Origin of the sequence: Bifidobacterium tissieri (assembly GCF_002259645.1) — a bacterium.
GTDB classification, from domain to species: domain Bacteria; phylum Actinomycetota; class Actinomycetes; order Actinomycetales; family Bifidobacteriaceae; genus Galliscardovia; species Galliscardovia tissieri.
The window spans coordinates 1-51,921 of sequence record NZ_MWWV01000014.1; the positions used below are offsets into that span (position 1 = coordinate 1).

The window sequence follows — 51,921 nt, forward strand, 5'->3', positions numbered from 1 at the left end:
CAAAGTATATTCAGACGACCACAATATGCGATCACTTCTGACCAATTATCTAAGTGAAACTTTTTCTTTATATTCCTCCTATGCGAAAAAATTGTATCCTCGCTGATATTCAAGTGTTCTGCAATTTCCTTTGTAGAGGATTTGGCTTTGTATAGTTTCAATATCTCTAACTCTCTGGCAGAAAGTCCTGAAAGAACATCAGCCATATTCGAATGCTCCAAGGCGACATATTCCTTTACTGCATAAAAGTCAGAACTCTCCGGATACTTATCTCCAGCGGCTAGGCGCAACAGCAGTGGTTCAAGGTTCGACGACAACTCTCTTTTATCAACCAGAGCCTGAGCGCCGGCCTGGCGCAAAGCCTCTGCATAGACGGCTGAGTCATATGAAGTCATACCCGCAATCGCAGTTAAGTTCCCGGACTGTCGAATGCTGAAAGCCACCTGCACACCACTGATTCCATTAAGGGCCATATCGATCAGCATGACGTCCGTTACGGGCAAAACAGAACACCGGGCTATTGCCTTGGCGGGATTATCGGTATACCAGATATCCAGATTCTCTCCCGTTTTTCGTTGATAATTCAACAACATTGCGCGAATGCCGTTAATGGCGAAAATGTCGTTGTCTAATATCCCAATACGCATTTACCCTCGCTTGTTAGTTCTCACAACAATCACTCAGGATTCCTGAGAGCAATACCACTGGAGCCATTCTGGACATTGCGGTTGATTGCGAATAGTAGCGGAGATAACGGAAGTTTCATCCGCACAATCACTCACAGTATATACTGGTGAAAAATTGCATATTAATACAGCAACAATTGATACTACTATTCTCATAGTGCTGTCGAGATACTCCACATACACAAATGGCTGTCGCGCAGATATCGAATACATCTGCGCGACAACCATCAATAATGATTAGCTCTTACTGATTTTCCTAAAATAAACCAATTGAGCAATTGCAAGAACAGTCAGTAGAACTTGTCCGATACTGCGAATTACAAATTCGACAGTTCCCGAAATCGGTAGATCCACGATACGTGAGGCAACGCACGCCCAACCGATCACCGCAAGAATATCGCCGAATATACGCAGCACCTGGTTCTGATACAGATCATTGTGAAGAATGATGAAGAACACGGCTCCGAATACGCAGAGCCCAATCTGCACTGCGATTCCGATGGCACTTCCCTGAATGGCATCCGGGAGGGATCCCACGAATGACACCACCGCCAGCAGCACCATCACGCCAATGATCATCACCGGCAATCGCCGGTCCTGCTTGCCACCCATAACGACCACCTTCACTTCCTTGTTGGGTCGGGTTTCTTTTCAAGCGTATCGCGTATCGGTGGGGGGGGTCCAGCTGGTTTGCAGGAAACCTGCAAACGCGACACGCCGAACTACGAACTACGGTCCGGTATGTCGGGCGTAGGAGATTATCTGTCCGTCCGGCTGACATGACGAGCAGCGTGCACGATATGCACTGTACCGGCACGCCAACCGTGGATTTACCCGTGCCTGATATTGAAGCTGCATCACCCGCTGCGGGTCCGATCATAATCACAAACCGACCCGCAGCCAATGTGTCCCCTCACTACGGGTTTGGCACAACATCGCATAACACCCGCAGCAAACGCCCCCCCCTGCGGGTCTGATCATGATTGCGAACCGACCCGCAGCCAACGCAACACCTCACTGCGGGTCCGACACTTGGCTTTAACCAACCCGCAGCAGGCACCCCTCCTCACTGCGGGTTCCGAACGAACGGAACACACAACCGCAGCCAACACCCCGCCATTATCGGAACCGGCACGCGTACGAACCAAACGCCTACATCACACAGACATCATGAAAGCCGCCGAATGCCTATCCGGGTCATGCATTCGTCGAATAGAGCATTCAAGAACCGTTCCATGCCTATACAACGCAGTGTGCGTCAAATGAGCACCGCAAGAACTGTCCGATGCTTATTTGGCGTACGCATAAGCCAAACAAGCATCCCAGGAATCGTCCGGTTCCCATTCGACACATGCGTACGTCAAAGGAACACCCAGGAAAGCGCCCGGTGCTTGTCTGGCACACGCATATGCCAGACAAGCACCTAGAGAACTGCTCGGTGCTCATCCGACGCACGCACACGTCAGATAAACACCTAGAAAGCTGGATCGATGCTTATCCGACACGCACATGCGTCTCATAGGCATCCGAGCCACGCGCATTGCCGCTCACCCTGCCAACGAATCGCAGCATACGGCGACACCTCCAACCCAGCGCCATCGGTGACGGCACCAATCTGGCGACGCCACCTAATGACAGCACCTATCAGCAGCACCAACCTAACGACGACACCAACCCACCCCTCCTCAGCAACCACAATCGCCGACCACAATCGAAGGCTCCCCGATTCCGCTAACGGTGATACGTGGAATCGATACGAGCACGGTAGGGTGGAAGGCATGAGTGACATTCGTGACGCAATCATTATCGGCTCTGGCCCTGCAGGGTACACGGCCGCCATCTATCTCGCTCGCGCCGGCTACCAGCCGCTGGTGATCGCCGGCGTGCTGACCCCCGGCGGACAGCTCGTCAACACCACCGAGGTGGAGAACTTCCCCGGCTTCCCCGAAGGTGTGCTCGGCCCGGATCTTATGGACCGCATGCGCGAACAGGCGGAGAAGTTCGGCACCATGATCGAATACGACGACGTGACGTCGGTGGACTTCTCCGACACGACGCCCGGTGCCATCAAGACCCTGCACACCGACGGCGGCAATGAATATCAGACCCGTACAGTGATCGTCGCCACCGGATCGGAGCCGCGCAAGCTCGGCGTCCCCGGCGAGAAGGAGTTCTCCGGTCGCGGCGTCTCGTACTGCGCCACATGCGACGGATTCTTCTTCCGCGACAAGCCGATCGTGGTGGTCGGCGGCGGCGATTCGGCCATGGAGGAGGCGGATTTCCTGTCCCGTTTCGGTTCGTCGGTCACGATCGTGCATCGTCGTGATGAATTCCGTGCGTCGCGCATCATGATCGAGCGCGTGCAGCAGAATTCGAAGATCGAGTTGGCGATGAATTCCGTGGTCGACGAGATCCATGGTGATGACGCGAACGGTGCGACCGAGGTCGTGCTGCGTGACGTGGTGTCTGGCGAAAAGCGCACGATTCCAGCGAACGGCGTGTTCGTGGCGATCGGTCATACGCCGCAGACCGCGTTCCTGAACGGCGCGCTCGACCTGGCGGCGGACGGCACGGTGATCGTCGACGGCGGTTCCACGCGCACGTCGGTGCCCGGCGTGTTCGCGGCCGGAGACAACGCGGATTCCGTGTATCGTCAGGCGATTTCCGCGGCCGGCATGGGCTGCCGTGCGGCACTGGACGCGCAGGCGTATCTGGTGGAGGCCGAGTAGTCAGTCGGATACCAGACTCGGTTGCTTGATACTGACGCTGATTCGTCGTGATGAGACGATCAGCGTCAGTTCGCATATGGCAACTACGGCGACACTGGTCCGAACGACAGCGTCATACCGAGCGCGGATCATCAGACGATAAGAACAGGAGTGATCCGTGCCATCGCGATCGAACGTCATGAAACAGGCGAACGCCGACATACCCACATGAACATCGTCGGTGCAGCATGAAACATACCGACGTCGTTTGATTCACATGAAACATTCGCGAATGCGTTGTTTCTCATGGCGTATCGGAGCACAACAGCACACCACACACCACCAAGCCACATCAACGCACACACCACAGTCCGCACCACAGCACACAGCACCACGCGTCCCACAAATAGGGAAGAAATCCCACATGCACTATCGTGGATACGAGCACCGACTATACGGATCATGTTCGGCAGTCTTCCATCCTATGACCACACATGACCGGCAATGCGGCGCGGATCATGATCAACGTGATACACGTGACACAGGAGGGGACCGGACACATGCTGTCTTTTGAAAACGACTACAGCGAGGGCGCGCATCCGGCGATTCTGCAGCGGCTCATCGACACGAATATGGAGCAGATCACCGGCTACGGCATGGATCAGTACTGCGAATCCGCCAAGGAGCGCATCCGCGAGGCGTGCGGTTGCCCGGATGCGTCGGTCTGGTTCCTTGTGGGCGGCACGCAGACCAACATGACCGTGATCGACACGATCACCCCGCCCTATTCCGGCGTGGTGGCCGCCGAATCCGGTCATGTGAACGTGCATGAGGCGGGCGCGATCGAAGCCACCGGCCATAAAGTGCTCACGCTCCCCCAGCACAACGGCAAGATCGACGCCGCCGAACTGCGCAATTTCTGCGCCACGTTCTACGCCGACGACAACTACGAGCACATGGTGTTCCCCGGCAGCGTCTATGTTTCACAGTGCACCGAGTACGGCACGCTGTATACCAAGACAGAGCTGGAGGCCATCGCGGACGTATGCCATGAGTACGGCATTCCGCTGTTCGTCGACGGCGCACGACTCGGGTACGCGCTCACCGCGAACGGCAATGACGTAACGCTTCGGGATCTGGCGCGTATCGCCGACGTGTTCTACATCGGCGGCACCAAGGTGGGTGCGCTGATGGGTGAGGCCGTGGTGTTCCCGCGCGGCAATGCGCCCGCACACTTCCTGACGCTGGTCAAGCAGCATGGTGCCTTGCTGGCCAAGGGCTGGCTGCTCGGTGTGCAGTTCGATACGCTGTTTTCTCCGATCGCTCCGGCGAGCGCCGCATCCGATACCGCCAACAGCAGCGACAACAGCAACAGCAACGCCACCGATCCAGAAAACACGATCCTCTACACGCACATCGCCCGAAACGCGAACGTGGCCGCCGAGCGGATTCGCGCGGCACTCCGGGAGAAGGGCTACCGGTTCGCGTTCGAGGCACCGACGAATCAGATCTTCGTCGTTCTGGATCAGCCGACCATCGACCGACTGAGCGAACACGTCCGGCTTGGATTCATGGAAAAGTACGATGACACGCATTCGGTGATGCGCATCTGCACCAGCTGGGCCACCACCCCCGAACACGTGGATCAGCTGATCGCCCTGTTGTAGACAAGATCACCCCATATACACCACCAACAATGGCTCCCTGTGTGGAACAGGGAGCCATTATGTTTCATGTGAAACGCTGTGTGAAACAATGAATCAGCGAATCAGCGGAACGGCGAATCAGATTCCTGATCAGCCTGATCAGCCTGATCAGACCCAGCCGTCGTTGTTGCCGGTGCCGGCGTTATCGCGACGAGCGATGGACAGCAGCTGCACGATGCGATCGAAATCCTCCTCCGACGCGAACGTGATCTCGATGCGGCCCTTCTTCTTGGTGCCGCGAATCGCCACCTTGGTGTCGAACTGGTTCTCCAGCGAGTGCACCATGTCGGAATCGGACCATACGTTCTTGCGCGGCTTGCGCTTCTTCCGGCCCGGATCCTTGGCGGCCTCGGTCGCCACGATCTCCTCCACGGACCGCACGGACAGCCCTTCGGCGATGATGCGATCGGCGAGCGCCTCCATCTGCTCGGCCGTGGGCAGGCTCAGCAGTGCACGCGCATGGCCGGCCGACAGCACACCGGCCGACAGTTTCTTCTGCACGGATGCTGGGAGCTGTAGCAGTCGCAGCGTGTTGGCGATCTGCGGACGGGACTTCGACACGGACTTCGACAGCTGCTCCTGGGTGAGACCGAATTCGTCCAGCATCTGCTGGTATGCGGCGGCCTCCTCCAGCGGGTTGAGCGCCACGCGGTGCAGGTTCTCCAGCAGCGCATCGCGGAGCATGTCGTCGTCGGACGTGGTCTTGACGATCGCGGGAATCTCAGTGAGTCCGGCGAGCTTGCTGGCGCGCATACGACGTTCGCCCATGATGAGCTCGTAGGCGGCGGGCTTCTTCACGGTGATGGACTTCGCCGCGCGCCTGCGTACGACGATGGGCTGCAGTACGCCGACCTCCTTGATCGAGCGCGACAGTTCCATCAGTTCGTCCTCGTCGAAGATCAGCCGTGGCTGATGTTCGTTGGGCATGATGTCCTTGATCTGCAGCTCGGCGAGGTAGCCGCCTTCCACCGGCTTGATGTCATCGTCGCCGTTGGCGGATTCTGCCGGTGCGGATACGGACAGCGTGACCGCGGATGCGGGGACTTCGACGGCGGGCTCGTCGGCCGGCGTTTCCGCAGGCTGGGAGGCAACGGGCGCAGACTGTGCGTCAGCGGGCGACGTCGATTCCGTCTGAACCGGTACCGACTGGGTGGCAGACGTAGCCGGCGCGTCACCGAAGAACATGTCGCTGGGGTGATCGCTGTGGGTCAGCGATCCCACCAGGGACGGCATGCTCGGACGACGATTCTTGCCGGAACGCTTCGTCGAACGTGCGGGTGCGGACGCTTCGTCGGACGAGGACGAAGACGAGGACGCGGCGGAATTCACCTCAGCACGCTTCCGAGCCGCGGTCGACTTTGCCGACTTCACTGGAACGGCACCGGGCGTAGTCGGTTCGGACTGCGCCTTAGCCGGTTCGGCAGCGACCGGAACCGGGGCGGGGTCCACCGGAGCCGGCGCGGGCTTCGGGATTCCCTGCAGTTGGGATTCGTCGGGGATGGTCGGGAACAGCGCTCCCAGTCCCTTGCCCAAGCGACGTGAACGCGTTGCCATATCAGTCACCATTCCTTCGTGCTGCGATAGTCTTCAGAACTCTTTCGGAACGCTTGGCGATCTCCAGTGCCGCCTCGCGGTACGCCACCGCACCCGCACCGCTCGCGTCGTATGTGATTACCGACTTGCTGAAGCTTGGCGCCTCCGCGATCTTCACCGCTCGCGGAATCGTGGCGTCAAGCACGATGTCGGGGTAGTGCTCCTTCACTTCATCGTACACATCCTGGCTCAGGATCGTACGGCGGTCGAACATGGTGATGAGCATGGTGGAGATGATCAGATTCCTGTTGACCGTGCTCTGGACCAGTCCGATGGTCTTGAGCAGCTGGCCCAGACCCTCCAGCGCGTAGTATTCGGCCTGAATCGGAATCAGCACCTCGTGGGCCGCGCACAGTGCATTCAGCACGAGCAGACCCAGGCTTGGCGCACAGTCGATGAAGACGTAGTCATAGTGGTCGTCGGTGTTCTTCAGATATTCGACGATGGTGTCGCGCAGCAGGAACGTGCGGTTCTCCAGATTCGCGATCTCCAGCTCGGCACCGGAAAGATCAATCGTGGACGGCACGATCTCCAGTGTCGGGAAGTCCTCGCACGACAGTTTCACGTCGGCGATGGTCAGACGGCCTTCGAGCACGTCGTACACCGACGGGCTACCGGAGGAATGCTCGGCGCCAAATGCGGTGGACGCGTTGCCCTGCGGGTCCATATCGATGACCAGCACACGGGATCCGGTGTCGGCGAGCGCCGCGGCGAGATTCACCACGGTCGTGGTCTTGCCCACGCCGCCTTTCTGATTGGCGACTGCAATCACGCGGGTTTCGGACGGCTGAGGATAATGCGCTTCGTTGAGCTGTTGGCGCCTGCGGGCGAGATCCGCCAGCTGGGATCCCATCGAAGAGGAGGATCCGTCGCTGAAGATGCGGTTCAGCACATCGTTCGTTGATTCGATATGCTGCTCCTGACCATCGGCCTGAGCTGTTTCACGTGAAACATTCGCCATGGTTTACCTTTCTTGTTTCAAATATCTTCGATTGTATCCGAACCGGATTCCCATTGTGGTCATCACACACCGACAACGCAAGTCAAACCAACCGTTGTGGGCGAATGTGGATAGCTGTGGACAGAAATGTGGAAAACCTGCCGAAAACGTCGTTTTCGAACCATTCAGCAATCGTTTGCGAAAACCCTCTAACCGTTGTAATTTCAACGATTTGACAGTGACTAAAAAGTTATCCACATTTTTATTTAAGTTATCCACAACTTGTCCACTGCAGAGTGTGTATAACACGCTGTCGATCGGCAACCGGATCCGTGTCCACCTGATGACCAATAACGACGTCGACTGTCACTGGCATGTTTCCCGTCGACATATGGATTGATTGTACGTGCGCACACGCTGTTTCACGAGTACGCCACCGAGTACGCCCTGCCCATCGACCAGCATCCCACCGTCTCGATGTCGGCACCGTCAATGCCTAACCAGTGCCATCACAGTCTGACATACAACTGCATAACACAAAACCGCGCCCTGATCACCGCTGAATCACTTCAATCCGATGATCAGGAGCGCGGTTCACAACGACAACGCCTATCGACTCCGGCCTATTTCCTATCCACGAGCACCACGTGCGTGGATTCCAGACCAGGACCCACCGGAGCATCCACCACACGCGGATCACGGCCCTTGGCACGTAGAATCATCTTCATACCCTTGTCGATCTCATCCTGCGCGGTACGTCCCTTCAGCGCCACCAGACGGCCACCGGTCCGCAGCAACGGCATGGTGAAACCGGCAAGCTTGCGCATGGGCGCCACCGCACGACAGGTGACCACGTCAAATCCCTCCCCCGGCTTCTTCGCGTCCTCGGCACGGGCGTGCACAATACGAACGTTCTTCAGATCAAGATCGTGCACGACCTCGCTCAGCCAATCCACACGACGCTCCATCGGCTCGATCAGCGACACCGTCACCTTCGGCAGGCACACCGCCACGATGATGCCGGGGAATCCGCCGCCGCTGCCCACGTCGGCGAGCTGACCGGTGGCGTTCAGACGACCATTGCCGTCCGCATCGTCGGGCACGCCCAGCGCGTCAAGCACAAACGGCACCACGGCCGCAGAGTTGAGAATGTGACGTTCCCAGAGAATTTCCACGTCACGGGGGCCGATCAAGCCGCGCGGTTCGCCCTCGCGTTCCAGTTTCCCGTGAAACACTCGGAGCGGAGCCGCGGCGGCACCCAACACCTCGTCAATGATCGGCGAACCTTCAAGCTGATCCGTCATCGTCTCTTCATCCTTTTCGACGGCAATCGGCCGACGCCAGCCCATACCGCATCGCACCTCAAGGCACGACTCGGCCGGCGTCGTATTCCATCTCGTTCGTCTTGTTTATCTCGTTCGTTGTATTACCGGTACCAACTAAATTACCGGTACCCACTACCGAATTCCGGCTACTCCTCGACCTCGTCCACGCCGTCATCAGCCACATCGGCGTCCGCGTCCGCGGCGTTCTCGCTGGCCTTGCGGTACACCGTCACATAGCGGTGCGGCTCCTCACCGTGGGAGCGGGACTTCAGACCCTCCTCACGCACAGTGTCGTGGATGATCTTGCGCTCGAACGAGTTCATCGGATCCAGCGACACCGGTTCGCCGGTCTCACGCACCTCGTCGATCGCGTCCAGCGCCATGTCCTTCAGACGCTGACGCTTACGCTTGAGATAGCCGTCCACATCGATGATCAGATGCGAGCGCTCGCCGGTCTTCTGCTGTACCGCCAGGCGGGTCAGCTGCTGCAAAGCATCGACCACCTCACCCTTGTTGCCGATCAGGTGCTTGATGTCCGTGTCATCATCCGCCACGATCTGCACCACCGGACGGTTGTTCCGCACACCCATCTCGATATCGCCCTCGTAGTCGACGATGTCCAACAGACCCTCAAGGTAATCGGCGGCGATATCAGCCTCCTCATTGAGCTGATCGATCGTCTTCTCATCCGTCTGAGACATTGCAACTCCTTAAAAGACACAGTTGAGTGCAAGTCTAATCGCACTCGCTTCACGACACCATTCCTCACCTTACACGTCAAAAGCTACGTAGTCGGTGAGCGTCGCAACATGATGACAAAAACGCGGATCATGCATTCCTACACGATCCGCGTTCGTTAACAATCCGTGTCCGAAACGTCAGCCGATGAACGAATCAGCGATCCCGCTACGGACAACCAGGGCCTATCCACCAAGATGCAGGCCGGGCAGGCTCAGACGCAGACTACTTCTTGCGCTTGTTCTTCTTACGGCTGGGCTGCTGACGCTGGTGGCCCTTCTCGGCGCGTTCGGCCTCGGCGGCCTTGGCCTTGGCGAGCTCCTCCTCCTCGATCGTCGGCAGGCCCTGACGTTCGCGGCGACGCACCTCGCGGGCGTGCACGCGCTTGGCACGGGTCTCGGCGGCCGGGGAGCCCGGCGTGGGCATGTGCTCCACCTGAATGATGGTCTGGGCCAGCGTCCACACGTTGTTGGTCAGCCAGTACACGAGCACGGCGAACGGGAAAGCGATACCGGAGAAGATGTACATGACCGGGAAGATGAATGCCATCGAGCGCTGCATGTTGTACTGCTGGCCGCTCATGGACTCACGCGGCAGGTTGCGGCGCAGGTTGTAGTACTGCGACAGGAACATGGTGCCGCACATCAGGGCGATGAACACGCCGATCGTGATGCGACCGGAACCGCTGGTCGTGCTGAACATATCGGCCAGGCTCACGTTGAACACGTGCGTGGCCTCGATGTCCTTCGCCACGTCCACGGTGAACGCACCGTACGGGTCCTTCACGCCGCGGGCGATGTAGCTCACGGAGGAGAGCACGTAGAACATGGTCATGAACACCGGGGACTGGATCAGCGCCGGCACGCATGATCCCATCGGGTTGGCGCCGGTGTCCTGATAGAGCTTCATCGTCTCGCGGTTCATGGCCTCGCGGCTGGCGGGATCGGTCTTGCCCTTGTACTTGTCCTGGATATGCTTCAGCTTGGGCTGCAGGGCCTGCATCTTGCGCATCGAGTTCATCTGCTTGACGAACAGCGGCAGGATGCACAGACGCACGAACACCACCAGCAGCACGATCGACAGCACCCATGCGATGCCGGGGCCGTCCTGGAAGCCGATGAACGTCAGCGCCTCATGGAAGATGTTCAGCAGATGCGTCATCAACCATTCGATGGGATACAGGATCTTGTAGAAGAACGCGAAAAAGCTGGCGTTATCCAGATAGAACACGTTCTGATTCAGCGGTGTCACGGGATTGCCTCCTCGGGTTTCGACACGATGGGATCAATGGATCGTTGGGCTTGTTGATTCGAAGTCGTTGGTGCGGTGTCCGTTTCGTAGCCCAGCGGCGTGAGCCGGGGCTCTTCGTGGGCCTTGGACCATCGGAATCGATAGAAGATCGAGAAGCGTTGGGGAACGTCGTCGATGCCGCCGCGACTCCACGGCCGGCATCGCATCAGTCGTAGTATGGCCAGCACACTGCCACGGATTGCGCCGAACCGTTGTATTGCGGTGAGTGCGTAGTGCGAACACGATGGATAGTATTTGCAGCACGGTCCGAACATCGGCGATATTCTTCGCTGATACCAGCGGATCGCCGAGGCCATGCCCCGCACCACCGGATTCATGATCATTCCCGTACCGACGAGGATTGCGGGACCGGTTGTTTTCCGTTCTCGCCCGGTTTTCCCGGCGTTTGTCCCTCGATTTCGTTTGCCGTCGTACTCTGGTTCTCGGCGAGCGCTGGGACACATGAAAGACCAGTCTGTATCACAGACTGCCCCTGCTGCCCATTCCCTACCCGAGCCGCTCCTCCCTCAAACGGCCGATCGCACTTCTGCGATCGCGAACGAACACGCTCAAACAGTTTGGACGCCTGCTCGTCAAGCGAAGCGAACTCCGCATGCGCGGCGCTGGGTTTGGCACGGATTACCACATCGCACTGCTGCGGCAGCAGGTCCTCGTACCGTGCCGCCAGCACGCGCAGGCGACGCTTTACCCGGTTACGGGTGACCGCCTTGCCCACCGCCTTGGATACGGCAAGCCCCAGCCTGCGCCCCGACAGGGACGGACCGTTATGAGCGTCTTCACTGCTGCCGTCAACGTGAGGTGCGCAAACAAGAAAATGGACCACAAGATCCTTACTGGATACTTTGGTCCTTTTCTTCAACACCCCAACGAAGTCGCGGTGGCTTTTCAGCCGTTCCACTTGGGTTCCGACGTGCCTTTGCGTCAATCAGTACGCGAATCAGGCGGACAGAACCTTGCGGCCCTTGGCGCGGCGACGGTTGATCAGAGCGCGGCCGGAACGAGTGCGCATGCGGGCACGGAAGCCGTGCTTCATGTGACGACGACGGTTGTTGGGCTGGAAAGTCCTCTTCATAGTTATGCTCCCGGTTTTGGCCATGCGAAGGCATGGCTATCTCATTGAGTCAATCTTCTCCAAGATACAAGGACCAGTGGTCCGAGTCAAACCGGAAGAAGGGCTAGCGGCAACCGGACTCGCCGACTTACACGGTATCTTCACATAGCTTCTGAGATGACCACCATATCGGTCCGAATATCGTTGTTCACCATGACGATACGCAACGTTCTCATAGGAACAAACCGGACTGCACCGCAAAACGGAAAAACGGCGTAAATCGGTGTGTGGCGGGCGATTCACGACAGCAGCACGACCACACGGATAGTTCAAGGAAGACGAGGAGGATGGCAATCGGCAAGTGGTCTTCGATTCCGAAGCCGGCAGGCCGAATCCAGTTCCAGCATCCCGCCCACTACGTATTTTTCATGATCTGAAGTTATGCACATTTATCCACAATTATCCCCACAAGGGGCTGTGGATAACTCAAACCGTCAATAGAAATCGTTGGAATCATGCGGTTTTCATACCCGAAGTTATCCACATTTTGGCCTCAAGTTATCCACAGAACCTGTGGATATCCTCGAAGAGCCTATGGATTTCAACACGCAAGCTTGTGGATAACTTCGTCGGAAGGGCGTATAAAAGTATATCTGCAGAGATGTGTGTGGATAACTATGCGCACACACAACAGACGAAGACCATGAAGGAGGGGCCATGAGCTCGGACACCGCGACGCCGGCCGAGGATGCGCAACGCATCTGGGCGACTGCCTGCAGCAGCCTGCGTCATGACGATACTCTCACTCCTCGCGACATGAGCTGCGTCGAAGATATCACGCCCGTCAGCGTCTTCGACTCCATGATCGTGCTCAATGCGTCCAACGAGATCACCCGACTGACCATTGAGAACAAGGAGGCGGTGCTGCGCGCGCTGCAGGCGGCAAACGGCGGAGAACCGCTGGTCCCGCTGATCAAGATTGTTCCACCGGCATCAGCCTCCAGGGGAGGCAAGTCCTCAGCGAAGCAATATAAGGACAAGAAGGCCGCCACCACCGATGACGCGCCGACCGCACCGGCGACGCGTGGCAACGTCGGGAGGAACGCGGCCGGTGTGGCCGGATCGGCGGCATCCGCATCGAAGGCGAACGCGTCGGTAACCGATCGCGATGTGCGCAAGGGACTGCGTGATCTGCCGTCGCCAGATCTTCCGGCATCCGCTCAACCAGCCAAACAGCGTGCACAATTCGCTCCGATGCCAGGTTCCGGCAAGTTCGTGCAGGAGAAGCTCGACGATTTCGCCGACGTGCCGACCAGGGATCAGATCGAGCGAACGATTGCAGTTCCGGGTGTTCCCGCCGGCGGAGCCAAGGTCGCTCGCGATGAGGAGACGCATCTCAACCGCAACGCCACATTCGAAACGTTCGTGCCTGGCGACTCCAATCGATTCGCTCGTGCCGTTTCCCTGGCCGTGGCCGAGGCGCCTGGTCTGTCGTTCAACCCGCTGTGTATCTATGGCGGTTCCGGATTGGGCAAGACCCACCTGCTCAACGCGATCGGCAACTACGCGCTGAGTGAGAATCCCCGGCTCAAGGTGCGGTACGTCAACTCTGAGGAGTTCACCAACGAGTTCATTGAATCCCTGCAGGGCGAAGCCCAGACGAATGGTCTGATCGCCGAGTTCAACCGTCGTTACCGCGAGGTGGATGTGCTGCTGATCGACGATATTCAGTTCCTTGGCGGCAAGGAGGCGACGCTCGAGCAGTTCTTCCACACGTTCAACGCGCTGCACGACGCCAACAAGCAGATCGTGATCGCATCCGATGTGGCGCCGAAGAACCTGAAGGGGTTCGAGCAGCGTCTGATCTCACGGTTCGATTCCGGCCTGTCGGTGGACGTGAAGCCTCCGGATCGCGAGACCCGTATTGCAATCCTTCGCATGAAGGCGCAGATCTCCAATCTGGAGATCCCGAACGACGTGCTGGATCTGATCGCGGAACAGGTGACTGACAACATCCGTGAGCTTGAGGGCGCACTGACCCGAGTCACCGCCATGGCGAGCCTCAATAACCAGCCAATCACCAGGATGCTGGCCGAGCAGACACTGCAGGATTTCTTCACCACCGAGGTGGAGATCAAGCCGACCGACATCATCACGCAGGTGGCCCAGTACTTCCAGCTCACCTTCGATGATCTGGTGGGACCGTGGCGTGCCAAGAACGTGGCGCTGGCCCGGCAGATCGCCATGTACATGACACGTGAGATGACCAGTCTGTCTCTGGTGGACATCGGCGAGATCTTTGGCGGTCGTGATCATTCCACGGTGATGCACGCATGCAAGAAGATCCAATCTGGCATGGCGCAGAAGCGGGAGGTCTACAACTACGTCAACGAGCTGACCGGACGTATCAAACGGCATAGCAACCCCGGAATGGGATGATTGCGAAACGTTTGGAACAGCGTGTCTGCGGCAGCCATACGAGTTATCCACAGGCCGGGCCGGTTTCGCGGTCCAACACGCCGGTGGATTCCCGTTTTTTCGGAAAGTTATCCACATAGTTATCCACTTCATCGGCGAAAGTCCGTGGATAACACCCAATTTTCCTGTGGATAACCGGCGAAAAAACCGTTGATAACCAGCCCCAAAATGTTGAAAAATCAAGGGTTTCCGTGCAACTGTGGATAACCAGGTAAGTTATCCACATGCCATCCAGAAGTTATCCACATTCCAAAGAGCGCGATAATGCAAGCACTCGTAAGGGTAGTTCAAGTTATCCACAGTATCCACAGGGCTTATTATTACGATTACTTGTTTATCTTCTTAGGATGATCATGATCGTCATAAGCAAACCTTGCCTCTGGGGATAATCTCTGACCCACACAGGTAGAATTACGTTCAGCAACATTTATCGTTCACAACACACGAGGGATAAGAATTCTTATGAAGGCAGAAGTCAACTCCGCATCTCTCGCCGATGCAGTCGCATGGACATCACGAGTGATTCCGGCACGTCCTGCAACGCCCATCCTGTCCGGCGTCAAACTGGAAGCCATCGACGGCACACTGCAACTTTCGGCATTTGACTATGAGGTCTCCGCACGTCATCACATTGAAGCTGGCATCGATGAAGCAGGAACAGCAGTGGTGCTGGGCAAGATGCTTGCGGACATTGCCAAGAGCCTGCCGGCTGAGAAGGCGTATCTCAGCACTGAGGGATCCAAGCTGACCGTAACCTCTGGCAAGTCGTCGTTCTCACTACAGCTTATGCCGGAGTCCGAGTATCCGGATCTGCCGGTCGTACCGACCACACTGGGCCAGATCGATGCCGATACGTTCGGTCATGCGGTCACTCAGGCTTCGGTGGCAGTGGCCCGCGAAGAGAACCGCCCGGTGCTGACCGGTGTGAAGATGCAGTTCAACGGTGACCGCGTGGTGATGACCGCCACCGATCGTTTCCGCCTTTCCCGCGCCAGCTTCACTTGGACTCCTCAGGATCCCGACCTTGACACGGTGGCTCTGGTCCGCGGTTCGCTGCTACGCGATGTAGCTCGATCCCTTGACACCAGCCAGAATGTGGTGCTCGATTTCGACCAGGAGAAGCAGTCGCTGATGGGCTTCGAGAACGCCGGTCGCGTGTCCACCGCCCAGCTGATCGATGGTGAATTCCCTGCCGTCGACCGTCTGTTCGCCGACGAGTATCCGATTCATGCGGTCCTTAATCGCAATGATCTGATCGATGCGATTCGTCGTATGTCCATTGTGACTGAGCGCAATGCCCCGATTCGTATGGTGTTCGCCGGCGACGAGGTGGTGCTGTCCGCAGGTGCCGCCGACGAGTCCCAGGCGACCGAGTCGCTGGCCGTCGACATGGATGGCGATGAGATCACCGTGGCGTTCAACCCGAGCTATCTGATCGACGGACTGTCCGCGATCTCCGAGCCGTATGTGCGTATGAAGATGACCACCGCCGTGAAGGCCGTGGAGTTCAACGGACAGCAGGAGGCCGATGGCGACGAATCGCTCGACTACCGTTACCTGCTCGTGCCGATGCGTTTCACCGACTGATCGTCATCGACCCGCCGGGTGTGATTGAGTGTGACATGTAACATTCGATCACACCCGATCAAACCAACCAAATATGCAAAAAGGTAACATTTCCCATGTTCGTTTCTCGTTTGGTGTTGGATGACTACCGTTCCTGGCATCAGCTCATGCTCGACTTCGCGCCCGGGCTGAACGTGCTGTTCGGTGCCAATGGCCTGGGCAAGACGAACATCGTGGAGGCTATCGAGGTTCTGTCCACCGGAGGCAGTCACCGAGCTTCGAGCTCGATACCTCTGGTCAAGGCCGGTGAGAAGACCGCCGTGATCCGTGCGAACGTGGACGATGACGGGACGATCACCACGTACGAGGTGTCGATTCCGGCCCGCGGCGCAAACCGTGCGCGGATCAACTCCGGCAAATCGCTGTACATGCGCGACGTGGTGGGCAAGGTTCCGTCGGTCACCTTCTCACCCGAGGATCAGCGCCTGATCTCCGCGGATCCCGCCACGCGGCGTGCCTTCCTCAATCAGGCGGCCAGCCAGCTGCGCTTCGACTACTACGAGACGCTGCAACGGTTCAATCAGACCGCCAAACAGCGGTCCACCCTATTGCGTCAGCTCAGTCAGCAGCAGATGGCGGGGCGGCCCGTGGATGCGGCGTTGAGCGGGCTGGAGATCTGGACTGGACAGTTCATCGAATCGGGCATGGCACTCACCCGACTGCGTCGGCAGGTGGTGGAGCGGCTGAGCGAGCCGTTCTCGCGTATCTATCGGCAACTGGCAGGCGACCGCAATCAGGTACGCATGATCTATGCGCCCTCGTTCGAGGAGGTGCTCAGCGTGCCGCAGGCACTGATGCAGGAAACGTCGTCGCCGGAGTCGGAGGCAGCCGCAACTCCTGATCTTGACATGCAGGTGCACGCAGCGATCAGCCGGCACTTCCAGCGCATCTACCCCGGCGAAGTGGCACAGGGACGGAATCTGATCGGACCGCATCGTGACGATCTGATCGTGGAACTCAACGGTATGCCGGCACGCGAATATGCGTCAAACGGCGAAATGTGGACGCTCGCCCTCGCTCTGCGCATGGCCGTATTCGAAACGCTGTCCGCCGAACGAGGGACGACGCCCATCCTGATTCTTGACGATGTATTCGCGCAGCTCGACGAATCCCGACGTCGTCAGATCGTTGATTTTGCTGGGAAGCAGAGTCAGGTGCTCATTACCATGGCCGCGCGTGGCGATCTGCCGGAGGGCTTGGAAAACGGGGACGCCGGACCGGTCGCCATGATCGACGTGGGCGAGGTGGTCGACCGTATGGAGGCCTTGTTCGCCGTGCCTGATGTCAGCCAGTTCATGACGGACAAGGACGATGAGCAGTGAGTGTGGCGAGCACCGCGCCAATCGCGGAGATCCTCAAACTCGATCCGCGGCGTCTGGAATCCGAGATCTTTGAACGCTATACGCAGCGTGCCGCGGGCATTGCCAAGCGCAAGGAACGCGCCTACGAAGCGTGGATGAATTTCGGTAAGCCCGGCCGCGACCCGAACACACTTGGATCGGTGCTGGCCGGCATTGCCGTGCGTGACCATTGGCGTCCGCATCTCATGATCGCGCAGCTCGGCCGGCACTGGGACCAGGTGGTGGGTGCCGGCATCGCACGGCATACGAGCGTCGCCTCGTACGAACGTGGCGTGCTCACCATTCGTGCGGAGTCCCCGGTATGGGCCACGCAGCTCACGTACATGATTCCGCAGCTTAAGGAGAAGATCGCGTCGCGGTTGGAGGGTATGCCGATCGACCGTATCGTCGTCACCGGCCCCCGTGCCGACACCGTTCGTCATGGCTCCAACGACCGTCTCACCGGTCAATGGCGTCCCCGCGGGCGATCCTGATAGGGGTAATGGTTCGAGAGCGCTCCCCGTCCCACCGACGTTGCCGGTGCAGTCGACTTATCGAATCACCTGCTCCATACCGTCGGCGAACCCATTGAGACGCAGCCTGCGTAGATGTTCCAGTTCCTCACTCATAGTCCGCGGCGGATTGTCTTTGCTGGCAACGACAGCATGCATCGCGTTCATGATGCTCTCCTGGTCACGTTCCAGCATCGCGCTTAGGAACTCATCGGGATGAACGGCCTTCACCGCGTATCGTGCAAGGTCTGCGTCCGGGAAGTCCTTGAGATTATAGGTGACAATGTAATCGGCGTCGGCCACCAGAGCGGCGGCGAGCACATGCCGGTCATCCGGATCCGGCAGTTCAATTGCTGATTCAAGGCGGCTCCAGCCATAGACGCAATGGGTGGGATTCATTGGCGTAATGAACGACAGCAGACGATCCACCTGTTCCGGCGTGCGTCCGCGGCGTTCGATCAGCGCACGGCGTGCCTCCTCCAGTATGCGCTCGGACCATACGGCATCGATTACCTGCCGCTCATCCAGCGTGAGCATGATGTCCAGCAGCCAGACCGCCGGGAAGATGTTGGCATCAAGCAATACGACGAGTTTCGTCACGATACGATCTCCGATGCGTCAGTCGAAATTGGCAACGTAGGCCGCATCATCTTCGTCATACAGACCCATCTCCATAGCCGCGCGGCGCATCGATGACAAGGACTGCTCCATACGCTCGCGCTCACGCCGCTGATAGTCCATCACGTCGGTCACATCCACCATGCGACGACCGGTGGCACCGTTGCGGGTGAACGGGAGTCGGCCGGAATCGAGGATGCGTGCCACTGTACGGGCCGAGCAATTCAGCAGTTTCGCAGCCTCGCCAGTCGTGATCATACGACGCTGACCCATGACGCCAAGAGCAGCGTTCAGCGCGGCCTCGTATGCTTCGGCGTTCAACTCCACAACGTCACCATCGGCGTTGACAAGAGCTCTGTCTCCACGCGGAATCGTCGTTCCCTTAGACTGGGGCATCTCAAGTACGGCAGTCATGGTTTCTCCTTACGTTGACACTATCCTATCAATTCCTGACAAAACTGACAATAGTTCGTAATGGTCGTAAGAGTTGACCAACAGACTCATCCAGGTGGTCAGGTTTGCGATGTCGGTTACGGGAAGTGTGTGATGGCGCTGGAGTTGGCTATGACCGACGTGGGCGAGGCGGCCGACCGTATGGAGGCCATGTTCGCCATGCCTGATGTCAGCCAGTTCATGACGGACAAGGACGCTGGAAGCTCTTCCGGGTGCCGTGCCGATCACGGAAGTTTTCAAGGCTATACGCGGTGTGCCGCAGGCATTGCCGTGCGTGACCATTGTCGTCCACATCTCATGATTCCGCAGCTCAGGGAGAAGATCGCGTCACGGTTGGAGGGCATGCCGATCGACCGTATTGTCGTTACCGGCCCCCGTGCCGACACCGTTCGTCATGGCTCCAACGACCGTCTCACCGGCCAATGGCGTCCCCGCGGTCGATCCTGAAGAATGTGTTGACATTGCATCGAAGACAAGTCGAATCCGGAGCTCAAATTCTTTCACCTGATTTAGATAGAGGTAGAATACTAGTGTCTCCGGTCGGATGCATTATATGGAGAAGAATATGGTCGCAAACTACTGTGCGAGAAAGTGCAAATCATATATTGCCATTCTTCTCAGCATTCTCGTATTCTTCTCCCCATCCTCCCTGGCATTTGCGGAAACGTCCAGCAAATCACCCATCCCCGCGAATGCTCAGGTATTGGAAAATCCGAATTGCATTATTTCTTATCCGGACCAATTGGAATTATCTCCAGATGAGAAAACCATCTACGTGTTCACCGGTATTGGCGGGGCAGGCGATACCATATGCGTTATTGACACGCAGGCCATGCAGATCCGAGGTATTGTAACCCTCCCCGGCCCTAATGCAGGAGATTATTGGAGTCATCCTGTCTTTTCCCCTGACGGGACAACCCTATATAGCCTCTATAAGGCCGATGATCGGAATGAGGCCATAGCGGCAATCGACACGACAACGCTCGCCATTTCTCGCACATATCCGCTATCTGGGGGTGGGCACTTTAAACTTTCACAAGACGGCAAAACTCTAGTCGTGCTCGAGGGGTGGCCGGAGGACTTCACTATTCCAGAGCTACGTACTATAACAACAGACGATGGCACAAGTACGCAACCCATACTCTTGCGAGGCCACAACCCGGTCATACAATCCCTCTCGCCCAGCGGAAGGAATTTATATATTCAAGAAGTCGACAAACAGGGCACTGCATGGTTGAAATCCATAGATACCTCCACCGGAGCATTCAATGACGTTGCTGAATTACATGATCGAAGCTATTTTATTTCCGCTGAAACCTCCGATCATAGCACCCTCTTTGTTCCAGAAAAAGATAATATTGTTGCAATACATACCGACAGCAAAAAAGTGACTCCGCTGATACAGGAACAACATTCCGTAACGCATCTGTCGGCTTCGAAAGACGGCAATCACCTCCTCATCAATGAATCGATTCGTGACGGTAGTGGAAACGTCATCAAGTCAAATACAAGAATCATCAATACCGTCACTGCAGCAACATTAGCCAATACAGATGAGTACCTAACTGCGTTAAGCAAGAAAGGAGATTTTGCATATGGGGTTTCCCTACCGGATGATGAGCAAGCTTACACAATAAAAACCATGATTTTATCCACGAATTCACAACCGACAGTACAGTCGGTGACTGTTCCTCATCATCCTCAATATCCACAGCAATATCAATTAGGATCATATGAGATTTCCTCTGACGGAAAAACTATTTATCAGGTATTCGTCAGCGATCATGCAGTAACCCATGCCGGTTATGCAGATGCGAATGAGCCAGGATATCTGATGGCCGTTCGCATGCCGGCGTCGGCAACGACACCGCCTGAAGTTGTCGTTGCCGACCATTCCGAAGATCGACGAGCGGCCGTCTTTGCCATTGTGACGACTATCGCGATCGTCATCTTCGGCTGTGCGAGCATAACTGTGTACCGTCATTTACGTAGAACCAATATCAGACGGTAATGCTTATGTACATCTTTTTTATATTACGAAATGCTTCTGATGTGGGGGGGGTATTGTAGTAACTATCGACGTTGATAGTATTCGATAGTGATGGCATGCCGGTTCACGAAAGGTGGACGCGATGATCAATGATAAACGCGGGATTCGCATCCTTATATATGTGATGATGATGCTTATGGCAGTCATCCTCGGCATCGCGCCCGCCCTTCCGGTAAACGCTTCGACCCCCCCCAGACTCAAGTCGCAACTCAGAAAACGCTATCCATTCATGATCCATCCTGCCTGAGCTCGGATTCCATCAATCTCACGCTCAGCCCAGATGGAAAAACCGCATATGTGTTCACGCGAGGAAGTACCATTTGCGCGATTAATACCGAGGACATGTCCATTCGTCATATTATTCACACACCTGCAGATAATAATTCCTATATACGCATTCAGCCGCCCGTTTTCACCTCGGACGGGAACACCATGTTCACTTTATGCTCGGATGATGCAGCGCTCCGTATTGTCGCGATCGACACCAGAACATTTGAAGTGCAAGATCTGTCCTCCGTTTTGGGAAGCGGCACGGGGATGTTCGACCTGTCTTCGGATGGCTCACGGCTGTTTACTATCGGTACGGACGGTGCAGGTCAATGGCAAATGCAGGAATATGACATAGCGAAGAGAACCGTCATTGCCAAACATCGTCTTGAATATCCTCACAGCATAGGGGGCGTGAAAGGATACGCAGTATCCCCTGATTCCAGTCACTACTTTGCCTCATTGGATACTGATCCCGGAGAGATCAACCAGGGCAAACTGATATCGATAAACACTGCAGATGGCTCAATTAGCGATCTGTCATTTGACGTAGCCTCATCAAGACCTGAGATTACAAAGGATCGGAAAACAATATATGTGTTGTCCAGAGATAAAAAATCCATCATTGCGGTCAATGCGATAGAGAACAGGGCATCTCAGATTTATACAGCACCAAATGGTGAAAAAATCGATGGACTGGAACTATCCGGTCAGGATAATGCATTGATGTTCACCGAGAACAACAGCATCTCTCGAGTGCTCGACACCAAAACCGACGATGCGACCTACTCTACACGTTATCAGCATGGAGATTTCATATCTCCCGATGGAGCCACGATCTATGTCACCGACACCTTCTTGGACCAGAAGACACATGCAGTAAAACTACTTGTTCAATCGGTCAGTATCGATGCAACAGCAGACCAGCAGAAATCATCATCCGTCGAAGTTTTCAGTTTTCCCGCTGACAACTCACCGCAGAAAGAATTCCAAGCGATGTTTTCTTCAAATGGAAGTCTCTATCTGCTGTTCACCGGAGCCGGAGGCGATGGCACTCAACTCAATGACTATACCGATCCGATGAAAGCTGGAATCCTGTTGAAGGTGCATTCGAGCACGTTTTTGGAATCGGCGAAGAGTCCCCGGATTTCAGCGTCTCCGCAGTCGGAGAACGGTTCAGTGAGGACACAAGGCAGAGCTGCTGCTGTAGCTGTTGCCGTCGGCTGCTGTGTTGCCATCATTGGTTGTATCTGCATTGCTGCAGAACGCTATGTGCGAAAGTCGAAGTCGGTGAGATAGGCGTCTGCCCTTCGAAGTCGAAGATGCGATGTGACTGCGCTTAACCGGGCGGCGAGTTCCCCCGTGAGTCCGGATGCTGAGGTGGGAAGTGAAGAGTGGGCGGATATTGGGGTATATACGGGCGAGGGTCCGGAGATGGTAGTACCCTAATCTCAGTATGTAAAACGCGCGTATGGCCCCATATTTCGAGATTTTGGGCATGGTGCCCTTAGGGGAAGCCTCAAAACCTGTGGAAAACGTGAGAATGGGCCCTTGTGCGTCAGGGCTAGTTGGAAAGGACAGTTGGTGGCAGACCAGACCCAGGATTCGCCCGAAGAAACCAACGACGGCGTCCAGTCGGACGCTGCGCAGAACATTGACAATCCCGCCGGCGACGCTGCGGACGAGATCAGCGAAGCCGACATCAAGAACGGACAGCTCGACGATTCGCTTGCACCCCAGCACTACGACGCCAGCGACCTCAAGGTGCTCGAAGGCCTTGAAGCAGTACGCATCCGTCCCGGTATGTACATCGGCTCCACCGGACCGCGAGGACTGCATCATCTTGTGTACGAGATCGTCGACAACTCAGTCGACGAGGCGCTCGCCGGCTACGCCACGCATATCGAAGTGAGCATCCTGCCGGACAACGGCATCCGCGTGGTTGACAACGGCCGAGGCATCCCGGTCGACATCGTTCCCGGCGAAGGCATCTCCGGCGTCGAAACGGTGATGACCAAGCTGCACGCCGGCGGCAAGTTCGGCGGCGGCGGATACGCGGTCTCCGGCGGTCTGCACGGCGTGGGCATCTCCGTCGTCAACGCACTGTCCACCCGCGTGGACGTGGAAGTGCGCCGACAGGGCTTCCACTGGGCTCAGACGTACATCGACCAGAAGCCGCAGGGACGACTCAAGCAGGGCTCTCCCATGGGCCCCGACGAGCACACCGGCACGTCCGTGACGTTCTGGGCGGATCCGGCGATCTTCGAAACGACCGAATACGACTTCGAGACGCTGCGTTCCCGCTTCCAGCAGATGGCCTTCCTCAACAAGGGTCTGAAGATCTCGCTCACCGATCTGCGCACCGTGGACCAGGCCGGTGACGAAGTGACCGGCGAGGACTCCGACACCCCGGCCGAGGAACGTCACCAGAGCGTGACCTACCAGTATGTCAACGGCATCAAGGACTACGTGGAGTACATGGTCAAGTCGAAGAAGGCCACGCCTGTGGTCGACGACGTGATCGACTTCGCCGCGGAGGACCTGAAGCTCGGCATCTCCGCCGAAATCGCCATGCAGTGGACGAGCGCCTACTCCGAATCCGTGCACACCTTCGCGAACACCATCTCCACCACCGAAGGCGGCACCCACGAGGAAGGCTTCCGCGCCGCGCTCACCACGCTGGTGAATCGCTACGCCCGCGAGAAGAACATCCTCAAGGACAAGGACGAGAACCTGTCCGGCGACGACGTGCGTGAAGGACTGACCGCCGTGGTGTCCGTGAAGCTCACCACCCCGCAGTTCGAAGGCCAGACCAAGACCAAGCTCGGCAACTCCGAGGCCAAGGCGTTCGTGCAGCGTGTGATGACCGACAAGCTCGGCGACTGGTTCGATGCCAATCCCGCCGGCGCCAAGATGATCATCCAGAAGGGCATCGAGGCATCCCGCGCCCGCATCGCCGCCAAGAAGGCCCGCGAATCCACGCGACGCAAGTCCATCTTCGAGACCGCCGGTATGCCGGACAAGCTCAAGGACTGCCAGTCGAACAACCCGGAGGAATGCGAGCTGTTCATCGTCGAGGGTGATTCCGCAGGCGGTTCCGCCATCCAGGGACGCAACCCGGAGACGCAGGCCATCCTGCCGCTGCGAGGCAAGATCCTCAACACCGAGCGTGCGTCGATCGACCGCATCATGAAGTCCGACACCATCGAATCGCTGATCACCGCGGTGGGCGGCGGCTACGGCGAGGACTTCGACCTGAGCAAGGTGCGCTATCACAAGGTCATCATCATGGCCGATGCCGATGTCGACGGCGCGCACATCGCCACGCTGAACCTGACGCTGTTCTTCCGCTACATGCGCCCGATGATCACCGCTGGATACGTGTACGTGGCCATGCCGCCGCTCTACCGACTCAAGTGGACGCGCGGCGATCACGACTACGTGTACACCGACGCCGAGCGTGACGCCAAGCTCGCCGCAGGCAAGGCCGCGGGACGTCAGCTGCCCAAGGGCGAAGGCATCCAGCGTTACAAGGGTCTGGGCGAGATGACGTATCAGGAGCTGTGGGAGACGACCATGGACCCCGAGCACCGCATCCTCAAGCAGATCCACATCGAAGACGCGGCCGCCGCCGACGAGACATTCTCCATGCTCATGGGCGACGACGTGGAACCGCGCCGCCTGTTCATCCAGCGCAATGCAAAGGACGTTCGTTTCATCGACGCGTGAGCGGAGATGAACAGACAGCGCTGCATCGACGCGTGAGCGGAGATGAATAGACAGCACTGCATCGACGCCTGACGGGCGTCGATAAAGCGAACGTAGACGCCGGGAAAAGCTGAATGTCCAGTGGACATTCAGCCCGGCGTCCCTCGCGCTTCCTACGAAGCGCGAGGCAAGACCAAGCTCCTGAATGACCGTGGGACCCAAGGCGTGAGTACGCCCCCACCCCAGTCACCACATCCCCCATCACAGGGAGCCAATAACAAAGGAACCATCATTGGCAGACGAAACCAATAGCAACGGCAACGAGCCTGAGCAGAACGACGAGCGCGCGGAGCACTCGCTCGAACCCACCAGCCCGCAGGCCGGCGAGAAGCTGGAACTCGACGAAAACCGCATCCAGCACACCGACATCCAGCAGGAGATGCGTCAGTCGTACCTCGACTACGCCATCTCCGTGATCGTGGAACGTGCACTGCCGGACGTGCGCGACGGTATGAAGCCCGTGCATCGTCGTATCGTGTACGCGATGTACGACGGCGGCTACCGTCCCGATCGCGGCTACTCCAAGTGCGCGCGACCCGTCGCCGACGTCATGGGTAACTACCACCCGCACGGCGACGTCGCTATCTACGATTCACTTGTGCGCATGGCACAGCCGTGGTCCATGCGATACACGCTCGTCGATGGACAGGGAAACTTCGGTTCGGCCGGTGACGATCCGCCCGCTGCAATGCGTTACACGGAGTGCCGCATGATGCCGCTCGCCATGGAGATGGTGCGCGACATCGACAAGGACACCGTGGACTTCGTTCCCAACTACGACGGTCGTACGCAGGAGCCGACCGTGCTGCCCGCACGATTCCCGAACCTGCTCGCCAACGGATCGTCCGGCATCGCCGTCGGTATGGCCACCAATATCCCGCCGCACAACATGCGCGAACTGGGCGAGGCCGTGCACTGGACGCTCGACCATCCCGAAGCCACCCGCGAGGAGCTGCTCAACGCGCTCATCGGCATCATCAAAGGACCGGACTTCCCCACCGGCGCCACGATCCTCGGCCATAAGGGCATCGAGCAGGCGTACCGCACCGGCCGTGGTCTGATCACCATGCGTGCCGTGGTGAACACCGAGGAGATCAAGGGCCGCATGTGCCTGGTGGTCACCGAGCTGCCGTATCAGGTGAACCCGGATCGTCTGGCCGCGTCCATCCGCGAAGGTGTGCGCGATGGCAAGATCCAGGGCATCGCCGACATGCGCGACGAGACGTCCGGCCGTACCGGTCAGCGACTCGTGCTCGTGCTCAAGCGCGACGCCGTGCCGAAGGTCGTGCTCAACAACCTGTACAAGCACTCGCAGCTGCAGCAGACGTTCGGCGCGAACATGCTCGCGCTGGTCGACGGCGTGCCGCGTACGCTCTCGCTTGACGCGTTCATCCGCCACTGGGTGAGTCACCAGCTCGAAGTGATCGAACGCCGTACCCGCTATCTCAAGCGTGAGGCCGAGGAGCGCGATCACATCCTGCAGGGTCTGCTCAAGGCGCTCGACGCGATCGAGGAGGTCATCCGACTCATCCGTTCCAGCCAGGGCCGTGAGGATGCCCGTCCGAAGCTGATGGAGTTCCTCGACATCGATCAGGTGCAGGCCGACGCGATCCTGTCCATGCAGCTGATCCGACTGGCCAACATGGAGGCGCAGAAGATCATCGACGAGCATGAGGAACTCATGCGCAAGATCGCCGATTACAACGACATTCTCGCCAAGCCGGAACGTCAGCGTCAGATCGTGGGCGACGAGCTCGACGAGATCGTCGACAAGTACGGTGACGAACGTCGTACCAAGATCCTCCCGTTCAGCGGCGAGGTGAACATGGAGGACCTGATCGCCGAGGAGAACGTGGTCGTCACGGTCACGCACTCCGGCTACATCAAGCGCACCAAGGCCGACGAATACCGCGCCCAGCATCGCGGCGGCAAGGGCATCAAGGGTGCCAAGCTGCGCGAGAACGACGTGGTGGACCACTTCTTCCTCACCAGCACACACAACTGGCTGCTGTTCTTCACGAACGCCGGCCGCGTGTACCGCATCAAGGGCTATGAGGTGCCGGAGGGCTCGCGCGACTCCAAGGGATCGCATGTGGCCAACCTGCTGCAGCTCGCACCCGACGAGAAGATCCAGCAGGTGCTGTCCATCCCGAACTACGAAGTGGCCGACTACCTGGTGCTCGCCACGCGCAGCGGCAAGGTGAAGAAGACCCGTCTGGCGGACTACGATTCGCCGCGTCAGGGCGGTCTGATCGCCATCCGTCTGATGGAAAGCGAGAACGAGGACGGCACGATCGAAACCGACGAACTCGTGGGCGCCAACCTGTGCAATGCGACCGACGACATCATCCTCGTCTCCCGCAAGGGCATGAGCCTCAAGTTCAAGGCCGACGACGAGCAGCTGCGACCCATGGGTCGTCAGACCGCCGGCGTGCAGGGCATGAAGTTCCGTGACGGCGACAGTCTGCTCGCCATGGACGTGGTGTCCGGCGACACCGACAAGGACCTGCTCGTGGTGACCGACGAGGGTTTCGCCAAGCGCACCGCGATCAGTGAATACCGTCTGCAGGGTCGTAACGGCTTCGGCGTGAAGGCCATGCAGCTGGCCGAGGGCCGCGGTTCGCTCGTGGGCGCGGTTGTGGTCGCCGAGGACGATCAGATCATGGCCATCATGAAGTCCGGCAAGGTGATCCGTTCCGATGTGGCCGAGGTGAAGCGCACTGGCCGCAATACGCAGGGCGTGACCCTCGCCAAGCCCGACAAGGGCGACGAGATCATCTCCATCGCGCGCAACGAGGAGAAGGACGAGGACGAGACGGAGGGCACCGAGACTGCGGTGCCGCAGTCTCAGCCCGAGTCTCAGCCTGAGCAGTCTCAGCCCGAGGACTGATCGACGAATTCCGTGGGCTTCCTCCGCATGATGGTCATCTGCAGGAGGAAGCCCACGATTTCGTTGCGACAACCCTCACCGTGATAAAACCGCAATAAAACATGAGCGTCCCGGATTCCACGTCCCAAAAGGCTGGTAACCTCGGGGCAGCAGACAGCATCGATACAGCATCGATCAAGCGTTGTGACGGTGCGATTCCTGAATTGTTGAAGGAGATTCAATGAGCGACGAACAGTCAGTGCCGCAGGAGAACGCGGCCGAGGCTCAGCCGGTGCAGCCGGGGCATCGTACGTCCCGTTCCGCGGCATCCTCCCCCAAGCCGCTGATCAGCGAGGAGCAGGCAGCCGAGCATGAGGGCGTCGTCGAACCCGCTCCCGCGGCATTCAAGCCTGCGAGCCGTCCGGCCAAGTCCGAGCGCAAGTCCAGCGTTCCCCGCGCCCGTCGCATGAAGCTGTCCCTCACCAAGGTCGATCCGTGGTCGGTCACCAAGGTGTCGTTCCTGCTGTCCATTGCCGGCGCCCTGATCCAGGTGATCGCCGTCGCGCTGATCTGGCTGTTGCTCAACTCCATCGGTCTGTTCGACAACATCACGCAGATCGTTTCCACCACCGGTCTTGACAGCGGTGGTCTCGACATCGCCAGCTTCTTTGGCATCGGCAAGGTGCTGAGTGCCGTGACGATCTTCTCGATCTTCGAAATCGTATTGGTCACCGTACTCGCCACCATCGGTGCGTTCCTGTACAACGTGGTGAGTTCGCTCGTCGGCGGCGTGCATCTCACACTTGGCGACGACTGATCGACGACGGTACGTCACGACTGACGACAACGACAAGAGGGGCTCTTCCAATAGGAAGAGCCCCTCTTCATATCCGTAGATCCATATCATTCGCGAGTGGTTCGTGCGCACGTCATTAGTGTGATCACACTAACCACGCACACACGAACCACTCACGTTAGTGTGATCACACTAACGTGAGAGATCACACGTGATAGATCAGTAGATCAGTAGTGGTCGACCATGCGCCAGCCCTTGGTGATGACCTCGGCGTATTCCTCGTCGGGATCAAGTCGACGCAGTTCCTCACTCAGGCATTCGACCATCGAACGACGCGGCAGGGAGATGCGCTGTTCGGCCTGTCCCGGCTGGCTGATGATCGCCGTGGTCTTCTCGCCGCGCTCAAGGCTGGTGATGCCATCCTCACGATGGAAGTACACACCCATCAGCGTGTCCTCCTCCGTGCGCTCGATGCGGGTCGGCGCCTGCAGCGCCACGGCCAGCCAGGACGCCAGAAGGTCCACACACAGGCGATTACCGCCGCGGACCACCACGGACTCGACGGGCAGATACGGCGGCTGATCAAGCATGGAGGCCAGAACGCCGCGCCACACGGTCAGGCTGGTCCACGACATATCGGTATCGCGCGGCGACCAGTTGGCACGCAGCGCGGTGAACAGCGCCTCCGGATTCGGCGACTCCATCGCGTCGGTGACACGGCTCGTGGCCATGCGGCCGATAGGATCCTCGGCCAGATTCTCCGGTGCCTTGGACGGCCACCATGCCACGATCGGCGAATCGGGGACCAGCAGCGGAATTACCAGGGTGTCAAGATGACGGGTCAGGCCGTTCGTCGGACGCAGCACGATCACCTCGCCGGCGCCGGCGTCGGCACCGAAGCGCACCTGCGCGTCAAGACGGGACTCGGTGATCTCCGGATGCGCGACCAGTGCGATCACGCGGCACGGATGCTCACGGCTGGCGGTGTTGGCGGTCTCCACGACCTCTTCCAGATGCTCCTCGTCGGTGGAGATCAGCAGGGTGAGCACACGGCTCTGCGCGGACTCGCCGCGTTCCTTGTGCAGCTGATCGATACGACGCGAGATCTCGGCCGTGGTGCTGTTCGGCAGTTCAACGATCATTGTTCGCTCCTCGTTTCGTTCTCATGCGCCTGTTTGGTCGTTTTCGCGGTTCCGCTGATCACGGCAGTCGCCAGGCGCGACCGTCGGCGGCGAGCATCTCGTCGGCCTCCGCGGGGCCCCACGTGCCGGCGCGGTACTGCTGCGGCTGACCGAGCGTGGCCCAGTACTCTTCGATCGGGTCGAGGATCTGCCAGCTGAGATCCACTTCCTTGGTGGTCGGGAACAGCGGCGGATCGCCAAGCAGCACGTCCAGGATCAGACGTTCGTAGGCCTCCGGCGACGACTCGGTGAAGGAGCTGCCGTAGCTGAAGTCCATGTTCACGTCGCGCACTTCCATGGCGGTGCCCGGCACCTTGGCACCGAAGCGGAGCGTCACGCCCTCGTCGGGCTGCACACGGATCACCACCGCGTTCGAGCCGAGTTCACGGGTGGCGGTGGTTTCGAACGGCAGGTGCGGCGCGCGTTTGAACATCACGGCGATCTCGGACACGCGCTTGCCCAGACGCTTGCCGGTACGAAGGTAGAACGGCACGCCGGCCCAACGGCGGGTGTCGACGTCCAGACGAACGGCCGCATACGTTTCGGTGGTGGACTTAGGGTCCACGCCGCGCTCCTCGAGATAGCCGACGACCTTTTCGGAGCCCTGCCAGCCGCCTGAGTACTGGCCTCGCGCGGTGTGATGGCTCAGGTCCTTCGGCAGGCGCACGGCGGAAAGCACCTTGGTCTTCTCGGCGGCCAGGTCGGCGGCGGAGAACGAGACCGGCTCCTCCATGGCGGTGAGCGCGAACAGCTGCAGCAGGTGGTTCTGGATCACGTCACGCGCAATGCCGATGCCGTCGAAGTAGCCGGCACGCGAACCGATGCCGAAGTCCTCGGCCATGGTGATCTGCACGTGGTCGACGTAGTTTGCGTTCCACACCGGCTCGAACATCATGTTCGCGAAGCGCAGGGCGAGCAGGTTCTGCACGGTCTCCTTGCCGAGATAGTGATCGATGCGGAACACGGAATTCGGATCGAACACTTCGGACACCACGCGGTCGAGCTCCTGCGCGCTGGCCAGATCATGACCGAACGGCTTCTCGATGACCACGCGACGCCATGCGCCCTCGGGCGACTTGGCCAGACCGGATGCGGCGAGCTGGCGGGAGACCACCGGGAACGCGCTCGGTGGCACGGACATGTAGAAGGCGTGATTGCCGCGGGTGCCGCGGTCGCGGTCCAGGTCGGACACGGTGTTGGACAGGCGGGTGAACGCCTCGGAATCGTCGAACGCGCCGGAGACGAAACGCAGACCGGATGCCAGCTGCGCGAAGGTCGCCTCGTTGAACGGCGTACGGCAACGGGCGCGTACGCACTCCTCCACATACTTGGCGAAATGCTCGTCGGTCCAGTCACGGCGACCGAAGCCGATCAGTGCGAATCCTGCGGGCAGCAGACCGCGGTTGGTCAGATCGTAGACCGCGGGCAGCAGTTTCTTCTTGGCGAGATCGCCGGTCACACCGAAGATGACCAACGAGCACGGGCCTGCGATGCGTGGCAGTCGCAGGTCATGCGGGTTGCGCAATGGGTTGGTGAAGTCTGGCATGACTCTCCTCCTTGAAAGCGAATGGTCGTGGCATGGATGCGCTGACGTGGTTTCCGTTTGTACCAGAATCCACGCCGATCGTGCGGTCCGTTGCCGTTGTTTGGGGCAAGACACGACTATTCGCTGGCCGGTTGGTTCGATGTTCAGTTGTTTGTACGTGTTTGGTTGTGCTGGCGCACATGCTCATGGAATGCGGGCGGGCGACTCATCGCATGCATAACGGTGGTGCATGGCTATACCTGTGCCTTGCAGCATTCCCCCGATGCGCCGATGATTCGGCATCCCTAATTGCATAAAGATACTACGAATCTAAGCCCAAGGTGCTATGAAGTCCATAGCCGGCACATCCGTATTGCCGTAGGCGTATGGAGTGGGTCGGCTGGATGTCAGAACGGTCATATGGATACTTATCGAACGGTAGATAGTGGCCGATGCAAAGACGGAAAGGCCGAAAAGGCCACGGGTCGTGCGGTAATCTGGTGCGCATGGTTGAGGCGAGGAAAAAGAAGATCCGCAAGGCGCCCGAGGAGCGCAAGGCGGAGATCGAGCAGGCGGCGCTCAAGCTCATCAGCGAACGGGGATATAACGGCATTTCGCTGAAGGACATCGCTGACGAGGTGGGGATCAGCCAGCCGGGGCTGCTGCATTACATCGGTAACAAGGAGGGGCTGCTGTCCCTGCTGATCACCGACGTGTACGACACGTCTGGCACTCCGGATGAGTTTCTGAAATCCGGTTTGCCGGGCAGTGACCCCGAAGCTCCGCATTTCCCTGCCTATCTGCGATATCTGGTTCGGCACAACGCGGCGCGACGGACCATGGTGCAGCTGTTCATGGTGCTGGGGTCTGAGGCGCTCAATGAGCAGCATCTATTGCATGACTACTACATGAACCATGAGGCAGGCGTGTGGAAGACGTATTCCGCGTATCCGTGGAAGCTCCCTCCGGAGGTGGGAGGATGGGAGAACATGCGGCAGACCGTGCGTATGGTGCTGGAGGCAATGGATGGCGTCCAGTTGCGCTGGTTGCGTGAGCCGCCGATCGACTATTACGACGAGTGGCTGGCGTTCGAGCGCATACTGTTCCCGTCCCCGGTGTGGGATGCGTATCGGTGATGCGCCGATTGGCGGCGGTTTGACGAACGTTTCTTGACGAACGTCTGAAGTGGCGACAGTGACGATGGCCCGGATCGTTGATGATCCGGGCCATCGTCGTATTGTGTGTCATACGATTCCATCTGGTGAGTTTTTATTGAATATCTAATAGATATTGATATGGCGATGTTGGTTGTTTGAGTGTGGTGATCAAAAACGCTCATAATGCAACGATTTATGTACGTTTGTACATATTATCTTTAATTTGTTTTCTGAATTGACGAACATTGTCGGCGTGTCGTACTGTATAGTTATCTAACGGATGGTCGATAACGAATGTTGTGCATCGACCATCACTTGGGCGAACAGCCGGACGGACGGTGAAGTTCGGAACGAATCGCTCCGCCACATGCGCGTCACCTACGCGCTGAGCATGTCGAAGAAGACTGAACAAAGGTAGTCAAGGAAGGTTCATGACAATGGCCGCTACTGCAACACTGTCCAAAGAGGAACGGCTCGCCGCGCATAACGCCGCGATCGCCGCCGCTGGCAAGGATCCCTCGCTCTCCCCCGAAACCGGCAAACCGGTCGCCAAATCCACGCTGTTCCGCTTCGGTGCGGGCTTCCTGATCTTCGGCATCCTGTGGATGAGCGGTCTCAGCATTGTTTCCGCCGTGCTGCTGCCCGAGCATTACAAGGCCATCGAAGGCGCCAACCCCGAAGCGCTCGTCGGCATCGTCAACTCGTTCACCGCCGTCGCATCGCTGGTCTCCAACCTGATGTTCGGCAACTTCTCCGATCGCTCCCGTTCCCGCTTCGGCCGCCGCACCCCGTGGATCGTGTTCGGTGCCCTGCTCGGCGGTGTGACGCTGTTCCTCACCGGCACCACGCATAACGCCGTGCTACTCACCATCTTCTACTGCGCCTGCATGGTTGGCCTCAACTGCATGATCGCCCCGCTGGTCGCCATCCTCTCCGATCGCGTGCCCTCCGGCGTACGTGGCACCATGAGCGCGTTCTACGGTGCCGGTGCCACCATCGGCGCACCCATCGGCACCATGATCGGCGCTCTGTTCATCACCAACCTGATCCCCGGCTTCGCTGTCGCCGGCGTGCTCATGTTCCTCGGCGGCGTGGTCGCTGTGGTCATCATGCCGCGCGAACAGTCCGCCGACTACCTGCCCAAGGAGGAGGGATCCCTCAAGGACGTGCTCATGAGCTTCCGTCCGCCGAAGTTCTCCACGGCCCACGACTTCTACAAGGCGTTCGCCGGCCGCTTCTGCATGCTCGTCAGCTACCAGATGATCAGCGTGTACCAGCTGTACATCATCCAGAACTACATCGGTCAGAGCGTGGAGCAGTCCGCCGTCACCATCTCCGTCGTCTCCTCGATCATCATGGTCGTCTCGCTCGTCGGTTCGTTCATCTCCGGCCCGGTGTCCGATCTCATCGGCCGTCGCAAGGTGCCAGTCATCGTCGCGTCCGTGTTGTTCGCCATCGGCATCGCCATGCCGTGGATCTTCCCCTCCTCGATGGGCATGTACCTGTTCGCCGGCATCGCGGGCCTCGGTTACGCCGTCTACTCCGCGGTCGACCAGGCGCTGCTCGTCGACGTGCTGCCGAACAAGGAGGAGGCCGGCAAGGATCTCGGCATCCTCAATCTGGCCACCACGCTCGGCCAGATGTGCGGACCGATCATCATGAGCGCCATCGTGGTCAACCTCGGCTACACGTTCGCGTTCCCCGTGTCGATCGCGCTGGCCATCATCGGCTGCTTCTTCATCCAGATCATCAAGGGCGTCAAGTAACACCGACTCCCCTCCGGCGGGACGGGCCATCATGGTCCGCCCCGCTTCACTGTATCCAGCCAACATTCACAATCCATACTCAAAGGAGAGCCGCCATGAGCACAACAGCAGTCGATCGGATCCTGTTCGGTGCCGCATACTACGACGAATACATGCCCGACCTTGAGCAGTCCGACGGACTCGACGCCGATGCCCGTGCCGACCGCGACATGGCCATGATGAAGGCCGCCGGCATCAATGTGATCCGTATCGCGGAATCCACGTGGAGCACCTGCGAACCGCAGCCCGGCGAATTCGACTTCAGCCACGTGGACCGTGCGCTCGACGCCGCCCACCGCGCGGGAATCGACGTGATCGTGGGCACACCCACCTACGCTGTACCGGCGTGGCTCGTGCATATGCATCCCGACGTGCTTGCCGTGACCCCCAACGGTCCAGGCTCATACGGTGCGCGGCAGATCATGGACATCGTCAACCCCGCCTATCGCTTCTACGGCGAACGGGTGATCCGCCGGCTCATCGCGCATGTGGCCGCTCATCCGGCCGTGATCGGCTATCAGGTGGACAACGAAACCAAGTACTACGACTCCGTCTCGCACGATATGCAGACGCTGTTCATCAAATATCTGCGTAAGAAGTTCCATGACGATCTCGACGAACTCAACCGTCGGCTCGGTCTGGACTACTGGTCGAACCGCGTGGATTCATGGGAGGACTTCCCCGACGTGACCGGGTCGATCAACCAGTCGCTGCGCGGTGAATTCGACCGGTTCCGCCGCGATCAGGTGGCGCGGTTCCTCGCGTGGCAGGCGGACATCGTACGCGAATACGCGCGCGACGACCAGTTCATTACGCAGAACTTCGACTACGAATGGCGTGGTTACTCGTACGGCGTGCAGCCCGCCGTCGATCACTTCAAAGCCGCGCGCGGTGTGGACATCACCGGTGTGGACATCTATCACCCCGCCGCGGACGAACTCACCGGCAAGGAGATCGCGTTCGGCGGCGACATGGCTCGCTCCACCAAGGATGGCGCGAACTATCTCGTGATCGAGACCGAGGCTCAAGGACAGCATGGATGGCTGCCGTTCCCCGGTCAACTGCGTCTGCAGGCGTACTCGCATCTGGCGAGCGGTGCTGATTCGGTGATGTACTGGCATTGGCATTCCATCCATCATTCGTATGAGACGTATTGGAAGGGGCTGATCTCGCACGATCTGGAACCGAATCCCACGTACGAGGAGGCTGGGGTGTTTGGTCGTGAGATCGCCGCGGACGGTGTGGGCGATCGGCTGATCCACCTGAAGAAGCGCAATCGCGTGGCGATCATGGTGTCGAACGAGTCGCTGTCCGCGCTGGAATGGTTCCGAATCGAGACCGGATTCCCGGACGGTGTGGGCATCAACTACAACGATGTGGTGCGTCGTATCTACGATGCGCTGTTCGAGCTCAACGTGGAATGCGATTTCGTGCCGGTTGACGCTGGCGTGGAGCGTCTGGGGCGGTACGCGATGGTGATCGCGCCGGCGTTGTACTGCGCTCCGCAGGAGACGATCGACGACCTGCGTGCGTACGTGCGCGACGGTGGCCATGCGGTGGCCACCATGCGTTCGTTCGTCACCGACGACGAGGTGACCGTGTGGCATGATCGCGCACCTCACGACCTCACCGACGTGTTCGGCATGAGCTACAACCAGTTCACGCGGCCCAAGGGACGAGTGGGTGTGGCGTTCGCGGATGGCATGCTCGGCGAGGATGTGGCTGCGGGCGGTGCGGCTGTAGGCGATGCGGTGCGTGCCGAGGCGCTGATCGAATTGCTCAAGGTGACGCCCAAAGCTGGGACCGAGGTGCTCGCGCGATACGATCATTACGCGTGGAAGGACTATGCGGCCGTCACCCGTCACGCGTTCGGCGACCAAGGCGGCTGGGGCGAATGGATCGGCACCATGCTCGACGCGAGCACCATGCGTGCCGTGCTGCGCGAGGCCGTTGTGGCGTCAGGAATCGCGTCGGATGCCGGCGTCGCCGCGGCGATGTCGCTCGCCGGAACGGTGACCGTTCGTCGTGGCGAGAACGCGGCCGGCGAATCCGTGACGTATCTGCTCAACTACTCCCCCGAGCCGGTGCGGGTTCCCAGCCCGGTCGCAGGCACGGTGCTTGTGGGTGGCGGTCGTGTTGCCACGGATGGCAGTGCGGTCGATGATCCCTCCGCCGGACCCGCGGTCGGAACCGCGTTGCAGGCCGGTGAAGAGATCGTCGTCGGACCGTGGAATCTTGTGGTGATCGCCGGCTGATTGCCGTATGTCGTCGATGTTGTCGACGTGTCGGCAACGATCCCTCATTTATTAATTTTTTGATTTGACAAATACAAACGAGCGATGCATAATACTGTTATCTAACAACAAGTAGATAACGTTGATGGCGGCTGAAACGATGACATCACCGCGGCCGTCCCCGTCGATGACGACACCCCGCCTACGTAGTCCTGAACCTCGCAAGACTCATACGAATGGAGCAATGATGACCCTGACCACAACCGATTCCACGCAATCCCCCGCCTCCGTCCTTCCCTACATCAAGGGCGTCAACCTCGGCAACTGGCTGGTGCTGGAAAAGTGGATGAACCCCGCCCTGTTCGACGGCACCACAGCCGACGACGAGTACTATCTGCCCACCCAGCTCTCTTCCGACGTATACGAGGCGCGCATCCGCACACATCGATCCGAATACATCACCGAACGCGATTTCGCCACCATCCGGTCGTGGGGCCTCAACTCCGTGCGCATCCCCGTACCGTACTTCATCTTCGGCGATCGTCCGCCGTTCATCGGCTGCATCGACGAACTCGACAAGGCGTTCAACTGGGCCGACAAATACGGACTGACCATCCTCATCGACCTGCACACCGCGCCGATGAGTCAGAACGGATTCGACAACGGCGGCATCAGCGGCGTGTGCAAGTGGGCGCAGCTGCCCGACGAAGTGGAATTCGTACTCACCGTGCTCGAACGACTCGCCCAGCGCTACGGTACGCGCGAATCGTTGATGGGCATCGAGATCATCAACGAGCCGAACACCACCACCTCATGGTCGATGATGGATGTGACCGAACGATATCCCGCCGTGGACGCCGAACTGGCCACCGGCACCGGTCCCATCGCTTTCGATTGGCTCAAGGACTTCTACGTGACCGCCTACCATCGTCTGCGCGCCCACCTTCCCGAAGACAAGGCCGTGGTCTTCCACGACGGATTCGACATCTGGCAGTGGAAGGACTTCATGCGTGACGGCAACGAATTCAAGAACGTGATCCTCGACACCCATCAGTACCTGATGACCGCCGAAATGATGGGATGCCCACAAACCGCGGAAGGCTACGACGACTTCGTACGCAACACCTACGCGCCGATGATCGAAGAAATGAGCGCATACTTCCCCGTGATCGTCGGCGAATGGTGCCTGTTCAATTCGGTCGGCTGCGGCGTGGACACGCACGGCGGACAGTCGGTACTCAACGGCGAGGAAGGCGCGGCCGTGGAAAGCCTCACCCCGCAGGAGAAGCGCGACCTGTATCAGGGCGTAGCCGCATCCCAACTGGAGGCGTGGAGCAAGGGCTCCGGCTACTACTACTGGAACTACAAACTGCTCACCGACACCGTGAACACCCCCGGATGGATCGGCTGGGACGCCTGGGATCTGGGTCGCTGCGTGGCGCAGGACTGGTTCCCCGTCGACCATCGCTGAACGTCGCGCCGCACTGTCGAAACTGTCGAACCATCGAACAGACGATCAACCACCGCACTATCGAATATCATCCAATCTAAGGAGCGCTAGGCAACGATGCTGCACAATCCCATCCTCCCCGGATTCAATCCGGACCCCGCCATCTGCCGCAAGGGCGATGACTACTACATCGCCGTATCCACCTTCGAATGGATGCCCGGCATCCCCATCTACCATTCGCGCGACATGAAGCACTGGGAACTGCTCACCCACGTGCTCACCGACGACACCAACCCGAACCTCACCAAACTGCCCAGCGCCAAGGGCATCTGGGCCCCCTGCCTCACCTACGACGAGCAGGCAGGCCTGTTCACCGTGGTCTACGGCGTGATGAACTCGATGAACGCACGCTACTTCGACGTGGAAAACTATCTCATCACCGCGCCCTCGATCGAAGGGCCGTGGAGCGAACCGGTGTACCTTACGTCGTCCGGCTTCGACGCGTCCATCCTGCACGATGACGACGGACGCAAATACATCGTCTCGCTGGAATGGGAGACCCGCGAGGGCTACGAAAAACCGGGCGTGATCTGCCTGGTCGAATACGATCCCGAAGCCCAGCATGTGATCGGCTATCCGAAACGTATCTGGCGTGGAGCCACCGACCGTGGATGCATCGAAGCGCCGCATCTGACCAAGCGCAACGGATGGTACTACCTCATGTGCGCGGAAGGCGGCACCGGATACAATCACGCGGTGACCATGGGACGCTCCCGCAACGTGTGGGGGCCGTACGAGCCCGATCCCAACGGTCCGCTCGTCACTTCGCAGCCGGTCGAATCCAACGAACGCGCCGACGACGATCATCTCAAGCCCCGCTATTTCAACCCTGATTCGGTGCTGCAGAAGTCCGGTCACGGATCCTACGTGGATCTGCCGAACGGCGAAACGTATCTGGTTCACCTGACGAGTCGTCCGTTCGTGCCGGAGCTGCGGTGCACGCTCGGCCGTGAAACCGCCATCCAGAAGATGACGTGGACCGACGACGGATGGCTGCGCATGGCCGACGGCTCGAATCTGGCCAAACTCGACGTGGAAGAGCCGAATCTGCCCGACGTGCCGATGCGCGAAACCCCGGCGTTTGATGATTTTGATGATGTGGAACTCGGCAATTGGTACTACGCGCCACGCATCATGCCCGGATCGTTCGCCACAGTGGGAGAGCGCCCCGGATGGGTACGGCTGCGCGGTCAGGAGTCGCTCGCCTCGCTCAATCGGGTGAGCCTGCTCGCACGCAAGCTCACCAGCGTGCACGCCACCGTCACCACGAAGATGGACTTCGCGCCGGAGGTGTATCAGCATCACGCCGGACTCGTGCTCTACTACGACAACATGAACAACATCTTCCTGAGCAAGTACTGGTCCGAAACGCTCGGCGGTCCCGCGATCTCCCTGACCCGGCTCGAAAACGGTGAGAAGACCGAAATGGTGGATACCCGAACCGCCGTGGACGATCGGCCGCTCTACCTGCGGGTGACTGTGGACGGGCGACGGACGTGGTTCGCGTGGAGTTACGACGGTGACGACTGGCAGCGCATCGGACCGGACTTCGACACCACCACGTTCTCCGACGAATACTGCAAGTACGGCGAATTCACGGGAACCATGGTCGGACTCGCCTGCACCGACGCCGCATTGCACGAGCGCACCGCCGACTTCGATTTCTTCGACTATCAGGCGGACGAAAGCCAGCCCGTGGCGTGAGCGATAGGTCGACCGCGCACTCAACGTTTGGAAGACCGAAGAGTGCGCGGAACGCCAACACTATCCCGAAATCTCGGAAACGGTATGATGCCAAGGGTATGCGCGAGTAATCGCGCATCGATGGCGACATACTTCGTTGCGCACTCCACGAATCGATGTTCCAAGAGAGCGCGATCATACGGGATTCGGAGACGACAATGACCTACATGCAGGCGCTGATCGGGTTCGCTCTGGTGGCGGGATCCATGGCCTTGGTGCCGGGGCTCGACATGATGATGGTGCTGCACGAAACGATCAACACCACGCGCGCCCGTGGCATCGCCGCGGTGTGGGGCATCTCCTGCGGCGTGCTGGTATGGGCCGTCGCCGCTGCGGTCGGCCTGGCCGCGCTCATCAACGCGTTCCCCATGGCGTATGACGCGATCCGTGTGCTCGGCGGCCTGTACCTGTTCTATCTGGCGTTCAGCATGGCCCGGAAGAAGACCGATGACGGCAAGAGCGGCGGCCGGGATCGTGACGGCGGTGTCACTCAGACGGTTGACGGATCGGCTGGCAATGCCTCCGGCGTCAGCGGAGCGCCGAAGACATTGCGCACCTCGAATTTCCGGGAATGCGCGCAGTCGTTCTGGCGAGGATTCCTCACCGACTTCTTCAACCCCAAGATCGGTGTGTTCTACATCGCCATCATTCCGCAGTTCCTGGTGCCCGGCGTGGGCAATCTCGAGATGGGCATCTCGCTCGGGATGGTGCATTTCGTGGAAAGCGTGATCGTGCTCACCACCGTGGCGTATGCGGCATCGTTCTTCGCCAGCCGACTGCGCAATGAGCGTTCACAGCGCATACTCGGACTGGTGTCCGGCGCGATCATGGCCGTACTCGGCGGTGTGACGATCGCCGATGTGGTGAAAAGCCGGCTGTAGGCCCGATCGGTGGCGATCAGCCGGCCTTCCGGACGACTCACTTGCCGCCGAACGCGCCCTTGAACGGATCGTCGGTGTCGAACACCGGCTTCTCGGTCAGTGGGTACAGCTCATCAAGCGTGTACGTCTTGTATTCGGTGGGGCTGATGGCCAGAATGATCTGGAAATCGCGCTCGCAGAACTCGCACAGGAACTCGCGGCACATGCCGCACGGCGAACAGAACGCGGTGATCGGGCCCTTGGCGCTGCCGACGACCACAATGCGCGTGAACTCGTGATGGCCCTCCGACACGGCCTTGGCGCATGCCGTACGTTCCGCGCAGATGGTGGGCGCGAAGCCCATGTTCTCGATGTTGCAGCCCGTGTACACCGTACCGTCGGCGGCCTCGAGCGCCGCGCCGACCTGGAAGTGCGAGTACGGGGAATACGACAGTTCGCGGGCCTCGATGGCCTTGATGATCAGATCCTCGGTGGAAATCGTGCTCATGCTGTGCTCCTTTGCGTTGCCTGATTGCATGCCTCGGTTGTCATGTCTCAGTGCGATTGATTCCTCTCCCTGCCCATTGTATGAGTCTGTATGCGGCGACGATTGCCGTGAAACGCTATGCAGGGAGAAAGTGAACGGTCGTGCAGCGGAGATTGCCGTTCATGATGAACGGACGTTGGACGTCGGGCGGCGGAAATCGCGATATCAGCGATATCAGCGATACCCTTCCCACAGCGGCAGCGGGAACAGGACGTCTTCGCAACGCGACCACATGGCGGCGAAATCCTGACCGGGGGTGCGCAGCCAGCGCAACTGCACGCCATCCATCATGCTGAACCCGGCGAGTAGTACATCGGCCGCATCCACGCCATCCGGCACGGCCCAGTCGATCCTCATCGCCTGTTCCACGCCGTTGCGCTCGCGGGCGGCGAAGTAGTCGTGGGCTGGATGGTTCGGGTCAAGTGCCTCGGCGCTCAGCGTGGAGAACATATGCACCAGCTTCGGGCGCTTGATGTTGATGGCCACGTTCTCGCGGAACATGGCGGCGATCGACGGCTTTTCGGCGTGCTCGAGCGAGGCGAGCAGTTCGTTGGTCTCCTTGTCGTACATCTCGGTGAGCACGAGTTCGAGCAGGCCTTCCTTGCTGCCCACATAATGCAGTACGCCAGCCTTGGTGAGTCCGACTTCGGTGGCGATCTTCTGGATGGAGGTGCCGTAGTAGCCGAGTGTGCCGAAGTATTCGATGGTGGCGGCGAGGATCTTCTCCCGGCGGTCCGGTTCTCGGTTGGTGGTACGGGTGCGCGTGCTGCCGGTGGTCTCCATCGCGGTCGCTGCAGTCATGGGTGTGTTGTCCTTTCCTCGGCCGCGTCCCCGTTCCTCTCGATCCTCTCTCATGATCGTTTGGCATTCGTCTGACCGTTGCGGTGTCCTGCCGGGGCCGGCTCTTTGCGTCACTGCCTATCCATCATAATCCGTACCGTTCGGTTGGTAGGCCGGTGGGATGAAATATGCGGATGGTATTCGCGTTGACGTGATCTGCGCATCGACGGCTGGCGTGTCAGTTAGCGTGTCGTAACTTATGACGTGATATATTGATTTTACCAACCGGTTGGTTTGCGATTTCGTTGTCGAGATCGGAATCAACAGGGTCCACGTTTACGGCAACCGCAACCAAACCCAACGCTGACGGCGGCATTGAGGCCGACGTCGTATCAGGAAACGAGGCACGATGAGCGAAAACACCTACCCCAACGTCAACGATCTGACCCTCGAGGAGAAGGCGAGCCTGACTTCGGGCGGCGACGCATGGCATCTGCAGGGTGTGGAGCATAAGGGCATCCCGGGATACATGATCACCGATGGCCCTCACGGACTGCGCAAGGCCAACGCCGTCAGCACCGGTGAAACTGATCTCAACGATTCTGTGCCCGCCACCTGCTTCCCGCCGGCGGCTGGTCTGTCGAGTGCATGGAATCCGGATCTGGCGTTCCGGGTGGGCGAGGCCATGGGCGAGGAATGCATTCAGGAGAAGGTGGCCGTCATTCTCGGTCCCGGCGTGAACATCAAGCGCAATCCGCTGGGCGGTCGTTGCTTCGAGTACTGGTCCGAGGATCCGTTCCTGGCTGGTCATGAGGCCGCGGGTCTGGTCAAGGGCGTGCAGTCCAAGGGCGTGGGCACCTCGCTCAAGCACTTCGCCGTGAACAATCAGGAAACCGACCGTTTGCGCGTGGACGCCCGCGTCTCCCAGCGTGCGCTGCGTGAGATCTACTTCCCGGCTTTCGAGCACATCGTCAAGGACGCCCAGCCGTGGACCATCATGTGCTCCTACAACAAGATCAACGGCGTGCACTCCTCCCAGAACCGCTGGCTGCTCACCGACGTGCTGCGCGACGAGTGGGGATTCAAGGGCATTGTGATGTCCGACTGGGGTGCCGCGCATGATCGTGTGGCCTCCCTGAACGCCGGTCTGAATCTGGAGATGCCGCCGAGCTACACCGACGATCAGATCGTGTACGCCGCACGCGACGGCCGTATCCAGCCCGAACAGCTCGACCGTATGGCTCAGGGCATGATCGATCTGGTGAACAAGTCCCGTGCCGCCATGAGTATCGACGGCTACCGCTTCGATGTGGATGCCCATGATGACGTCGCCCATCAGGCCGCCGTGGAATCCATCGTGCTGCTGAAGAACGATGACGCCGTGCTGCCTGTGGCCGCGGACGCCAAGGTCGCCGTGATCGGTGAGTTCGCGCGCTCCCTGCGCTATCAGGGCGGCGGCTCCTCGCACATCACGCCCACCAAGATGACCGGCTTCCTTGACACGCTCAAGGATCGCGGCATTGACGCGGCCTTCGCACCGGGCTTCACCTTCGCCGACGAGCCGCAGGACCCGGCGCTGACCGCCGAGGCCGTGGATGCCGCCAAGGGCGCCGACGTGGTGCTGCTGTTCCTCGGTCTGCCCGAGGCCGCCGAATCCGAGGGCTTCGACCGCGAGACGCTCGACATTCCCGCCAAGCAGATCGATCTGCTCAAGGAGGTCGCCGTCGCCAACGCGAACGTCGTCGTGGTGCTGTCCAACGGTTCCGTCGTCTCCGTGGCACCGTGGCGCGATCATGCCAAGGGCATCCTCGAGACCTGGCTGCTCGGCCAGTGCGGCGGCCCGGCCATGGCCGATGTGATCTTCGGCGTGCAGAGCCCGTCCGGCAAACTGTCCCAGACCATTCCGATGGACATTCTCGACGATCCGTCCATGCTCAACTGGCCGGGTGAGGAAGGCCACGTCGACTATGGTGAAGGCGTGTTCGTCGGCTACCGCTACTACGACACCTATGGCAAGGAAGTGGCCTACCCGTTCGGCTACGGTCTGAGCTACGCGAGCTTCGAGATCGCCGACGTGACCGTGACCAAGACCGGCGCGAACACCGCGTCCGCCACCGCCACCGTGACCAACACGTCCGACGTGGACGGTGCCGAAGTCGTGCAGGTGTACGTGGCTCCGGGCAAGGCCGATGTCGCCCGTCCGAAGCACGAGCTCAAGGGCTTCGTCAAGGTGTTCCTCAAGGCCGGCGAATCGAAGACCGTGACCGTGGATCTCGACGATCGTGCATTCGCCTACTGGTCCGAGAAATTCAACGATTGGCATGTGGAGTTCGGCGAGTACACGGTCGAGGTGGGCGTGAGCTCCCGCGACATCGTGGCCACCGGCGTGGTCGACCTCGACGGCGATGGCAAGACGCTGCCGCTTGACGAGTGGTCCACCTTCGGCGAGTGGAAGACCGATCCGATCGGTGGGCCGATCGTGGCCGAAATGTACGTCAAGGGCGAGTCCGGCGAGCTGCCCGCGCTGCCGAAGAACGACATGATGGACATGTTCCTCAACTCCATGCCGATCAACAGTCTGACCACGCTGCTCGGTGAGACTGGCAAGGAGTCCACGGCGTTCCTGCTGGACGAGTACGCCAAGGCGACCGCCTGATCGGTCGGCGTCTGATTCCTGGCTGATCGTCGGCGTTGAGTCGTTGGCGTCCGAGTACCGACGGTCGTCAACGTCGACATCTGATTCTTGATTGCTCATCGGTTATGTTCCGCGGCGCTTCTTCTTCCCGGAGGAGCGCCGCTTCTTTTTGGTTGATTATGGCGTGATTATGGTGTGTCATGCGTGGCGCTGATATATACTTTTACTTACCGAATGGTTGTTAGATAACTTGAGCAGTGCAGTCGTACACAATACAGTCGATCGTTCGGAAGATTTTTCACACTTCGACGAGGAAGGACACGCATGACCGCCAACGAAACCACTCACACCGATACGCCGAACATCGTACCGGAAGACACCTCCGCCATGCCGTTCCGCGATCCGTCGTTGAGCGTGGACGAACGCATCGCCGACCTGCTGGGCCGCATGACGCTCAGGGAAAAGATCGGCCAGATGATGCAGCTCGACGCGCGTGGCGATCTTGACGATGAGATCCTGCGAGTGAACGTCGGCTCGATCCTGCACACCAGCCCTGAGAACCTGTATCGTGCGGCCGATCTCGTCAAGCAGACGCGACTGCAGATCCCGCTGATCATCGGCGAGGATCTGATTCACGGCTACTCGTTCTATCCCGGAGCCACCATCTTTCCCGAACAGCTCGGCATGGCCGTCTCGTGGAATCCGGAACTCGTGGAGAAGGCCGCGCGTGTGACCGCGGAGGAAGGTGCGTCTACCGGCGTGCACTGGACCTTCTCACCCGTGCTGTGCATCGCGCGCGACACCCGCTGGGGGCGTGTGGGCGAGACGTTCGGCGAGGACCCGCATCTGATCGGCGAAATGGCCTCGGCCATGGTCCGCGGCTATCAGAAGGGTCCGGCCACGTCCGGCAGCCTCGATAAGGACGCCATCCTGGCCACCGCCAAGCACTTCGCCGGCTATTCCGAAACGCAGGGCGGTCGTGACGCATCCGAGGCGGATCTTTCGCACCGCAAGCTCGCCTCCTGGTTCCTGCCGCCGTTCGAGCGTGTGGCGAAGGAGGGCTGCGGCACGTTCATGCTCGGCTACGAGTCGATCGAGGGCACGCCCGTCACGTTCAACAAGTGGCTGCTGTCCGACGTGCTGCGCGGCGAGTGGGGCTACAAGGGCACGCTGATCACCGACTGGGACAACGTGGGTCGTTCCGTGTGGGAGCAGAAGGTACAGCCCGACTTCGCGCACGCCTCCGCGGCCGCCGTGAAGGCCGGCAACGATCTGGTCATGACCACGCCGCAGTTCTACGAGGGGGCCTACGAGGCAATCCAGAACGGCATGCTCACTGAAGCCGAACTCGATTCCGCAGTGGCGCGCATCCTGGCGCTCAAGTTCCGTCTGGGACTGTTCGAGGACCCGCGTCTGCCGGACGCCGAGCGTATCAAGGCCGTCATCGGTTCGGATGCGCACGGCGAAGCCAATCTGGAACTGGCCCGTCAGTCGGTGGCGTTGCTGCGCAACGATGGCGCACTGCCGTTCGATGTGACCGCCGACGGAACCGGAAAGACCATCGCGGTGGTCGGCCCGCTCGCCGACGACGCGCAGAATCAGCTCGGCGACTGGGCCGGCAGCTCCGGTCAGGTGACCTGGATGCCCGACGGACATCCACGCGAGACCATCACCACCGTCAAGGACGCCTTCGAATCGCTGGTGCCGGACGACTGGACCGTCACGTATTCGCGTGGCGCGAACGTGGTCGACCTCGTCACCGATCCGGCTGGCGAGCTCTACCCCGACGGACAGCCCCGCCCGAAGATCGGCGTTTCCGCGGCCGTCGATCAGCAGCTGCTCGACGAAGCCGTGGCCAGCGCGCGCAAGGCCGATCTGATCGTGGCCGTGGTCGGCGACGTGGTGCAGCTGATCGGCGAGACATGCTCCACCGCCACGCTTGATCTGCTCGGCGGACAGAATGCGCTGCTCGATGCGCTCGCCGATGTTTCACGTGAAACAGGTAAGCCGCTGGTCGTGGTGCTCATGAGTTCCAAGCCGCAGATTCTGCCGGCCAGCATCGTGGGTGAAAACGGCGTCTTCGCCAAGCGAGTGAACGATCCGGAGGCCGGTGCCGGCTCGATCCTGTGGGCACCGAGTCCGGGCATGAAGGGTGGCCAGGCGATCGCCGAGATCATCCTCGGCGTCACCGATCCGAGCGGACGACTGCCGATCACATTCCCGCGTCATGCCGGACAGCTGCCCGTGTACTACAACCAGATCCGCGGCCAGCACGGCGATCGCTACGCCGATCTGACGCAGGACCCGGCCTTCGCGTTCGGCGAAGGTCTGAGCTACACCACGTTCACCTACGGCGACGTCACGATCGAGAACGGTGATACCCCGTTCGGCTCGGACGATGTGATTCACGCCCATGTCGACGTGACGAATACCGGCGATCGTGCCGGCGTGGAGGTCGTGCAGGCCTACGTGAGTGACGTGGTCACATCCGTCAGCTGGACCGATCGTGAGCTCAAGGCGTTCCGCCGCGTGGAGCTCGAGCCGGGCGAAACCAAGACCGTGGAATTCGACATCCCCGTCACCGACTGCTCGATCGTTGGCTCCGACGCTCGACGCTTCGTCGAACCCGGCGAATTCGAACTGCTGATCGGCCACTCCAGCCGTCGTGACGACCTCAACAGCGCCACCTTCGAAGTCCGCTGACGCTGGTTGTCGTCGCTGGTCGGCGTTAGCGTCTCGTCATCTGCCAGCATTCGGCGCTTCACGGCGAGATGGCGATGACAGTATCAATGCGTTCTTGTGCCGTTCCCGAGATCGGTGCAAGAGCGCATTGTTTCACGTGAAACATAAAACAAGTTCTTTGACAAAATCGTTGTTGATTCGATATCGACCGAGAATCACAGCCTTGTTTCACATAGTCGTGTCTGGTTGAGTTCGTCTACGATTATCAGGTGTTCCTCTATATGACGTATGACGGCAGCGCTGTCGTCAGTCGTGCCGCCGTTGATCGCGTCGGCACGGTGATCGTAGATGGTAGATACCGGCCCCACACAAGAAAGGAATCATGACTATGACATCAGCGTCGATGATTGCGTCGGCCACTTTGACAGCCACCACCGCGCTCCCCTATCACATGGCGCCCGTGATAGCCACTACGGGCGGCAAGGTGCAGGGCTATTGGCAGACCGGTTCGTCCGCGGCCTACCTCGGCATTCCATTCGCGGCGGCACCCGTCGGACCCCGACGATTCGCGGCACCGACAGCACCTGAACCGTGGGATGGCGTCCGCCCGGCCATGGCGTACGGTCCCACTCCGCAGCGACGACCGTTCGGCAGTCCCATCGTCACGATTCCCGAACCATCGATTCCCGGCGAATCCACGCTCAACGTCAACGTGTTCACACCCGCGCCGAACGACCGCGACGCCCACCTGCCCGTCTATGTGTGGATCCACGGTGGCGGCTACTTCGCCGGATCCCCCGCATCCCCGTGGTATAACGGTCGCGCGTTCAACGCCAGCGGTGTGGTGACCGTGACCATCTCGTACCGACTCGGATTCGACGGCTTCGGCTGGATGGACGGGGCGCCGCTCAACCGTGGTCTACTCGACCAGATCGCCGCACTTGAATGGGTGCAGGACAACATCGTCGCGTTTGGCGGCGACCCCGACCGCGTGACGATCGGCGGTCAGTCAGCCGGCGGCGGCAGCGTGCTCGCCCTGCTCGCCTCGCCGCGCGCGCATGGACTGTTCCGCGGTGCGATCAGTGAATCCGGTGCGTTCGGCACGCCCACCGCCGAGCAGGCGGTGGCCGGCGGGCGGGCGCTCGCCGAGCGGATCGGCGTGGAACCTACGCGCGAGGCGTGGCTCACGGTCGGGGCCGAGACGATTCTCGACAACGAGCGCGAAGTGAACCACGCCGAAGGTGTTCCCGGGAATGTCGTCGATGCTGATTCACTGATCGACGCCCTGCGCGGCGGATCGATCTGTGACAACGGCATGATCTTCGTGCCGGTGGCGGACGGCGACGTGCTGCCGGAAACGCAGTGGGATGCATTCCGCCACGGCGCGGGCTCGGACGTGGCGCTGTTCATGGGATCCAACCGCAACGAATTCTCCTTCCCCATGCCGGGCGGGCCGTCGTTGGATGACGCCTGCGCTTCATTGGCCAAGGACGGGATTTCCGAGGAGTCGGTCCGACGGTTCACCAATGGCGTGCTGCGCATCGGCGAGGATCGCGTCGCCGGACAGTTCGTCACCGCGTGGACGTTCCGCGTGGGATTGGCGTATCTTGCCGCCTTGCGTGCGCGGTCGGGTGCGGGTTCGCGGACGTGGGCATACGACTTCGCGCAGATGTCGTCGGTCTCGAACGTCAGCGCGCATTGCGAGGAGATTCCGTATGCGTTCAATCTGCTCGATGCGGAGAACGTGACCAACGTACTGGGCGCGGGCGCCTCGCAGTCGCTGGCCGACGCCATGCATGACACCTGGGTCCGTTTTATCACCGACGGTTCATTGACCTCGCCGAGCGCGGACGATAACGATGCATACGGTGCGTTGCGCTTTCAGGGCGGCGGTGCTTCGTATGATGCGGATGCGTACCGCTTTGAACACGAGATGCTGTCCGTCGCGGGCGTGCTGTGACCGCTGTGGCCTGTGATCTGTGGCTGCTCTACCTTAGTGTGATCACACTAAGTGGTAACTATTGTTGCGTGAAAAGGCCCGACCGCTTGTGGCGGTCGGGCCTTGGGGAAGGGGGAAACAAGGAAAGTCTGGGGCGGTCGCCGTGCCGGGCGTTGCGGGACGTGTATCTTGTGGTGCCCGGTTCGGCGACCGCGGGTGGCCTACTTGGCCTTCTTGATGAAGAGGATGATCACGGCACCGGCCATGACGGCCGCGATGGCGCCCGGGAAGGCGAGGGCGTAGGAGCCGGTGGCGATTACGATGGACGAGGTGGCGATCGGGGCGATCACCTGGCCGATGGTGTTGGCGAGGTTGAGGATGCCCAGATCCTTGCCGGCGTCGTCCGGATTCGGCAGCACGTCCACGTTCAGCGCCTGATCGACGGCCATGTAGATGCCGTAGCCGACGGCCATGATGGCGGCGAAGATCAGCATGCTGGTACGCGTCGGGGCGAGCCACGGCACGACCAGACCGATGGCCATGATCGCGGAGGCGACGAACACGGGCAGCTTGCGCTTGCCGAGCTTGTCGGAGATCGGGCCGCCGGCTAGGGCGAAGATCAGGGATACGACCATGACGATGGACGCCATGGTGGACACGGTGGCCGCCGCATCCGTAGTGCTCAGGCCGATGTACTTCTGGCAGACGTAGAGCTGATACCCCATGATCATGTTGTATCCGAAGATCATGAGCAGACGGCCGACGAGGGCAAGGTAGAAGTCGCGGGCACCTTCGATCGGCGGACGGAACTGCATGACGATCTGCTTGACGCTGAACGATTCGCCTTCCTTGGCGACGGCGGGCTGTTCCTTCGGCAGAATGATGATGGTGACCACGCCGGTCAGCACCCAGATCGCCACGCCGATGAGGAATCCTGGACGCGGGTTGGTCACGAATGCGGCGCCGATGATCGCGCCGAGAGACTGGCCGACGATCTGGCCCACGCCGTAGAAGGCGGAAAGCGTACCGCGGATTTTCTGCGGAATGCGGTCGGAGAGGATGGCGACGCACGGGGCGATCATCATGTTCAGGCCGACCTGCAGCACGGACCACCATGTGACGATGCCGGTGAGCGTGACGGCGGTGGACGTCATGTAGTAGGCGATGCCGGCGATGATGCCGCCGGGGATGATCCACGGGGTGCGCTTGCCGAGTTTGCCGTGGGTGGCGTCGGACAGCGCGCCGAAGACCACGTTGGAGATCAGTGCGAAGATGATGCCGATGGAGTTCATCGAGGCGAGGATGGCCTCGGGGGTCATGCCGATGTTGAGATCGTTGAAACGGTTCGGCAGCAGCACCGACGAACCTGCCGAACCGGCCATCATCCACATGATGTTGAAGATGATGAAGCCCGCGGCGAAGCGGATCATCTGGGATTTCGGCATCGGTTTGCCGGTGTCGGGCGCGATGTCGTCGGCGATGGCGACGGTCTTCTCTTCCATGACAACACCTTCCTTGGCGTATATCGGCGTCTGGTACGCCGGTGCGGATATAGAGATGGTTCCCTATGGTCTATTGGCTGGTTTATTCCGATATCAACTTCATTGTTCCGGTGGGCATTTGGTGGTTATCACCAGATAACTTATAAGTTAGTGTGAAGTAACTTAGGTGTCAATTTCGTTGAAAAATGAGGCGTGTTGAAAAAATTGTGAGCGTTGACATGACGGCAGACGCCACGCGAACGCAATTCCTTAGTGTGATCACACTAACGTGGGTGGGTATGAAAGGAATGGCTTGATTTGGCGGTTTTGGGCTCATGGGCTTTCCTTAGTGTGATCACACTAGCGGAATGGTGGTTGAGGGTAACGAGGTGGTGACGTTTTCTTGGACTGTGATCCGGGAGGAGTCATCATGGCGAGGTATACGAGGGAGCAGCGTCGGCGTGCGGTGGAGTTGTATGTGAGGTATGAGTGCTGCGCGGCGGACGCGATCCGGGAGTTGGGGTATCCCAGTCGTGAGGCGTTGCGTATGTGGCATCGGGACTGGCTCGAGGAACAGAGGACGGGAATACCCTCGACGCGTGGCGAGCGGTATTCGCGCTACACGTTGGAGCAGAGGCGGGCCGCGGTGGACCATTACCTGACGCACGGGCGGCGAGCGAGCCGTACGATCCGCCAAATGGGGTATCCGAGCAAGACGCTGCTGGCCTCGGGGATTGACGAGCTCGCGCCCGGCGAACGCCGGCTTCGCCACGGGCCCATACCTGAGGAGCTCAAGCGCGAGGCCGTGCTCAAGGTCGCGTCCGGTGGAGCGAGCTCGCGTGAGGCGGCGGAGGGATTGGGAGTGGATTCGTCGGTAGTGAGAAACTGGAAGCGGCGATTGCTCGACAAGACGAAAGGGGCCGCGGTGGCGAAGGACGAACCGGAACGCAAGGATACCGCACCGCAGGCTGATGCGGATGCGCTGCGCGGCGAGATCGCCTCGCTGA

Annotated in this window: 38 protein-coding genes and 1 pseudogene; 22 read left to right on the forward strand and 17 right to left on the reverse strand. The window is 59.6% G+C overall.

Translation table 11 applies throughout. The features are described from left to right. Both BTIS_RS08970 and BTIS_RS08975 read right to left on the reverse strand, forming a co-directional pair. A partial coding sequence (locus BTIS_RS08970) for a LuxR C-terminal-related transcriptional regulator (RefSeq protein ID WP_094664702.1) occupies window positions 1–647 on the reverse strand: 647 nt, incomplete at its 3' end. Window positions 648–923: 276 nt separating this feature from the next. Continuing rightward, window positions 924–1,298, reverse strand: a complete 375-nt coding sequence (locus tag BTIS_RS08975; RefSeq protein WP_143248923.1) for a hypothetical protein — start codon at window positions 1,296–1,298, stop codon at window positions 924–926. Between the two features lie 1,166 nt (window positions 1,299–2,464). Here BTIS_RS08975 and trxB point away from each other — a divergent pair. Together trxB and BTIS_RS08985 are read left to right on the forward strand one after the other, a co-directional pair. Further along, window positions 2,465–3,415, forward strand: a complete 951-nt coding sequence (trxB, locus tag BTIS_RS08980; protein WP_094664706.1) for a thioredoxin-disulfide reductase — start codon at window positions 2,465–2,467, stop codon at window positions 3,413–3,415. Window positions 3,416–3,954: 539 nt separating this feature from the next. Then, complete coding sequence (locus tag BTIS_RS08985) at window positions 3,955–5,061, forward strand: threonine aldolase family protein (protein WP_094664762.1); 1,107 nt, start codon at window positions 3,955–3,957, stop codon at window positions 5,059–5,061. A 147-nt stretch (window positions 5,062–5,208) separates the two neighbouring features. Here BTIS_RS08985 and BTIS_RS08990 read toward each other — a convergent pair whose 3' ends face one another. The 8 genes and pseudogenes from BTIS_RS08990 to rpmH form a co-directional block, all read right to left on the reverse strand. Further along, window positions 5,209–6,654 (reverse strand): ParB/RepB/Spo0J family partition protein, encoded by a 1,446-nt coding sequence (locus tag BTIS_RS08990; RefSeq protein WP_094664708.1) that lies wholly within the window; start codon window positions 6,652–6,654, stop codon window positions 5,209–5,211. A 1-nt stretch (window position 6,655) separates the two neighbouring features. Then, complete coding sequence (locus BTIS_RS08995) at window positions 6,656–7,654, reverse strand: ParA family protein (RefSeq protein WP_094664710.1); 999 nt, start codon at window positions 7,652–7,654, stop codon at window positions 6,656–6,658. Window positions 7,655–8,256: 602 nt separating this feature from the next. After that, window positions 8,257–8,937 (reverse strand): 16S rRNA (guanine(527)-N(7))-methyltransferase RsmG, encoded by a 681-nt coding sequence (gene rsmG / locus BTIS_RS09000; protein ID WP_094664712.1) that lies wholly within the window; start codon window positions 8,935–8,937, stop codon window positions 8,257–8,259. Between the two features lie 167 nt (window positions 8,938–9,104). After that, complete coding sequence (locus tag BTIS_RS09005) at window positions 9,105–9,659, reverse strand: Jag family protein (RefSeq protein WP_094664714.1); 555 nt, start codon at window positions 9,657–9,659, stop codon at window positions 9,105–9,107. 262 nt (window positions 9,660–9,921) lie between these two features. Beyond that, a complete protein-coding gene (gene yidC / locus BTIS_RS09010; RefSeq protein ID WP_094664764.1) occupies window positions 9,922–10,938 on the reverse strand; it encodes a membrane protein insertase YidC in 1,017 nt (338 codons plus the stop codon). A gap of 5 nt (window positions 10,939–10,943) precedes the next feature. Further along, complete coding sequence (gene yidD, locus BTIS_RS09015) at window positions 10,944–11,324, reverse strand: membrane protein insertion efficiency factor YidD (RefSeq protein WP_245819390.1); 381 nt, start codon at window positions 11,322–11,324, stop codon at window positions 10,944–10,946. A 212-nt stretch (window positions 11,325–11,536) separates the two neighbouring features. Continuing rightward, window positions 11,537–11,905: pseudogene (rnpA, locus tag BTIS_RS12130) on the reverse strand (ribonuclease P protein component); the annotation flags it as partial. 39 nt (window positions 11,906–11,944) lie between these two features. Then, window positions 11,945–12,079: a 50S ribosomal protein L34 gene (rpmH, locus tag BTIS_RS09025; protein ID WP_093961566.1), complete on the reverse strand. Its 135-nt coding sequence runs from the start codon at window positions 12,077–12,079 to the stop codon at window positions 11,945–11,947. Between the two features lie 696 nt (window positions 12,080–12,775). Between rpmH and dnaA the strand changes: the two genes are divergently transcribed. The 4 genes from dnaA to BTIS_RS09045 all read left to right on the forward strand — a co-directional run bounded on the left by dnaA (window position 12,776) and on the right by BTIS_RS09045 (window position 17,996). Further along, window positions 12,776–14,497 (forward strand): chromosomal replication initiator protein DnaA, encoded by a 1,722-nt coding sequence (gene dnaA / locus BTIS_RS09030; protein ID WP_094664718.1) that lies wholly within the window; start codon window positions 12,776–12,778, stop codon window positions 14,495–14,497. A gap of 501 nt (window positions 14,498–14,998) precedes the next feature. Then, window positions 14,999–16,123 (forward strand): DNA polymerase III subunit beta, encoded by a 1,125-nt coding sequence (gene dnaN / locus BTIS_RS09035; protein WP_094664720.1) that lies wholly within the window; start codon window positions 14,999–15,001, stop codon window positions 16,121–16,123. A 95-nt stretch (window positions 16,124–16,218) separates the two neighbouring features. Beyond that, entirely contained in the window at window positions 16,219–17,484 is a 1,266-nt protein-coding gene (recF, locus tag BTIS_RS09040) for a DNA replication/repair protein RecF (protein ID WP_094664722.1), read from the forward strand. Further along, complete coding sequence (locus tag BTIS_RS09045; RefSeq protein ID WP_245819391.1) at window positions 17,481–17,996, forward strand: DciA family protein; 516 nt, start codon at window positions 17,481–17,483, stop codon at window positions 17,994–17,996. Before recF ends, BTIS_RS09045 begins: the two co-directional genes overlap by 4 nt. 57 nt (window positions 17,997–18,053) lie before the next feature. On the opposite strand, the gene BTIS_RS09050 is transcribed toward BTIS_RS09045, so the two are convergent. Next, window positions 18,054–18,614, reverse strand: coding sequence for a PIN domain-containing protein (locus BTIS_RS09050; protein WP_094664724.1), 561 nt, complete (start codon window positions 18,612–18,614; stop codon window positions 18,054–18,056). 18 nt (window positions 18,615–18,632) lie between these two features. Beyond that, the gene (locus tag BTIS_RS09055; RefSeq protein ID WP_094664726.1) at window positions 18,633–19,046 is read right to left on the reverse strand and encodes a helix-turn-helix domain-containing protein; all 414 of its coding nucleotides are present in this window, start codon (window positions 19,044–19,046) and stop codon (window positions 18,633–18,635) included. Between the two features lie 132 nt (window positions 19,047–19,178). Here BTIS_RS09055 and BTIS_RS09060 point away from each other — a divergent pair, with 132 nt between their 5' ends. From BTIS_RS09060 to BTIS_RS09080, 6 genes are all read left to right on the forward strand, one after another. After that, a complete protein-coding gene (locus tag BTIS_RS09060; RefSeq protein ID WP_143248924.1) occupies window positions 19,179–19,532 on the forward strand; it encodes a DciA family protein in 354 nt (117 codons plus the stop codon). Window positions 19,533–19,650: 118 nt separating this feature from the next. After that, window positions 19,651–21,096 carry a YncE family protein gene (locus BTIS_RS11740; RefSeq protein WP_143248925.1) on the forward strand — a complete coding sequence of 482 codons (1,446 nt, stop codon included), beginning with the start codon at window positions 19,651–19,653 and terminating at the stop codon, window positions 21,094–21,096. Between the two features lie 381 nt (window positions 21,097–21,477). After that, the gene (locus BTIS_RS09065) at window positions 21,478–22,701 is read left to right on the forward strand and encodes a YncE family protein (RefSeq protein ID WP_094664730.1); all 1,224 of its coding nucleotides are present in this window, start codon (window positions 21,478–21,480) and stop codon (window positions 22,699–22,701) included. 354 nt (window positions 22,702–23,055) lie between these two features. Continuing rightward, window positions 23,056–25,131: a DNA topoisomerase (ATP-hydrolyzing) subunit B gene (gyrB, locus tag BTIS_RS09070; protein WP_275542049.1), complete on the forward strand. Its 2,076-nt coding sequence runs from the start codon at window positions 23,056–23,058 to the stop codon at window positions 25,129–25,131. Window positions 25,132–25,402: 271 nt separating this feature from the next. After that, complete coding sequence (gyrA, locus tag BTIS_RS09075; RefSeq protein WP_245819392.1) at window positions 25,403–28,060, forward strand: DNA gyrase subunit A; 2,658 nt, start codon at window positions 25,403–25,405, stop codon at window positions 28,058–28,060. Between the two features lie 220 nt (window positions 28,061–28,280). Further along, the gene (locus BTIS_RS09080; protein WP_094664734.1) at window positions 28,281–28,856 is read left to right on the forward strand and encodes a DUF3566 domain-containing protein; all 576 of its coding nucleotides are present in this window, start codon (window positions 28,281–28,283) and stop codon (window positions 28,854–28,856) included. A 206-nt stretch (window positions 28,857–29,062) separates the two neighbouring features. Here the strand turns inward: BTIS_RS09080 and BTIS_RS09085 are convergent, their stop codons facing one another. Further along, complete coding sequence (locus BTIS_RS09085) at window positions 29,063–29,977, reverse strand: glucose-6-phosphate dehydrogenase assembly protein OpcA (protein WP_094664736.1); 915 nt, start codon at window positions 29,975–29,977, stop codon at window positions 29,063–29,065. Window positions 29,978–30,035: 58 nt separating this feature from the next. After that, a complete protein-coding gene (gene zwf / locus BTIS_RS09090) occupies window positions 30,036–31,562 on the reverse strand; it encodes a glucose-6-phosphate dehydrogenase (protein WP_094664738.1) in 1,527 nt (508 codons plus the stop codon). A gap of 485 nt (window positions 31,563–32,047) precedes the next feature. On the opposite strand from zwf, the gene BTIS_RS09095 reads away from it, so the two are divergent. The 6 genes from BTIS_RS09095 (at window position 32,048) to BTIS_RS09120 (ending at window position 40,871) form a co-directional block, all read left to right on the forward strand. After that, window positions 32,048–32,677, forward strand: a complete 630-nt coding sequence (locus BTIS_RS09095) for a TetR/AcrR family transcriptional regulator (protein WP_094664740.1) — start codon at window positions 32,048–32,050, stop codon at window positions 32,675–32,677. A gap of 452 nt (window positions 32,678–33,129) precedes the next feature. Beyond that, the gene (locus tag BTIS_RS09100) at window positions 33,130–34,464 is read left to right on the forward strand and encodes an MFS transporter (RefSeq protein WP_245819393.1); all 1,335 of its coding nucleotides are present in this window, start codon (window positions 33,130–33,132) and stop codon (window positions 34,462–34,464) included. 95 nt (window positions 34,465–34,559) lie between these two features. Then, window positions 34,560–36,758, forward strand: a complete 2,199-nt coding sequence (locus BTIS_RS09105; RefSeq protein ID WP_094664744.1) for a beta-galactosidase — start codon at window positions 34,560–34,562, stop codon at window positions 36,756–36,758. A gap of 223 nt (window positions 36,759–36,981) precedes the next feature. Then, window positions 36,982–38,208: a glycoside hydrolase family 5 protein gene (locus tag BTIS_RS09110; protein ID WP_245819394.1), complete on the forward strand. Its 1,227-nt coding sequence runs from the start codon at window positions 36,982–36,984 to the stop codon at window positions 38,206–38,208. Between the two features lie 96 nt (window positions 38,209–38,304). Then, window positions 38,305–39,951 (forward strand): glycoside hydrolase family 43 protein, encoded by a 1,647-nt coding sequence (locus BTIS_RS09115; RefSeq protein WP_094664748.1) that lies wholly within the window; start codon window positions 38,305–38,307, stop codon window positions 39,949–39,951. Window positions 39,952–40,148: 197 nt separating this feature from the next. After that, window positions 40,149–40,871 (forward strand): LysE family translocator, encoded by a 723-nt coding sequence (locus BTIS_RS09120; protein ID WP_094664750.1) that lies wholly within the window; start codon window positions 40,149–40,151, stop codon window positions 40,869–40,871. 37 nt (window positions 40,872–40,908) lie between these two features. Here BTIS_RS09120 and cdd read toward each other — a convergent pair whose 3' ends face one another. Both cdd and BTIS_RS09130 read right to left on the reverse strand, forming a co-directional pair. Then, window positions 40,909–41,388 (reverse strand): cytidine deaminase, encoded by a 480-nt coding sequence (gene cdd / locus BTIS_RS09125; RefSeq protein WP_094664752.1) that lies wholly within the window; start codon window positions 41,386–41,388, stop codon window positions 40,909–40,911. A gap of 183 nt (window positions 41,389–41,571) precedes the next feature. Further along, a complete protein-coding gene (locus BTIS_RS09130) occupies window positions 41,572–42,198 on the reverse strand; it encodes a TetR/AcrR family transcriptional regulator (RefSeq protein WP_245819395.1) in 627 nt (208 codons plus the stop codon). Between the two features lie 388 nt (window positions 42,199–42,586). Here BTIS_RS09130 and BTIS_RS09135 point away from each other — a divergent pair, with 388 nt between their 5' ends. The 3 genes from BTIS_RS09135 to BTIS_RS09150 all read left to right on the forward strand — a co-directional run bounded on the left by BTIS_RS09135 (window position 42,587) and on the right by BTIS_RS09150 (window position 49,454). Then, window positions 42,587–44,833, forward strand: coding sequence for an exo-alpha-(1->6)-L-arabinopyranosidase (locus BTIS_RS09135; RefSeq protein WP_143248926.1), 2,247 nt, complete (start codon window positions 42,587–42,589; stop codon window positions 44,831–44,833). A gap of 366 nt (window positions 44,834–45,199) precedes the next feature. After that, complete coding sequence (locus tag BTIS_RS09145; protein ID WP_420807017.1) at window positions 45,200–47,515, forward strand: glycoside hydrolase family 3 N-terminal domain-containing protein; 2,316 nt, start codon at window positions 45,200–45,202, stop codon at window positions 47,513–47,515. 361 nt (window positions 47,516–47,876) lie between these two features. Further along, window positions 47,877–49,454 carry a carboxylesterase/lipase family protein gene (locus BTIS_RS09150; RefSeq protein WP_211279449.1) on the forward strand — a complete coding sequence of 526 codons (1,578 nt, stop codon included), beginning with the start codon at window positions 47,877–47,879 and terminating at the stop codon, window positions 49,452–49,454. A gap of 200 nt (window positions 49,455–49,654) precedes the next feature. On the opposite strand, the gene BTIS_RS09155 is transcribed toward BTIS_RS09150, so the two are convergent. Continuing rightward, complete coding sequence (locus tag BTIS_RS09155; protein ID WP_094664760.1) at window positions 49,655–50,935, reverse strand: MFS transporter; 1,281 nt, start codon at window positions 50,933–50,935, stop codon at window positions 49,655–49,657. Window positions 50,936–51,344: 409 nt separating this feature from the next. Between BTIS_RS09155 and BTIS_RS09160 the strand changes: the two genes are divergently transcribed. Next, window positions 51,345–51,921 (forward strand): transposase (locus BTIS_RS09160; RefSeq protein WP_143248927.1); only part of this gene is annotated, 577 nt, incomplete at its 3' end.

Coding starts and splice junctions, on each gene's coding strand:
- BTIS_RS08975 (WP_143248923.1), bottom strand. CDS start 1,298: ATGGGTGGCAAGCAGGACCGGCGATTGCCGGTGATGATCATTGGCGTG.
- trxB (WP_094664706.1), top strand. CDS start 2,465: ATGAGTGACATTCGTGACGCAATCATTATCGGCTCTGGCCCTGCAGGG.
- BTIS_RS08985 (WP_094664762.1), top strand. CDS start 3,955: ATGCTGTCTTTTGAAAACGACTACAGCGAGGGCGCGCATCCGGCGATT.
- BTIS_RS08990 (WP_094664708.1), bottom strand. CDS start 6,654: ATGGCAACGCGTTCACGTCGCTTGGGCAAGGGACTGGGAGCGCTGTTC.
- BTIS_RS08995 (WP_094664710.1), bottom strand. CDS start 7,654: ATGGCGAATGTTTCACGTGAAACAGCTCAGGCCGATGGTCAGGAGCAG.
- rsmG (WP_094664712.1), bottom strand. CDS start 8,937: ATGACGGATCAGCTTGAAGGTTCGCCGATCATTGACGAGGTGTTGGGT.
- BTIS_RS09005 (WP_094664714.1), bottom strand. CDS start 9,659: ATGTCTCAGACGGATGAGAAGACGATCGATCAGCTCAATGAGGAGGCT.
- yidD (WP_245819390.1), bottom strand. CDS start 11,324: ATGAATCCGGTGGTGCGGGGCATGGCCTCGGCGATCCGCTGGTATCAG.
- rpmH (WP_093961566.1), bottom strand. CDS start 12,079: ATGAAGAGGACTTTCCAGCCCAACAACCGTCGTCGTCACATGAAGCAC.
- dnaA (WP_094664718.1), top strand. CDS start 12,776: ATGAGCTCGGACACCGCGACGCCGGCCGAGGATGCGCAACGCATCTGG.
- dnaN (WP_094664720.1), top strand. CDS start 14,999: ATGAAGGCAGAAGTCAACTCCGCATCTCTCGCCGATGCAGTCGCATGG.
- recF (WP_094664722.1), top strand. CDS start 16,219: ATGTTCGTTTCTCGTTTGGTGTTGGATGACTACCGTTCCTGGCATCAG.
- BTIS_RS09055 (WP_094664726.1), bottom strand. CDS start 19,046: ATGACTGCCGTACTTGAGATGCCCCAGTCTAAGGGAACGACGATTCCG.
- BTIS_RS09060 (WP_143248924.1), top strand. CDS start 19,179: ATGGCGCTGGAGTTGGCTATGACCGACGTGGGCGAGGCGGCCGACCGT.
- BTIS_RS11740 (WP_143248925.1), top strand. CDS start 19,651: ATGGTCGCAAACTACTGTGCGAGAAAGTGCAAATCATATATTGCCATT.
- BTIS_RS09065 (WP_094664730.1), top strand. CDS start 21,478: ATGTCCATTCGTCATATTATTCACACACCTGCAGATAATAATTCCTAT.
- BTIS_RS09080 (WP_094664734.1), top strand. CDS start 28,281: ATGAGCGACGAACAGTCAGTGCCGCAGGAGAACGCGGCCGAGGCTCAG.
- BTIS_RS09085 (WP_094664736.1), bottom strand. CDS start 29,977: ATGATCGTTGAACTGCCGAACAGCACCACGGCCGAGATCTCGCGTCGT.
- zwf (WP_094664738.1), bottom strand. CDS start 31,562: ATGCCAGACTTCACCAACCCATTGCGCAACCCGCATGACCTGCGACTG.
- BTIS_RS09095 (WP_094664740.1), top strand. CDS start 32,048: ATGGTTGAGGCGAGGAAAAAGAAGATCCGCAAGGCGCCCGAGGAGCGC.
- BTIS_RS09100 (WP_245819393.1), top strand. CDS start 33,130: ATGACAATGGCCGCTACTGCAACACTGTCCAAAGAGGAACGGCTCGCC.
- BTIS_RS09105 (WP_094664744.1), top strand. CDS start 34,560: ATGAGCACAACAGCAGTCGATCGGATCCTGTTCGGTGCCGCATACTAC.
- BTIS_RS09110 (WP_245819394.1), top strand. CDS start 36,982: ATGATGACCCTGACCACAACCGATTCCACGCAATCCCCCGCCTCCGTC.
- BTIS_RS09115 (WP_094664748.1), top strand. CDS start 38,305: ATGCTGCACAATCCCATCCTCCCCGGATTCAATCCGGACCCCGCCATC.
- BTIS_RS09120 (WP_094664750.1), top strand. CDS start 40,149: ATGACCTACATGCAGGCGCTGATCGGGTTCGCTCTGGTGGCGGGATCC.
- cdd (WP_094664752.1), bottom strand. CDS start 41,388: ATGCAATCAGGCAACGCAAAGGAGCACAGCATGAGCACGATTTCCACC.
- BTIS_RS09130 (WP_245819395.1), bottom strand. CDS start 42,198: ATGACTGCAGCGACCGCGATGGAGACCACCGGCAGCACGCGCACCCGT.
- BTIS_RS09135 (WP_143248926.1), top strand. CDS start 42,587: ATGAGCGAAAACACCTACCCCAACGTCAACGATCTGACCCTCGAGGAG.
- BTIS_RS09145 (WP_420807017.1), top strand. CDS start 45,200: ATGCCGTTCCGCGATCCGTCGTTGAGCGTGGACGAACGCATCGCCGAC.
- BTIS_RS09150 (WP_211279449.1), top strand. CDS start 47,877: ATGACTATGACATCAGCGTCGATGATTGCGTCGGCCACTTTGACAGCC.
- BTIS_RS09155 (WP_094664760.1), bottom strand. CDS start 50,935: ATGGAAGAGAAGACCGTCGCCATCGCCGACGACATCGCGCCCGACACC.